We start from the raw sequence: 57,671 nt of genomic DNA, 5'->3' as shown, positions 1-57,671 counted from the left end.
CGCATTAGAATATTTGATCAGTAACGCTCGCATTTGCGGCTGGTTTGGAGCGCAGCGGAAAACCAGTCCGACAAAATGCGCTTGTTAGCACTAGTTGATACCTAGAATTCCTCGGTACGATGGGTGAACCTCCCAGACTAAGCCGGCATAGCTTAAGGATGGATCTGTTAGCAATTCAGGTCGTTCATCAAAATCGACAAATCTTGGCGGGCTACTAGGATTGGGTACCTCTCTAAGAAGAATAAACCCAATCCTGTAGAGAAGTTGTGCAATCTGAAGTGGTCTTATATATTTTTCACCATCAATATAGCCAACCGTTTCGGAGCCAATTCTATTTACAAAACCACTTTCTATTTTATCTAAGAGGGAATCTGTAGGATACCTTTTATTACCTTTAGAAAACGTTTCAATCAGTTTTTGAAGGTCATTGAACTGGTGAGAATGTTCTTTATAAATATCATTCACCCTTAGACGACCAAAATCACTCAAGATATTATTAATATCTTGAATTCCGGCTTTTTTCATATCTCTATCTGCGGCAGCTTCTGCGGACAATCTGCAAAGTTGGCTCATCCATCGGGGGCGCTTAGCACCTAATATACGAATAGGTGTAAAAGGAGGTACACGACTCCCAGACCAACGCATTTTGTCCATAAATACTAGATTTATAAGACGTTCCCTATCTGAAGAGCTTTCAACATCCCAATGCTTAGTAACCTCATTTCTATGGTATCGATTAACATAGGATAAGATTTTCTTGGATATGATTTTTTCTAGCTCGGTTCTGCTCCAGCTTATATCTATTATATACTGTTCGCATTTATCGAGGTCTTCGTTATAACGGATGGTCGTCCACACGTCAGTTCGTACACTCGCTCTAATATTCAACCCTTTACAATCGCGGGCCAATGACCTACAAGCAGAGAAAAAGCTAGACACTCTTGCCTTTTGTATTTCATCCGCCGAGAAAGTTGAGTCTATGTCATCTACGAACAACCAGATATTAGTATTCTTATTTTCGTTTATATATCTTTCCAGCAAAGCGCTGGAATCTTTAGTGGTCTGAGCAGCGATTTCAATCGGAATGTGCTTACTTTTAATTCTCCCCAGCAGGGAGCCAACTAGATTTTTGCCTTTATACCCGACTATTTCTGAGGCTTCGACTAGGGCCATTTGATCGTCAGTCCAAGCAAAACCAAGTCTACTTCCTAGCTCATGGTTGATTCTCGCAGATAGCGCCTTTTTCCACTCATTCTGTAGTTTTAAATGATCGCCATCTTGGAAGTTTCCAAAACTAAGTAGATCAGCTCCGGTAACTGAAATCACAAGAGCCTTTCGATCACTTTTTACGATATCGTATGCGAGCTTAGAAAGAAGTGAGGATTTCCCCATCCCCTTTCGAGCTCGAACAATTCCGAAATTACGGCTATGAGAAAGAAACTTATTAAATTTGTTTTTTGTAATGAAGTACGAAGATAACACCTCTGGATCTTCGTCTTCCCCAGCTTCATTACCGAACAAATTTTCATCATAAAAATTCATATCGATGCTGAAATTTTTGGTTTCCCTTACTTTGTTCATTATTTTTCCTTATTCTACTCATAGCCTGTATAAGTTTTGTCAATATTTTGGGTGCTAACAGCTTATTAGTGCGCATGCGCGTTTACCTCGTTGGACCAGTGAAAACGCGCACAGCTAACTATCTGTATATAATGAACTTATCAGCATTTTGCCAAATGTACCACCTAGAAAAACGCGCATGCGCGTTTTCCAAACCTATTATCTCAAATCGTGAAGACATAACTGATTGATAAAAATGAATTATATAAATTAGCACGTGTACAAACGCGCAATGGGGCAAAAATCAGTTAGCTTTTACGCCTTAAACACACCAATACCGTCAAATCGAAGAGGCGTTGAATACCGAGTGTAGATACGCCGGTGAGCTTCCGAAACATGGATGTTTCGGTAGAGCCTATAGGGATTTATTCAAATAACATCCGTGTTTAAATGCCAGTTCGGCATCCATGCCTCTCGTTCGTGATCATGAAGCTGCGCTTCACTCACCGTCTCGCAGGCGTATCTGCATATCCCCCGCCGGGCAGGCGTTTAATTGCCATGAAGGTCCCCCCTTCAACTCATTTAATAAATGAGCATGCCGCCAAATGCTAATCAAGCAAACTATAGAAATGCCAAATCTTCATTCCAAGGCCAACACGCAATGGAGCAAAACCAAGTTAGCTTTTCGCCCCCCTCTTCACACCAAACCCGGCCAAATCGAAGAGACGTTATATACCAAGTGCAGATACGCTGGTGAGCTTCCGAAACAGGGATGTTTCGGTAGAGCCTATAGGGATATATCCACGGCGTCTCACAGGCGTAGCTGCACATAAAGCCTGCGGCAGGCAATAAGTATCCATGAAGGGTCGACCTTCAAACTCACTCAACAAATGAACATACCGCCAAACACTACTCGAACAAACTAGAGTTAGGATAACTCGATAAGATCCCCTCTATCCGCCGAGCAGGCAATAAGTTTCCATGAAGGGTCGACCTTCAAATGTAACTCCCCCAATACCAAATCCCGCCAAACCCCAGACAACAAAAAAGGAGCTAACGTCAGTCAGCTCCTTTTCCAATTACCACCCTAGCATAGCGAGAACCCTTACCTTAACTCCCACGCCCGATAACTCTTGCCCTTAAGCTTGCCCTTCACAATCTTGTTGAGCGCCTTGCGCAGCACCTTGCGATCTACCGCTACGTAAGAGCGAAACTCGGTGATCTTAATCTTACCCACCTCACTGCCTTCGATACCGTTCTCGCCGGTGAGACAGCCGAGGATATCCCCAGGGCGAACCTTCTGCTTCTTGCCACCATCTATCTGTATGGTCACCATCTTAGGCTGAGGCGGCAGGGTGTCGAGCAGGCCTTCACCTGGCAGCGTCTCGCCATCAATCTCGCGGCCAAGCAGGTCCGCCAGCATGGTGAGCTTGTAACCATCTTCATGGTTAAACAGGCTGTAGGCCGCGCCCTTGCTACCGGCACGTCCGGTACGACCGATGCGGTGAATGTGCACCTCGGTATCGTAGGCCAGATGATAGTTGACCACCATGTCCAGGGCGTCGATATCCAAGCCGCGGGCCGCTACGTCTGTGGCCACCATGACACTGGCGCTCTTGTTGGCAAACTTGAGCAGCATCTGGTCGCGATCGCGCTGCTCCAAGTCTCCATGCAGGGCCACGACGCTAAAACCTGCGTTGGTCAGCTTGGCCGCCACATCTTTGGTCTCGCGCTTAGTGTTACAGAACACCACGGCGCTCTCGGGCTGATGCTTGAGCAGCAGGAGCTGCAGTGCCTTCATGCGATCATTGTTGTTACCGCACTCATAGAAGTGCTGCTCGATTGTCTCACCGTCGTGGTGAGCCTCGACCTTCACCATGAGAGGGTCGATCATAAACTGCTCGCTGAGGCTCTGTATCTGCTCGGGGAAGGTGGCGCTAAACAGCAGGGTCTGACGCTCGCGGGGCACCTCTTGCATGATGGCGTCCAGCTCACGCTGAAAGCCCATCTCCAACATGCGATCCGCCTCATCCAGCACCAGCGTATCGACGTTGTCGAGATCCAAACGGCCACGTTCGAGGTGATCTATGATGCGCCCCGGTGTACCGACGATAATGTGGGCGCCGTGTTCCAGCGAGCCTATCTGTGGCCCCATGGGCACGCCACCACACAGGGTGAGGATCTTGATGTTGTGGATACCGCGAGCCAGGGTGCGCAGCTCCGCCGCCACCTGATCCGCCAGCTCACGGGTTGGGCAAAGCACCAGAGACTGGATGCGAAAACGCTTCACGTTTAGCTTGTTAAGCAGCCCAAGGCCGAAGGCGGCCGTCTTGCCCGATCCCGTCTTGCCCTGGCCGATCACATCGCCCCCATTGAGAATGGCGGGCAGGCTCTGGGCCTGAATCGGCGTCATCTGGTTAAAACCGATAGATTTCAGGGTATCGAGCAAAGCGGGTTTTAGCGGCAGGCAATCGAAAGCCCCGCTTGGCGTAGTAGCGTCAGATTGACTCACGGTATTTTCCTAATGATGTGTCCAGATAAAACTCATATAGATCAGGCACAAATAAAGCTATGAATGGCAGTGGCCGATGAGAGAGCTCAAGGGCGTGCGTGGATATGGCGGCGATTATAGCAGCAATCGGGTATCAATGCTGCCAATGTGGGCGGGGAATTAGATAAAAGCCGCCGCGAGGGATCGCGACGGCTATGAGCATTAGGCGGTAGCCAGCTCGGCATCGGTATCATTCTTGGCGTCGATACGTTTGATCACCGCGCCATAGATGATCAGCGATACCGCCGACACGCTGGCAATAGCGGCAAACACATACCAGATATAGTGCGCATGTGCCGAGGCCTCGACCCAGGCGGCGTGGTCGTTATACACGCGCGGATCCGGGCAGTAAGCCTCTAGCAGATAACCCGACAGACCGAAGCCCAGCAGGGAGCTGATAAAGGAGTGCAAGTGCGAGAAGCCAAGGTAAAGCCCCTCTTCGCCCTTAGGTGCCTGCAGCGAGAAATACTCCAGGAAACGCGGCGAGATGAAGCACTCGGCCAGGCCCTGGAAGACGATACCGATAATCATCATGGCGGCGATGGGATGCATGCCTAAGATGGTGTCAGTACCTGCAAACATGTTGCCAGACGCCATCAGCAGCGCAGACACCGGCATGATAAACATGCCCACCGTCATTGAGGTCAGCGCGCTGCGCTTGGCCATCAAACCTGTGACAAAGCTGACGCAGAGGAAGACCACCAGCGGGTTAACGTTGGCGTACCATGAAGGCGATGAGCCCTCGCCGGCCATGCGCAGCACATACTTAGGCATGGTGGCATAAAGCTGATGCTGTACCATCCAGAAGCCTGTGATGATCAGGATAAGGGTGATCAGGCGGCCATTAGATAGCACCTTGAGCAGCGCCTGCCAGATCTCGCCCAGGCTCTTGCCCGAACGGTTCTCCTCCGTGCTCTTGAAGAAGAGCATGATGCTAAAGAAGGCGATCAGCGTCATGGTGGCGGCAAAATAGTTAAGGTTAATCAGTCCCAGGTCACCCATGGATTCGCGCAGCGGCTTCACCACTGTCTTACCCGAGAAGGCGCCGATATTGACCATCATGTAGAAGATAGAGAAGCCCTTGGCGCGAGTCTCTGTGGTGGTCGACAGTGCCACTGTGCCTGTGATCACCGCCTTGATAAATGAGCCACCTATCATGATGACGACCAAGATAGGCACGATGGCCCAGCGAATATCCGCCTCCTTCAGGCCGTGGTAGATGGTCTCCTTGCCATACTCCACCAGCCCTTGAGATTCAATAAGCGCCGGGAATATCGCCAGCGAGGCATAGCCTATGGTCAGCAGGCCGAATGCCAGTAGCAGGGCGCCGCGAAAACCTATCTTGTCGGCAAGTGCGCCGCTGAAGGTGGGAAGGAAATAGAGGCCGGCAGAGAATGAACCCGCCAACCAGGCGGCTTCGACATCGCTAAAGCCTAAGATACGTGACAGATAAAGGGTGATAACGATGAACACCCCGTAATATGCCGCTCGTTCGAGTAGCTCGACACCGTTGGCGATCCAGAAGATTCTGGGGAAGCGCGGCGCCGCTGTGGACTGAGTATTGTTATTCATTTTGAGTCTTCCAGGCAAAAAAACACCTCAAACTACCCCGAGCCGCGCCCAGACGCAACCTTAGTGTGATGACGGGGATCAAGTTTCCTTAACCATTGATGACAAAAATGCAACCAAAGCAACCCAATAACGAAAGATCCGATCGGCGCATTGGGGCTTAGGCCGCCGCAAGAGTTCGCGCCAGCCTGGCTTTGGGTTATGCTTAGCGCCATCCATATCAAATAGACGGTGACAAGCCAAATTCTCGCCATGAACCAAGCCAACATCAGCAAGCAACAACTCATCGACCAGCTCACCGCCTGGCAACAGGCCAAGATAGACAACGAACAGTTACAAGACTGGATGGTGACCCACTATGATCCCGACGAGGTCAGCATAGGCCAGGGGGAATGTGAATGGACGGTGGAGGCGATGAATATCGTGATGAACGAATATGAAATCGCCAAGACGGAGAAGTTCAGACAGGAGAACGCCCAGCTGGCGATCGACTTCATACTCGCCGATGAGGCGCGCTTTAATCAAACGCGCCACCTGTTTCTACAGCAGGGTTTTCGCGACTAAATTTTTTACGACTAGGTTTTTCACGACTAAGTTTTTCGCGACTAGGCTTTTCACGCCTAAATAGCGTTAGGGCTTAAACACCCCAATCACGGCGCCGGTGGCCTGCTTGGCCACTTCGGCCTCGGCCTGCTGCTCACGGTAATCACACTCGACGCACTCAACGGTTTCGACCCCCTGCTCCTTAAACAGCACGATACTGTCCTGGGCATGACACTTGGGGCACTTGGCACCGGCAACGAAACGCTTCTTGACTCTGACTCTACTCACGCTTGACTCTACCTGTTGGCATAAAAACTCTGTCGATGTGGCCATTTTGCCACAAGCAGCAACAAAACACCCTATCGGATTCAAAATGTCCCGGCTAAAGAGTGGCAAGCCATACCCCAACTGGGCTATCATCCCAAGCCTATTAATCCTTAGCTATGCATCAAGTCGACCCCAATGATCACCATTACCCAAGCGCAACTTATTCGCGGCTCCAAGACCCTGTTGGATGAAGCCTCTCTGACTGTCTACCCCGGCCACAAGGTCGGCCTGGTGGGTGCCAACGGCACGGGCAAGTCATCCCTGCTTGCGTTGATCATGGGACAACTCAGCCTGGATAAGGGCGAGATCAGCGTGCCCACGGGCTGGCAGATCGCCACCGTCGCCCAGGAAACCCCGGCGCTGGAGGTGAGCGCGCTGGAGTATGTGATCGACGGCGACAGGGAATATCGAGAGCTGGAAGCGGCGCTGCACAAGGCGCAGCTTGATGATGACGGCCACCAAATTGCCTTGCTCCACGGCAAGATAGACGCCATCGGCGGCTACAGCATCCGCGCCCGCGCCGCCAGCCTGCTGGCCGGCCTGGGCTTTAGCGAGGCCGAGCAGCAAAATCCGGTCAAGAGCTTCTCGGGGGGATGGCGTATGCGTCTCAACCTGGCTCAGGCACTGCTGTGCCGCTCCGAACTCTTGCTGCTGGACGAACCCACCAACCACCTCGACTTAGATACCATGTACTGGCTGGAGAGCTGGATCAAGGCCTACCAGGGCACACTTATCCTTATCAGCCACGACAGAGACTTTATCGACGCCATCGTCGACGAGATAGTGCATGTCGAGCACCACAGACTGAACTACTACAAGGGCAACTACACGGCATTCGAGCGGATCCGCGCCGAGCGCATGGCCCAGCAACAGGTGGCCTTCGAGCGCCAACAGAAAGAGCGCGCCCACATGCAATCTTTCGTCGACCGTTTCCGCTACAAGGCCAGCAAGGCCAAGCAAGCCCAGAGCCGCCTCAAGGCGTTAGAGAGAATGACTGAGCTGCTGCCGTCCAAGGCTGACAGCCCCTTTCATATGGCGTTTCGCGCCCCCGAGGCCCTGCCGAACCCGCTGGTGAAGATGGAGCAGGTTTCCGTCGGCTATGGCGACAAGGCGATCCTCAACCATGTGCATTTGAATCTGGTACCCGGTGCCCGCATCGGCCTGCTGGGACGCAACGGCGCGGGTAAATCGACCCTGATCAAGCTGCTGGCCGAACAGCTCAAGCCCATGAGCGGCCTGTATGAGCCGAATCCTGGCCTCAACATAGGTTACTTCGCCCAGCATCAGCTGGAGTTTCTGCGCCTGGACGAGTCACCGCTGCAGCACCTGACGCGACTGGCCCCCACCCACAGAGAGCAGGAGCTGAGAGACTTCCTCGGCGGCTATGGTTTTAACGGTGACATGGCCCTCTCGCCGGTACGCCCCTTCTCCGGCGGCGAAAAGGCCCGCCTGGTGCTGGCGCTGCTAGTATGGCAACGCCCTAACCTCTTGCTGCTCGATGAGCCCACCAACCACCTGGATCTCGAGATGCGTCACGCCCTGACCATGGCGCTGCAGGACTTCGAAGGCGCCATGATCATAGTGTCACACGACAGGCATCTACTGCGTCTGAGCTGTAGCGACTACTACCTGGTCGACGGCGGCGAGGTGAAGAGCTTCGACGGCGACCTGGACGACTACCATCAGTGGCTGCTCGACGCCGCCAAGGAGGCCAACAAACCGGCGGCCTCTGAGGATGCCAGCCCCGCCCAGGATAAGAAGCTACAGAAGCGCCTGGAGGCAGAACTGAGACAGAAGCTGTCGCCGATGAAGAAGGCGCAGGCCAAGCTGGAGAAGATCCAGCAAGCCTGCAGCGATAAGCTGGCAGAGCTGGAAAACCTGCTGGCCGATACCAGCCTGTATGAGACCGACAACAAGGCCAAGCTCACCCAGGTACTGGCCGAGCGCACCCAGCAGACCCAGACACTCGAAGAGAGCGAGATGGAATGGCTCGAGCTGCAAGAGGAGATCGAAGCCATAGAGCAAGAGGCCAGGGCCCTGAGTTAACTTGCGCCCGCGCTTAGCTAAATAATGCAAGGATGAAGCATGAGCCATGTAAATCATTTCGACGCCAGCCTATGGCAGACCTGCGACAGCCTCTACGAGAAGGGGCAGCTGCTCTATCTCAAGCTGCAGGATGACTATGGGCTCAACGTCAACCTACTGCTGCTGGCTCAGTGGCTCGACGAGCAGCACTACTATCTCAGCGACCAGCATTGGCAGCAGCTCAGCCAGCAGGTCGAGACCTGGGAGCAGAAGGTACTCAAGCCCTATCGTCGGCTGAGAAAGCTCAGTAAACATAACCTGGCCGAGGCCGAGTATCGCCAGATGCTATCGGTGGAACTCATGCTGGAGCGAAAGTCCCAGCGGATGATACTACGCCAACTCAGACAGCTACCCAGCGAGCAGGGACAGGCTAACCTGCCCCGCTACCTCGGCCTGTATCAGATAGAGATAGCCCAGTACCACCAGCTGGCACAGACCCTGACCCGCCAGGCCTAAAAAGCGCCTGATTACACGCCGCCGCTCAACTCGCTGGCCAGCAGGCTGGCATTGCGGGCGGTGATGCCATAGATGGACAGCTGAGGGTTCGCCCCCAGACTGGTGGGGAACAGAGAGCCATCCATCACAGACAGATTCTCCAGATAGTGGCTACGTCCCTGACTATTGACCATTGCCTGACTGGTATCTTCGCCCAGCGGGCAGCCGCCCATCACGTGGGCCGAGGCCACCACAGTCTTGAGCGGCGCCAGGGGCATCTCGGCAATGGCCTCCTTGGCCGCCTGCCAGCTCGGCAGATAGGGCATGCCCTCACTCATCGGCAGCACCTTCTGCGCCCCGGCGGCAAACTGTAACTCGGCCATGCTGGCAAAGGCGCGCCGCGCCGCGCGCCAGAAGGCGTCGGTCAGTGGGTAATCCAGGGTATAGCCCTTGTCCGTCAGCTGCACCTGGCCACCCTGGCTGTCCTCATGATAACCGTCTCTTACCAGAGCGATGGTAACCTGTAACTGATTAAACTGCGCCATCAACTCGGCGTGACTCTGGCCATAGCCCAAGGATTTCGAGGCGATCAGCACCGGATGAATGGGCGGCACCTCCAGCTTATAACCCAGCTCACCGTCGGCACCGTCTTGCCAGACAAACTGATCAGAATAGATAGACTGCGGGGCGCCGCTATGGCCATTGATGGCATCATTAAACAGGGCGCCGCTCAGCAGGGTCGGGTGCAGGAAGGTGCGCTTGCCCAGGAGTTTATTGGGATCCGGGAGCTGCGATCGCATCATCAGCGCCGGCGTATGGATAGCGCCGGCGCTGAGGATATAGTGTTTGGCCTTAAACATCAGCTGCACGCCACTGGGGCGCAGAGCTTCGTTTAACGCCTGGGCCTTGAGGGCAAACACCTTGTCGTTATGGTGCTCTATCTTACTCACCTTGGCGCGGCTCACCAGGGTCGCCCCGCGATCCAGCGCCGCGGGTATGGTGGTGACCAGCATAGACTGCTTGGCGTTCACCGGGCAGCCCATGCCGCAATAGCCGGTGTTCCAGCAGCCCGCCACGTTGCGCTTGATAACTGTGTAATCCCAGCCCAGCGCCTCACAGCCCTGTTTCAGTGCCATGTTGTTACGATTGGGCTCGAAGGGCCACTTGGTAATATTGAGCCGCTGCTCCATCTTATCGAACCAGGGCGCCAACGCCTCCTTGGAGAGGCCTTCCACCCCCTTGTGCTCGGCCCAGAATCTTAGGGCGTTCTCCGGGGTGCGGATCGAGGTAGTCCAGTTGATGGTGGTGGAGCCACCGACGGCTCTGCCCTGAAAGATGCCGATCGCCTTATCTTTGGTCTTCATGGAGGCGGCCTGCTGATACAGGTTGGGGTAGGCGCGTCGCTCCTCCATGTTAAAGCTCTCGGACGATTTCAGCGGCCCGCCTTCGACTATGATCACCGACAGACCCGCCTCGGCCATGATCTCGGCCGCCACGCCGCCACCGGCGCCGCTGCCGACAATCACCACATCGGCCTCCAGGGTTTGGTCTTGGGTCAGTTGACTGGCATCTATGTGTTTCCAGCCACCAGCGAGGCCGGTCACTATGGGATCTTCGATGGCCAATGGCGCTCCTTTGCCCTGTTGTCAGGGTCTATGTTTATCGAGGTCTTTGTTTATCAAGGTCTACGTTTATCGATCCGATGCTAGTCGCTCGGCGGATTAGACTCTCAGCAGGTTAGAGTCAAATCAGTTAAACAGCCGCGGCTTCTCGTAATTCAATCGTGTCCAATGCTCTGGGCAACTGTAGTAACTTGCCAGCACCAGCTCACGCAGCCCCTGATAGGCGGTCACCATCAGGTCGAGAAAGCTGGTTCGCCAGGCTTCGAGCATGGCTACCAGCTCCTGGGGCTGTCTCATCAACAGCGGCGTCATATTACCGCTCAGCAGTAGCAGTCCCAGACGAGACTCCAGCAGCTCCAATAACTGCTCGAGTTCTTCACGGGACTCATCGGGCAGCAGATCCATGGTCGCCACTATGGCGTCTAAGGTGCGATTTTGCGCCGCCACGCGCAGCGACTGGGTATTGGGTAAGGCGCCGTCGAGAAATACGGGCACCAGCAGGCTAAACAGCAGGCGATGGGACTGATCCAGGGAGGCACTCACCCTCACCTGAGGCGGATGATACAGGTTCACCCCCAGTGCCAGGGCGCCGGTCCCCACGAGGGCCGTGGTTAAAAAGGTGCGTCGATTCATCTTATTCCCTGTGCTCCGTCATCTGTGGTATCCCATCTGGCCAAAGATAGGCTATAAAGGCCAATATAGGATCTGTGCTACACTAGCGGCCCAGATAACAATTAAACACATGTTTTAATTTTCGGCAATAGCGATTTATGACCCAGCGTAGCTTCACGCCCCCCTGGTGGGCAAGAAATCCCCATGTGCAGACCATACTGCCCGTACTGACAAAGGTTGACAGGCCAGCCCTGACCCGCCAACGCCTGGAGCTGGATGACGGCGACTTTATCGATCTCGACTGGCTGGCCAAACCAGTTCAGGGCGCGCCCATCGTCGTCTTAGTACATGGCTTAGAGGGCAGCGCCGACTCTCACTATGCCAGACGCCTGCTAACACTACTGGGCGAGCATAAGGTCAGCGCCCTGGTGCACCATCACCGCAGCTGCTCGGGAGTGACCAATCGCCTCGCCCGCAGCTATCACAGTGGTGACACTCAAGACCTGCACACCACCCTGAGCCAGTTACGCAAGGACTATCCCGACTCGCCGCTATTGGCGGTGGGCTACAGCCTGGGGGGCAATGTGCTGGCCAAATATATGGGCGAGCAAGGCGATGCCAGCCTGGTAGATCGCGCCGTGGTGATCTCGGCGCCGCTGCAGCTGGGCGCCTGCGCCACACGTCTCAAACATGGCTTCTCTAAGGTCTACCAGAGCTACCTTATCAAGCAGCTACGGCAGAAGGTGCGTGACAAGCTGGCACTACCCGACCTGAGCGCCCAGATGCCGGTGACCCAGAGCGAGGTAGAGAGCCTGACCACCTTTCATCAGTTCGATGACAGGGTGACGGCGCCGCTACATGGCTTCGATGGCGTGGAAGACTACTACACCCGCGCCAGCGGTCTGCCCTACCTGAGCCAAGTCGCCAAGCCGACCCTGGTGATCCACGCCCAGGATGACCCCTTCATGACAGATGAGGTGATTCCAAGCCAGGAGGCGCTGTCGCCTCAGGTCACCTATGAGCTGCACCAACAGGGCGGCCATGTCGGCTTTATCGACGGTGGTCATCCCCTCAAGCCCAGATATTATCTGGAGCAGCGTATCGTCCATTTTCTGCTGGAGGCTTAAAGATGCTAGTGCCCTATCAATCCCTATTACAACTGCCGGCCGAAACCCTGGACAATTTGATCAAGGAATTTTTGTTTACCCAGACCGAAGATGGCAGCTTTGCCAGCCTGGATGACCAGGCCTTGGCCCATGCCATCGCGCAGTGTCGTCAGGCGCTGGCCCGCAATGAGCTTGTGGTCGAATACAGCGAAGAGGAGGAATCGATCGCCATTCGGCAGCGGCAAGATACCTTGACGCAGCAGGGACGAGATGACGAGCCCTGTTGACCTTTAGGTTCTGTGTGCCGTATAACTATTGGTTCACAAATGCCTTTTCTCAGGCATCAGCTCAGCGCTTTTAGGTAGAAGAATGTCAGCTAAACACCCTATTATTGCCGTGACCGGCTCCTCTGGAGCAGGCACCACGACGACCACGACCGCATTTAGCCATATCTTCCGTCAGTTGGGGATCAATGCCGCGATGATCGAGGGTGACAGCTTTCACCACTACACCCGTCCCGAGATGGAACTCAAGATCCGTCAGGCGCAAAACGAAAACCGCAACATCAGTTATTTCGGCCCAGAGGCCAACGACTTCGCCAAGCTGGAACAGTGCTTCAGCGATTATAGTGCCACCGGCCAGGGCGAGACCCGCTCCTACCTGCACACCTTCGACGAGGCCGTGCCCTTCAACCAGATGCCGGGCACCTTCACCCAGTGGCGACCGCTGCCGGAAAACACCGACATGCTCTACTACGAGGGCCTGCATGGCGGCGTGGTCACCGACGACTGCGACGTGGCCCAACACGTGGATCTGCTGATCGGCATGGTGCCTATCGTCAACCTGGAGTGGATCCAGAAGATCATCCGCGACACCTCAGACAGAGGCCACAGTCGCGAGAAGGTGATGGGCTCTATCGTGCGCAGCATGGAAGACTATATCAACCATATGACGCCCCAGTTCTCCCGCACCCATATCAACTTCCAGCGGGTGCCGACGGTTGACACCTCTAACCCCTTTAGCGCCAAGACCATCCCCAGCCTGGATGAGAGCTTCGTGGTGATCCGTTTTCGCGGCATCAAGAATGTCGACTTCCCCTATTATCTGAAGATGATCGACGGTTCCTTCATGTCGCGCATCAACACCTTAGTGGTGCCCGGTGGCAAGATGTCGCTGGCGATGGAGCTTATCCTCACGCCGCTAATCCGCGATCTGCTGGAGAAGCGTCAGCACCTGCTGGATCTGGATAGCGAATAATTTTTAATCGCTTGCACTTGCTTCAGAAAGAGATTGTTTCGCTTAAGCTTTATTTAAGTCTGCTCACATAGAATGCTGGCTATCGGGATTTCAGGCGAAAGACTGATAGTTAGTATACTCTTGGGAGTAAATTCCCCCATCTTGATCTGTTTGCTTCCTCGAGTATGCTAGCGTCCCGACACCTCCTCTTACGCTACACAGCTCCCCAAAACTAGATTCCAGGCATAAAAAAACGCCGACTCGAGTCGACGTTTAAATGATACTGAAGCCAATAATGGCTGAAACCAAAACTACTGTGACAGGGGCACCACTTCACGGTAAGGCTTCTGCTGCCGATAGTTTTCCAGCCTCGATTCAAATTCATCGGACTTATCGAACTCCGCCGTCTGCTTGAGCGCCTTGATCGCCTGCTTTTGCAAATCCACCGCCGCGCTGTAGTCGCCTATCTCAGCGTAGGCCGCGGCCAGGTTATCCAGGTTGGTTGGGTCTTGCTTGTTGGCCTCCACCAGCCCCTTGCCGATGGCCAGGGCCTTACCGCCGTCGCGATACTTAGCCTCAGGACAGGTAGAGAGGATCCACACCACATTGCCCAGGGCGATCTCATCCCCCACGGCCATGAAATTGTCTACAGCCTTGCCGCAGTTGCGGGCCACGCCGTTGCCACCCGCGGCATAGATGAAGCCCAGGCGGAACTGCGCCCACTTGTCCTGCTCGCTCGCCAAGTGCAAGTACCAGCGCTCGGCCAGCGCCAGGTCTCTTGGAATGATCTTACCGTCGAAGGCCAGATCCGCTATGGTCTGAGCCGCCTTCTTGTGGCCCGTCTGTGCGGCGCGTTCGACCCAGCTGGCACCCAATTGAGGATCCTGCTCGACGAAACGACCGGAGAGATACATTAAACCGAGAAGAAATTGCGCCTCAGATTCACCCTGGCTGGCTTTAAGCTGAATATGGGCCAGTTTACTGGCGGGCGCCGCCGCTTCGGTGGCGGGGACAGAAAACGCTAGGGCTTGCTGCTGCACGGCAAACAGCGCCAGCAGGCCTGCGGCCAATTTCCAAACATGTTTTGTCACGATTCAAGACTCTCCTTCACCAGTTCGCGCCTTCTGAATACGACACGAAATAGTCACTACTTTGAGCTGCCCCGGCCCGGGTATGATGCGCCGGCGCAGAGACTAACACTATCAATAATCCCCCCGCCAAGTCGAGTAAAAACCGTATTTTACTGCATGAAAATTAGCGGCTTTATCCCCCTGGCCCGGCAAATAGACGTAGGCAGATGTGATATGGGCAGCATTGTCGGCCAAATAAACTGGCCTGACTAAGGTATTGGTTGACATATATTACTAATGTATCAAAATAAACTCCCACTACTGACAGCAAAGTAAATTAGGTTATTGGCTGCATACTTATTGCCATAATTTGATCTCTGACGAGGTTTTTTGGGCCTAATTGACGTAATCTGCTTATTTAGCATATTCTTGTATTTACATTAATCAGTCGAGGAACATAGGCATGGCTCTGATTGGTAAGCCTAAACCTGATCCAACGTTGGAATGGTTTTTATCACACTGTCACATTCATAAATACCCAGCCAAAAGCACTCTGATCCATGCGGGTGAAGACTCAGACACTCTGTACTACATAGTGAAAGGTTCTGTTGCCGTCTTGATTAAAGATGAAGAAGGCAAAGAGATGATCCTCTCTTACCTGAACCAAGGTGACTTCATCGGTGAACTGGGTCTGTTTGAAGAACAAGCCGAACGTACTGCTTGGGTTCGTGCCAAGCAAGCCTGTGAAATCGCTGAAATCTCTTACAAGAAATTTAAGCAGTTGATCCAGGTAAACCCTGAGATCCTGATGAAGCTGTCATCTCAGATGGCTTACCGTCTACAGAGCACCAGCCAGAAAGTGGGCGACCTCGCCTTCCTGGACGTTGCCGGTCGCATCGCACAGACGCTGCTGCATCTGGCTAAGCAGCCTGATGCCATGACGCATCCAGACGGCATGCAGATCAAGATCACTCGCCAAGAGATTGGTCAGATCGTGGGTTGTTCTCGTGAAACCGTAGGCCGTATCCTCAAGATGCTTGAAGAGCAGAATCTGATCCAAGCACACGGCAAAACTATCGTGGTTTACGGTACCCGATAAGCTAACATTAAGTTAGATTTAATAGATCTTAGTTAAAGTGGCCTGACTCCTTAGTCAGGCCATTTTTTTAGGACAGCTTAGTGAAACCGACCGTCGTTATCAGCACCCTCTTGCTTAGTGTCTGCTCACTGCTCAGTCCCGCCGCCAACGCCGCTATCGAACTGGAACACAACCAGGCCAAGGCCCTGGTCAACGAAGGTAAGATCCTCTCCCTCGACCTCACCCTCAGCCAGGTACAAACCTTTTGTGATGGCAAGCTGGTAGACGCCCACCTGTTTCATGCCCAGGGCAAATGGCAATACGATCTCCAGATAAAGACGACTAACGGCGAACTCATCTCCCTAGATATCGATGCCACCACGGGTCGGCACAGCGACCAGAAGCCCCTGCCCCCAGCCTGCGTGCCACAGAAAAACTAGCGCCGAAATATCCGCTTAGGGTGAAAAAGTGTATTATCAATTCAGGCCGATGCGAGTTGGCCGCCTCCCTGTAGACAGAAGCGCCTCCTGCGCTAAGGTAGAGAAAGACGATGAAATTGCTGCTGGTCGAAGACAACACCCTACTGGTCGATGAACTTGCCAAACAGCTGAAACAGGCCGGCTATGTCACAGATGTCACCGACAGAGCCGCCGAAGCCGACTACCTGATCAAAGAAACTCATTATGATTGTGTCATCCTGGACATCGGCCTGCCCGACGGCAACGGACTCCAGCTACTGGAGACCTGGCGCAACCAGGGCATAAACACGCCGGTGATCATGCTCACCGCCCGCAGTCAGTGGCACGAGAAGGTCGAAGGCTTCAACGCCGGCGCCGACGATTATCTGGGCAAGCCCTTCCACAGCCAGGAGTTGCTGGCACGTATTCACGCGCTGATCAACCGCGCCCACGGCAAGACCAACAGCCCCACCAAGGAGCTGAGTTTCGAGGGTGTCACCCTGGACGAGGGCCAGCAGAGTGTCACTGTGGGTGAGCAAGAATTCGAACTCACCGCCATGGAGTTCCGCCTGCTGAAAATCTTCCTCATGTCGCCCAAGAAGCTGCTCTCCAAGGCGCAGCTCACAGACAAGCTGTATCAGTTTGACGATGAGAAAGAGAGCAACGTGGTGGAGGTCTATGTGACTCACCTGCGCAAGAAGCTGGGTAAGACGGCGATTGAGACCCGCCGCGGACAGGGCTATATCTTCCACGGCCTCAAGCCATGATATCGATTCGCACTAAGCTCAGCCTCTGGCTATCGGCCTTAGTCATCATCTCCACCTTCGTGGCGATCGTCATCTTCGAGTCCATGTTGCGCCAGGCGTTTCACGACTCCATCATCGACCGCCTCGAAGAGGATTTAGAACAGGTGTTGTTGGCTATTCAGTTCGACAACGGCGACATCAGCATAGATCCCAACCAGGTCTCTAACTTCTACAAGCCGGTCTATTCCGGGCGCTATTATCAGCTCAACCTCAAGGATATCGAGCTCAGATCCCGCTCCCTGTGGGATCAACGCCTGGAGATAGAGCCCCTCACCAAGGGCCAGACCCGGGTATGGCAGACCAAGGGACCGCAGAATCACGACATCCAGCTACTCTCCCTGGGGCTAAGCAGCGCCGATGCCAAGGTACAGGCGACCCTCACGGTCGCCCAGGATCTCAGCATCGGTCGTCAGGTATTTTCCCAGGTCTACGGCACTAAGCTGTCGGTCAACCTGGCCATGTTGCTGGCCATGGTGGCGGGGATCTTCATTCTACTGCGCCAATCCTTCAAGCCCATCAACGACATGCAACGGGCGCTGATGAAGCTCAGAGAGGGCGAGATCACCGCGCTGGATACCGGCAAGATCCCGCCCGAGCTTGCGCCACTGGCCCAGACCTATAACGAGCTGTTGCAATACTCGAGTAAGCAGATGGAGCGCAGCCGCAACAACCTGGGCAACCTCAGCCATGGCCTCAAGACGCCGCTGGCGGTGATGCAGCAGCAGGTAGAGGTGCTGGGACTAAAAGACCCCGACGCGGCCGCAGCCATGCAGGCTCAGTTAGATCAGATCCATAAGATGATAGAGCGCAAGCTGGCGGCAGCAAGGATCACCGGTGATATGTTACCCGCGGCCCAGATGCAGCTGCCCAAAGATCTGCAGGACCTGGCGCAGACCCTCACCAAGGTGCACGGTCATAAGGCGATCGACTGCCAGTTTAACCTCGATGAGCAGATCCACCGCCTGCCCATCCATAGAGAAGATGGCATGGAGCTTATTGGCAACCTGCTGGATAATGCCTTCAAGTGGGCCAACGGCCGGGTAGCCGTGTCGACCAAGCAATCCGACGAGCAGAGCTTGTTGACCATAGAAGATGACGGCCCGGGCGTCGCCGACGAGGCCCTCAGCCAGCTGACCCAGAGAGGCAAGCGCCTGGATGAAGCGATCATGGGCCACGGCCTGGGGCTATCCATCGTCAAGGATATTGCCGAGCAGTATGAGATAAGCCTAGACTTCGAGCATAGCCAGCAGCTGGGCGGGCTCAAGATCACCCTGGGCTTTAGGAGCTAAAGCCTAAAGATCATGAGTTAAGATAGTGAATTAAGAGCACAATTTAAGCTCTTTAGTTAAAAACCAAAAAAGCCGATGCAGTGCATCGGCTTTTTGCTCACAGGGCTTCACCTAAGAATTAGCCTGCGTTGTTGGTACTCTCGAAGATCTTATCCGCAGAGGCTGCCACGAAGCCTGTGTACAGCTCACCATCCGCCTTAGGGTAGCGCAAGGCAAACTCATAGAAACAGCTTGGAATCGTCTTCTGAGTGTCTTTAAAGGCCACATTGACCTTGTCGGCCATGGTCGATGACTGCTCGAGCAGGACCTCGGCAGACCCCTTCACCTCGCCGCCGACACTGTTCAGCACGAAGTCGCCCTGCTTCAGGGTGTCGTTCACCTCGAGTATGGTGTTGTAGCCAGGCAGGTGGTTGATCGAAACCGTGAAGTGGTTAGCGCGGTAGCCAAATGCCGCAACCCATGCCGCGTACTCGCTCTCGGCCAGTAGCTGCTCGTAGGTTGTATAGTCCAGCTCCCAGTGACGACCTGAGTAGAGAAAGTTATCCGCCGTAGTTGCGGCTTCATCAACCTGCTCCACCAGACCATGAACTATGGCCTGCAGCTCGGGACTGAAGGCTTCGACCATCAGCTCAGAGATAAATACCTTAGGCTGAGTCGGGTCCGGATGCTCGAAGTGCTTGGCCTTAAGCTTCTTGGCTTCGAAGTCGTAGTCACCACAGGCCACATAGCCCAAAGACTCGAAATGCTTCGCCAGAACGCTCAGGTTCACCTTGGCAATGTTGAAGGTACGCAGGGCGATATGATCGTTGATGATGGTCTCACCCTTGGCCAATAGCTGGTGTACCTTGGCGGCTGAGGGGGTCATTTCAACATAGTCGTCCCATAGGGCGGCAAATAGCTGGTTTACATCGGTATGCATCAATTTCTTCCTTAACATCATCGTGTTACCGGTCGTTATCGCGCCGGTTTGTTTGTTTTCACGATATAAGTACAACGAGAATCTTCGTGTACGCCTATAAAAATGGGAGCAGGCAAGACGCCCACTCCCATGCTTGTTTTACTAAAGGGTCAGACCCGGACTCAGGTTGGCTGGCATGGCCAGGGCATCGGCCTCGACCGAAGCCACTGGGTAGGCACAGTAGTCGGCGGCATAGAAGGCGCTCGCTCTGTGGTTACCCGAGGCGCCGACACCACCAAAGGGTGCCGAACCTGATGCGCCGGTGATCTGCTTGTTCCAGTTGACGATACCCGCACGGATACGCGCCAGGAAGTAGTCATAGTCTTCGCGGCTGTCAGCCAGGATACCGGCAGAGAGACCGTAGCGGGTGTTATTCGCCAGCTCGATCGCTTCGTCAAAGTCAGTGTAACGCACCACCTGCAGCAGCGGACCGAAGTATTCTTCGTCTGGCAGCTCGATCACCTGAGTGACATCGATAAGACCGGGTGATACCAGGCCGGTGCCGGCTTCCAGGTGCTTAAGTTCAACCAGCGGAGTACCGCCCAGGTTGACTAGGTTACGCTGCGCTTCCACCATGCCTTTGGCCGCCGCCTCGGAGATCATAGACCCCATGAATGGCTGTGGCTGAGCATTCCAAGGGCCCACCTTGATCTGCTTAACCGCCTCGGCAAGCTTGGCCAGCAGCGCATCACCCTCGGCGCCCTTCTCCACATAGAGACGACGGGCACAGGTGCAGCGTTGACCCGATGAGATATAGGCCGACTGAATGATGTCATGAACCGCAGCCAGGGTATCTTTAACACCCTTGATGATCAGCGGGTTATTACCGCCCATCTCCAGCGCCAGGATCTTACCCGGGTGACCCGCATACTGCTGATGCAGGATATGGCCGGTGCGCGAGCTACCGGTGAAGAAGAGGCCGTCGATCTGTGGGTGTGAAGCCAGTGCCTTACCGGTTTCCACTTCCCCTTGAACCAGGTTGATCACGCCAGCCGGCAGACCCGCCTTTTCCCACAGCTTAAGCATCAGCTCGGCCGTCTTAGGGGTCAGTTCAGATGGCTTAAACACCACGGTATTACCCGCCAGCAGCGCAGGTACGATATGGCCATTTGGCAGGTGGCCCGGGAAGTTATAGGGACCAAATACCGCCACTACGCCGTGTGGCTTGTGACGCAGCACGGCGCGACCGGCCGGTGTATCGTTCTCTGTGGTGCCGGTACGCTTGTGATAGGCTGCAACAGACAGGCCGATCTTACCGATCATGGCCGCCGCTTCGGTGGCGGTCTCCCACTGTGGCTTACCGGTTTCCTGGGCGATCACCTCGGCGATATCGCCTTTGTGCGCCTCGAGTTGATCGCGGTAGGCTTCGACAATCGCCAGACGGGCGTCGAAACCCAGCATGAACCAGTCGAACTGGGCGGCGCGGGCCGCCTCGACTGCAGCGTTAACCTGCTCTGGGGTCGCCGTCTTGCTTTCCCAGATTACTTCTTGATTTGCTGGGTTCTTAGAGACCACATCATGGCCCTGACCGGCAACCCACTGGCCGTTAATAAATTGACTCATTATAAATTCCTACATTGCCAAGACACGGATCTGTTCACCTTCGGCTACCAGCAGTGCACCGGCAAGCTCAGGGGAAAGAATCACCTCGTCGGTTTCGTCGCTGACCATCAGATTGGCCGAGGTGGCTCGGTAACCCGCTAACAAGGTATTTGAGATAATAAAACTACAGCTCGAGGCAGGCATCTCGCCCACCTTGACCGTCAGCAGACGGCTCTCTTTCACCGAGCGGATATCGTTTAAGTTACATTCGACCGTCGGGCCGCCGTCGAAGATATCCACATAGCCGCGACATCTAAAGCCCTCTGCCTGCAGCAGGTTGAGCGCCGGACGGGTGTTGGTGTGCACCTCGCCGATCACCTTCTGCGCCTCTTCGGGCAGCAGACAGACATAGACGCTGTTTTTCGGCATCATCTCGGCCATGAAGGCCTTCTGCCCTAGGCCCGACAGATAGTCGGCCTGCACGAAGTCTATGCCTAAGAAGTTCTTCTGCAGCCAGCCGTAGAATGGCGAGTTGCCTTCGGCATCGCTCTCGCCACGCATCTCGGCGATCACTGTCTCACCGAATCGCTCGGCATGTTGTGCCAGGAAGAGGAAACGGCTGCGGGACAGCATGCGGCCATTGTTGTTCTTGCGGTAGGTATCACGCAAGAACAGGGTGCATAGCTCGGCGGCGCCCGTGTAGTCGTGACACAGGGTCAGGGTTTCCACCTCGTTGCGCACATCGATCTGTTCTGAATAGTAGACCTCTGTGCCCAGGCGATAGTGATAGAACGCATCGACCATGCCGACCGCGGCCTCGAGGCCACAGGTACCGACCACTTCGCCAGTCTCTGTGTCTTCCAGCACCATAAGATAACCTTCGTCGAAGGGCTTCTCGATCTCTTTGACGAACGAGGCCTCCACGCGGGCGATCTTATTTCTTAATAGTTCTTCATTGACGGGTAAAGACGTGAATCCATGACCTGACTCGATGGCGATCTGATACAAGGCATCGTAATCGCTCGATCGTATGGGGCGGATAATTAACATCTTCGGGTCTCCTCACTTGTCCTTGTCGTTCAAACGCAGACAGCCTTAACAATTAAGACCGACATGCCACGCTTGAGGTTCAAGTATTTCTTTCAGACAAAAAAGCGCGGCTGTTACCCCGCGCTTATGCCGTCGCTTAGCCAGCTACAACCTTGGCTACTGCACGTTCGAAACGAGCAAGACCCTCGGCGATATCTGCCTCAGGAATAACAAGAGAAGGAGTAAAGCGGATCACGTTTGGACCGGCAACCAGGCTCATCAGGCCTTCGGCGATACCGGCAACCAAGAAATCTTTTGAACGACCCTGGTACTGCTCATTAAGCACGGCGCCCAACAGCAGGCCTTGACCGCGAACCTCGGTGAACACATGGTACTTTTCGTTGATCTTGTTCAGGCCGTCACGTAGCAGCTGCTCGCGACGTTTAACACCATCAAGCACCTCAGGGGTATTGACTACGTCCAGTACCGCATTACCTATGGCACAAGCCAATGGGTTACCGCCGTAAGTCGAACCATGGGTACCTATCTTAAGGTGAGAGGCGATCTCTGTGGTGGTCAGCATAGCCGCGATAGGGAAACCGCCACCGAGCGCCTTAGCAGTGGTGAGGATATCCGGCGTGACTTCGGTGCGCATGTAGGCGTAAAGCTCACCCAGACGACCAACACCTGTCTGCACCTCATCGAAGATCACCAGGGCGTTGTGCTTGTCGGCCAGGGCGCGTACGGCGCGCAGGAACTCAGGATCGGCGTCTATGATGCCGCCTTCGCCCTGTAGTGGCTCGAGCATGATGGCACAAGTCTTGTCAGATACCGTGGCTTCCAGCGCCGCGATATCGTTGAATGGTAGGTGGGTAATAGACTGTGGCTTAGGACCGAAGCCGTCTGAATAGGCCGCCTGGCCACCCACGCTTACGGTAAAGAAAGTACGGCCGTGGAAGGCCTTATCGAAGGCGATGATCTGATCTTTGTCGGCGCCAAACTTGTCCAGGGCGTAACGACGGGCCAGCTTAAGGGCCGCTTCGTTGGCTTCTGCGCCTGAGTTAGCAAAATAAACCTTCTCTGCGAAGGTGGCTTCAACCAGCTTGGTCGCCAGTGCCAGTGCTGGCTCGTTAGTCATCACGTTAGCCAGGTGCCAAATCTTCTCACCCTGCTCTTTCAAGGCGCCAACCAGCGCTGGATGACAATGACCCAGACAGTTCACCGCAATACCGCCGGCGAAGTCGACAAACTCTTTGCCTTCCTGGTCCCAAACACGGCTACCCTCACCACGGACAGGGATCACAGCCGAAGGTGCATAGTTAGGCACCATTACTTCATCAAACTGGGCTCGGGTTAGCTTTTGGTTTACGCTCATTCTACTCATCCTTTCAATGTTGCCGAAGGCTTCAATCGCCTGTCGTACCCGTCTTTTTCCGAAAAGCCATGCCTTTCGGTGACGGTTATTTTGTTATCTAGGGGGACATTAATAGCGAAAACGTGATCAAAATACCAGTTCCTACCATATCGCCTTCTTAGCATGTGCATAACAAATGCATAAAGATTTGAGCTTAAAGGTTATACAAGCGTTTATAACCTAGCCTTGAGCATAAATAGTCAGAAAAAAAATTATCGACCACAATTCCGCGTAACAATGTGAATTTTATGAATATAAAGTCATGTTTTGACGTGGTCTGGATAGTAAAACATTTCCATAGCAAAGCATACTAAAACCATCGAAATGACTGCTCCCTCTCAAGAGCCGTGTTGACCATAGGCTCTGACTGGCTTCAATCAAGGATTAAAACGATTGCTAGGCTCTGACGGAAAGCCGAGTGATGCAATAAATATCAACAGGATAGGTAACAAAAAAAAGGGGGGTAAGGAGAAGGCGCCGCGTTAAATCGTATCTAGGGCGCCGGGTGGATGAGCCATGTTCTACGCGCTATCGACTAGTAGAGATCTAGCTTACGGTAGTTCTGCCCCTTGAGACGGATCTGCTCCTGCTCGGAGAGCTGATAATAGTCGAACATCATCTGCTTCTCTTTGGGCGAGATCAACCGCATCTCCTCGAGCATCAACACCTTGGCATAACAGCTAGCCCTAGCAACCAGGGCGGCCTCGCTCGAGAGCTCACTGTAACTCAGGCAGGTGTCCAGCTCTCTCTGGGTTTGTGTCAGACTGCTGGCCGAGAAATCGAGCAGCTCGGGTAAACGCCAGTTGAGGGTATGGGCGTGGTGTAGCACCTGCTGATAGATATCCTCGGCGGGAAACTCGGTAGCTAACACGGCGTCATGTAGCTCCTTATCGCGACTACCACTGGCTTCCCTCAGCCAGTTGCCCCAAATACTCTCGTAGACCTTGGCACCATTCTTGAGCACCACTGAGATCCCCAACTGATAGAACAAGCTACTTGTGTAGGCCGTTGCCATATCCTGCTCATTGAGCTGCGCCATGGCCTTGGCGGCGATGCCGGTTACCATGGCGTAACGCCACAGCTTGCGTGTGGTCCAGAGCAAGTTAGCATGCCCGGTTGGTAGCCAGTTACGCAGACAATAATAGGGGATCAGCAGCCTGAGGTTTTCCACGCCGATAAAATTGAGTACCAGCTTTATCTCGGTCACCTTTACATCGGAGCGCTGCTGGCGCTTATGGCGAAACGAGGGGCTGTTGACCATGTTGGTCAGATCACGCGCCAGCCAGGGCAGATCCGCGATCAGCAGGCGCAGCCGACTCAGATCCAGATTCTTCTGCTGTAACAGCTCAAGTATCAACATCTGACTGGCGTTGATGCCCGAGTGCTGTATCAGCAGCTCTGGCGAGGCCAGTTGATTGTCCAGCGTGCTATTGACCGTAGTGATCAGCTGCTTGGATACCGCCTCGAACACCTGCCTGGCCTGGATCTGCTTTGAGAGGCGCTCAAACACGGCGTCGCGCTCGATGGCGAGCTTATTGGCGTCGTTCTCCAGTTCTCTATCTAAGTCATCAAACATGGAGGCCACGCCCTTCTGTTTACCCACGATGATCTGTTTCAGAAGCTGTGTTCGATATCTATGATGATCCCCGGACGGACCCCGCCGGCAATGGACTTTGCCACCTAAGCTGTTCTCCTCAGCAATCTGGATGCTTAAGGCATATATTACACCAAATCCCTGACTTAACAGTGATAAGTTAGCAATAAAAAGGGCCTCTATTGAGGCCCTTGTCGTTATTTCAGCTCTTGCTCGAACAACTTGAAGATACGGCGGTATTCATCCAGCCAGCTCGACGGCTGACGGAAACCGTGAGGCTCGACCGGATAGATGGCGGTCTCGAACATCGGCTTCTCCAGCTCAATCAGGCGCTGCACCAGACGTACGCTGTCCTGGAAGAAGACGTTATCGTCCAGCACGCCACTCATCACCAACAGCGGCTTCTGCAGCCCCTGGGCGTGTTCGATAGGCGAGCTACGCTCATAGGCGATGGCGTCCACATCAGGCGTGTTGAGGATATTAGAGGTATAAGGCGCGTTGTAGTGAGCCCAGTCGCTCACGGGGCGCAGCGCGGCGCCGGCCTGGAACAGCTCTGGCTCGGTAAACAGCGCCATGAAGGTTAGGAAGCCACCGTAAGAACCGCCATAGGTGCCCACTCGCTGGCCATCCACATGGGTATTGGCCACCATCCAGCTCACGCCATCTTTCAGATCTTCCACCTCGGGATGACCCATGTTGCGGTAGATCGCCGTACGCCAGTCGCGGCCGTAACCCTTAGAGCCGCGATAGTCCATGTCCATCACCACATAGCCCTGTTGTGTCAGCAGGTTGTGGAACATAAACTCACGGAAGTAGCCTGAGAAACCATAATGGGCATTCTGCAGATAACCGGCGCCATGGTTAAAGATCACCGCGGGATACTTATCGCTGCGCGTCTTATCGAAGCCCTGTGGCAGATAGACCCTGGCATAGACATCGCCCGCACCATGGCTAGATGGCACCTTAACCACCTCAGGAGCCTGCCAAGGGTATTGCTTGAAGGCATCCGAGGTGTAGTGGGTCAGCTGCTTTAGCTCACCGCCGATGGCCTGCACATAGAGCTCGCTCGGCTGAGTACGACGTGAGGCCTTGAGTAGCAGCTTGCTGCCATCTGGGCTCAGGCTGTAATCCAGCTGACCATCCCACTGGGTAAGCTGCTCGCTCTGACCGTCGGCGATTTTGACACGATAAACATTGTCGATGCCCGGATGGTCTTTGTTGGCCTTGTAGTAGATATACTCGGCCTTAGGGCCTAGGGTGATGTCGCTGACCACATACTTACCCTGAGTCAGGGCCTGTGGCTTGGCATCGCTGGCCTTGAGATAGAGGTGCGAATAGCCAGTCTCTTCCGAGAGGTAATAGAGGGTATCGCTCTGTGGCAACCAGCCAAACTGGTTAAAGTTGTAGTTCACCCAAGCATCGTCGTGCAGCCTGTGCTGGGTCTTGAGCGAACCCGACTTGAGGTTGAGGGTCGCGATCCATCTGTCCTTGTTATCCACCGCTTCGAGCATGATGGCGACCTTATTGTCCTTGGCTTGCCACTGCATGGCGCTCTGGGTCCAGCCCCAGTCCTGCATCAGCTGCACCTTACGCGGCGCCTTCTCGCTCTTATAGGTCTCGCCCTTCGCCTTGGCATTTTCTGCCTTCACCGAGGCCAATACGTCTTCATCGAACCCAGTTAACCCTTCGATGGTGATGTCACGTTTCTCATGCTGCTCAAGATCCAGGAGCACCAGGCGCTCGCCAGGATACTTGTCTTCGGCGACACGCGCCCTGGCCGGTACGGCATCCACATATCCCTGGCTGCCAAGGTAGTTAGGCATGATGTCATGCTCGGCGCGCCAGCTGTAGTTCTTGTCCACCAATGACAGCAGCAGATAGCGGCCATCCGGAGATAGGCTCATCTGGGAAACGATTTCCTCGTCACCCAGGAACCAGGTCTTGGCGCTCATGGTGGGATCTTGCTTGGCCAGTTCCGCCTGATACTGCTCTTTCTCTTTCGCCTGAGTCTGCTTGAGGGCGACATATTGGATCAGTCTATGCTGCTGCTTGGCGATATAGCTGCTTGGCGCCTCGACTCCTTTAGGCTGCTTGGCCATCTTGATGTTGGCGATCTGTTCATACAGGCCGGTATCACCATGAATGCGGAACACCTGATCGCCCTGCCAGTAGGCGATATCGCCATTGGTGAGGAAACGCACCCCGTCTACCTTAGTGTTTTGGCGGGTCAGCTGCGAGACTTTCCCGCTCAGCAGATCTTTAACAAACAGGTTGCCCTGATAGATATAGGCCTTACGGGTACGCGCCTCGTCAAACACGCCATACTGCTGATCCGCCTGATGCAGGGCATCCAACGCTAGCTTAGCCGCCTCTGCCGAATTAAGTGGCTGTTGATAATAGTCAAGCAGCGGTGATTGATGCGCCTGGCGCGCAAAATAGACCGACTGGCTGTCGTCGCTCCAATACTCGCCCTTAGCCAAGATCCCCATCCAATCCGGGTTAGCCATAATCTGCTTGAGTGTCAGGGCCTGATCGACACTTGGCGGCGTCGCTAACGCCACCTGAGTGCTTGCCTGAGTGTTTGCCTGAGTCTGTTGAGTATCGGTTGAAGGGGTGGCTGCACAGCCCCCCAAGATGGTGAGGGTCAAAATGCTGAGACCAAATCCACGAAACGCGCCCGTCATCGTCCTTCCTTATGATTTATACCGTCAGGGCAAAGCCCCAACCTTGTTATTTTGCTGCCTTTTATATCACAAAATGGCGGAGGGACGGGGATAAGGTCGGGATAAAACTTGTAACAGTTTGAAAAAGAATAGACCTAATGGTTAACCATTGTCGCTGACATCATCAGACTAAGACACAGGTTTAGCGGCTTGATTAGGGCCTTTTTATCTTTCGCGTTCATTTTTTCAGCATTCTGTATCGATTTTATACAATACAGAGCGATTGTAATCTAGTGTGCTAGATCAATGAGCGATAACGCAGTAGAAAAATGATACAGACGCTGCCCGCAGGGTTCGTCTTGAGCACGTTCAACGCTTTGTTACTCGGCTTTTATATAGAATAACTATATCTCAAGCCTCGAGCCGCGATTTGAACGTGCTCAATTAGAACAAAATTTGTTCTCAAAAGGTCAACAGGCCCTAGATGGTCTGCTTGACGAAGTTTGCCAGCAGCTCAAGTCCCTGCTCGGTCAGGATAGACTCTGGGTGAAACTGCACGCCGAACAGGCCTAGTTCGGGTCGACTCATGGCCATGATCTCGCGGCCATGGACGGGGTCGTCGAACCAGGCATCCAGAATAAAGCCACCGGGCAGCTGCTCAACCAAGAGTGAGTGATAACGGGTAACGGTTAAGGGCTGATTCAGCCCGGCAAACAGCCCTTCGCCTGTGTGAGCTATGGCACTTGTCTTGCCGTGCATCACTCGCTTGGCCCGCACCACCTCGACGCCGTAGACCTGGGCGATCGCCTGATGACCGAGACAGACCCCCAATATAGGCAGTTTACCGGCAAAGGCCTCTATCGCCGCCAGCGAGATACCCGCCTCGTTGGGTGAGCATGGGCCGGGGGAGATCACCAGTCTGCTTGGTGCAAGCGCCTTAATCTCCTCGAGGCTCAGTTCATCATTGCGCCTGACGACAATCTCCTCCCCCAGCTGCTGAAAATACTGCACCAGATTGAAGGTAAAGGAGTCATAGTTGTCGATCATCAGGATCATGGATAAATTGCTCGTATGAATTGGGTGTGAGTTACGCCACATTTTTCTGGCGCAGATGCTAACACAGAGTCCAGACAGGATCATCCATTCTACTGACGCCTGGCGTATACCGCGCTCGACTCGCTTGCCTCATTCCCTGTCCCGGCCTCTTCCCTACTCATACCATAGGAATAGCTTAGGCGTAGCTTAGCCATAACTTGGGCGTAGCTTAGGTATACCCCCGGCCAGTCTTTTTACAGGCACAAAAAAACCAGCCTAAGCTGGTTTTTTATGTCGTTATGTCGCCTATGCGTCTAATTCAGAATAGCTGCTTACTTCACCAGGGTGAGATGACCACGGCGTTTCGGCTTTTCCTGCTCGGCGGAAGGCTCGGCAGCGACAGGCTCTTCACTCTTAGTCTCATCGACTACGGAGAGCCCCAAGTCGCTGGCGTCGGCCTCTAGCTGATAGGCTTCTTCCTGATCGAACACGGTTCCGGCGCCATTTTCTCTGGCGTAGATGGCGACGATCGAGGCCATAGGCAGTACCACTTGCTGCGGCACACCACCGAAGCGGGCATTAAACTCGATGAAGTCATGACCTATCTGCAAATTACCCACGGCGCTGGCGGTAATATTAAGCACTATCTGTCCATCTTTCACATACTGCTGCGGTACTTGAGTACCGGGCACGTAAGCATCGACCACTACATGAGGGGTCAGCTCGTTATCCATGAGCCAGTCGTAATAGGCCTGTAACAGGTAAGGACGGTTAGGGGTCATAGGTTTCATCTTAGATACCCATGCGCATTTCGCGCTCTGCCTCGGTCAAAGATGCCTTGAATGATTCACGATCGAATAGACGTGTCATATAGGCTTTAACTTCCTTGGCGGTACGGCTGTCCAGCTCGATGCCCAGTACAGGTAGACGCCACAACAGTGGGCCCAGGTAGCAGTCGGCCAGGCCAAACTCTTCGGCCATGAAGTATGGCATCTCGTTGAAGATAGGTGCGATAGCGGTCAGGCTTTCCTGCAGCTCTTTACGCGCCTCATCGGCACGGTCACCCTTGCGGATACGATCCACCAGGCTGTACCAATCGTTCTCGATACGGTGCATCATCAGACGAGTCTGACCGCGAGAAACCGGGTAGACAGGCATCAGCGGAGGATGCGGGAAACGCTCATCTAAGTATTCCATGATGATGCGTGAGTTATAAAGCACCAACTCACGGTCAACCAAAGTTGGCACTGTGTTGTATGGGTTTAGCTCAATAAGATCTTCAGGCATATCGCTAGGATCCACCTGCAGAACATCGACAGTCACTCCCTTTTCCGCCAAGACGATACGGACTTGATGGCTATAGAGATCGTCGGCGCCTGAAAACAGGGTCATGATTGAGCGTTTATTGGCAGCAACAGCCATTGATACCCTCCAAGATTTAAAATATGAAAGCTAAAAAAGCAAAAACAAACGAGGGGCAGAGCCCCCCGTTTATAATATGCGGATAATATATTCTAACCTCTAACGGGGGTTAGTGTACATCTTTCCAGTACTCTTTCTTCAAGAGGTAGGCCACAATAAAGAAAATAAACAGGAAGCCCATTACCCACCAACCTAAGCTTTCACGCTCAAGTTTGACCGGCTCGCCTGAGTAAACCAGGAAGCCTGTGATGTCACGAACGACTTGATCATATTCTTCGGCAGTCAGCTTTCCGCCAGTAGCCACCAAGCTACCGTCTTCTTGCTTAACCTGCAGACCTTGCAGCTCTTGCAGTACGTGCGGCATAGCCACTGAAGGGAAGACTGTGTTGTTTACACCAAATGGACGAGTCTCATCTTGGTAGAAACTCTTCAGGTAGGTGTAGATCCAGTCTTCGCCACGTACACGTGCAACCAGCGTCAGATCCGGTGGCGCAGCACCGAACCACTTGGCCGCGTCGACTTCAGGAATGGCATTTTCCATCAGATCGCCCACTTTGGCATCGGCATTGAACATATACTTGTTACGCATATCGTCCACTGAAATACCTAGGTCTTCGGCAACACGGTTATAACGCTGATACTGAGTGCTGTGACAGCCTGAGCAGTAGTGCTGGAAGCTGTCCAGACCACGTTGCAGCGACTCTTTGTCATTCAGGTCGACGTTAGCACTTTCTAGATGAACATGGGCACCACCTGCAGCAAACGCAAGAGATGGTACTAATGTAACTAATGCAATCAGTAATTTTTTCATTAGTGGGTCAACCTCTCTGGTACAGGCTTAGTTTTCTCATTCTTACTGTATAGCCACAGTGCTAAGAAGAAACCGAAGTATGTCAGAGTGAAAATACGCGCAGCAATTGTCAGCGTTGGCGTCGCAGGTACGGCACCCAGGTAGCCTAAGATAACGAAAGATACGGCAAACTGACCAATATTCAGCTTATGAATCATGCTACGGTAGCGGATTGACTTCACCTTACAACGATCTAACCAAGGCAGAACGAAGAGTACGGCAATCGCTAGACCCATACCCACAACCCCTAACAGCTTGTCAGGAATCGCACGTAGGATGGCGTAGAAAGGTGTGAAGTACCAAACTGGTGCAATATGCTCAGGAGTCTTCATCGGGTTAGCCGCTTCGAAGTTAGGCTTCTCGAGGAAGTATCCACCGCCTTCAGGCATGAAGAACAACACGTAGCAGAAGACGATCAGGAAGCCAGCGACGCCCATGATATCTTTCACTGTGTAGTATGGGTGGAATGGAATACCATCTTTCGGCCAGCCATTCTCATCTTTGTTCTTCTTGATCTCGATACCGTCTGGGTTGTTAGAACCCACTTCGTGCAGGGCGATAAGGTGTAGGAACACCAGTACCACAAGCACCAATGGCAGCGCGATAACGTGCAGCGCGAAGAAGCGGTTCAGTGTCGCACCAGAAACAACGAAGTCACCACGAATCCATAGTGTCAGGTCGTCACCGATAACAGGGATAGCACCAAACAGAGAGATAATTACCTGTGCGCCCCAGTAAGACATCTGTCCCCACGGAAGCAGGTAACCCATGAAAGCTTCTGCCATCAGTACGAGGAAGATCAACATACCGAACAGCCACAGCAGTTCACGCGGCTTCTGGTAAGAACCGTAGAGCAGGCCACGGAACATGTGCAGATAAACCACCACGAAGAAGGCCGATGCACCGGTTGAGTGCATGTAACGCAGTAGCCAGCCGTACTCAACATCACGCATGATGTATTCGACAGAGGCGAAGGCACCTTCTGCGGTTGGTACATAGTTCATGGTCAACCAGATACCGGTCAGCAGCTGGTTTACCAGTACTAGCATGGCCAGAGAGCCAAAGAAGTACCAGAAGTTGAAGTTGGTTGGCGTCGCATATTGACCTACGTGACGGTTGTAGGTAGCCGTCATAGGGATGCGCGCATCAATCCAATCGATAATATTTTTAACCATTACGCAGCCCCCTGGTCGACACCGATAATCACGTTGCCGTCATCAATGTACTGATGAGGTGGAACAACTAGGTTCAACGGCGCTGGAACCCCCTGGAATACACGACCAGCCATATCAAACTTAGAACCATGACATGGACAGAAGAAACCAGAAGCGACGCCTTCAACCTGTTCACCGAATGTATCAGGCAGATACGTTGGAGAACAACCTAAGTGCGTACACAGACCAACGGCAATAAAGTACTCAGGCTTGATTGAGCGAACGGCGTTCTGCGCATAGGCAGGTTGTTGCTCTTCGTTAGACGCTGGATCGCGCAACTGATCATCGTGAGTAGCAAGACCTTTTAAGATCTCTTCGGTACGGCGGACAACCCATACAGGCTTTCCACGCCATTCAACACGGATCAGCTGACCCGGCTCTAACTTACTAATATTTACTTCTACCGGTGCACCTGCAGCTTTCGCTTTGGCACTCGGATTCCATGACTTTATAAAAGGAACCGCTACAGCGACGGCACCAGCACCACCCACTACGGCGGTTGCTGCGGTCAGGAATCTGCGACGTCCGGTATCGACTGGCGCATTGCTCATCCACTTATCTCCAGAGAGTGTTGGAATTTTTGTTTTAAAAACTTTTGAAATTGGGGTTTTACCCCAAAGCGCAAAAGTCAAATTTGAGGCGGGGCCCATTATAGCCAAAAATTAGAAGCAGATCATAGTAAAACAAAGCACAAAGTTAACTATGTTAGGAAATTGGGCATTCCAGAAGAAAATGGGCAGCAAGTGTGGGATGAAACGCGGGAGATTTTAGCCAATAAAATGGTAAACGAGAATAACAATCAAAGCTAAATTAGCAACTTGCGACAATTAGCAATAAAAAAGCCCGAACTCGTCGGGCTTTAATCTTAATAATCCTCAATGAGAACTATTTCGCATCGGAACTCTTCATGTACTTGAAGAAGTCGCCTTCCGGCTCGAGCACCATCACATTAGAGCCATTACCGAAACTCGCCTGATAAGCCTCTAGGCTACGCAGGAAAGAGAAAAACTCTGGGTCTTTCTTGTAGGCATCGGCGTAGATCTTAGCGGCGATGGCATCGCCCTCACCACGTACCTGTAGCGCCTTACGCTCGGCTTCGGCGATCTGAATGGTCACACTGGCATCCGTCTTGGCGCGAATGATTTCAGACTGCTCCTTACCCTGAGCGCGATGCTCCTTAGCCACAGCGGTACGCTCGGCGCGCATACGCTGGTAGATGCTTGAGCTCACGTTGGCCGGCAGGTTGATCTGCTTAACACGCACGTCAACGACTTCGATACCCAGGTCCTGCGCGCTGTCAGAAGCGTTTCTCAGCGCATCTTGCTGCAGCTCATCACGGCTACCCGAAACGATATCCTTGATGGTACGGCGACCAAACTCGGTACGCAGATCGTTGTTGATCTTCCGTTGGAGTAGCGATTCGGCCTGGACCTTGTTACCACCGTTGGTCGCAAGATAGTACTTCTCGTGATCCTTGATGCGCCACTTCACATAAGAGTCGACCATAAGGTCTTTCTTCTCAGAGGTAACGAAACGGTCCGCCGCGCCATCCATTGTCTGGATGCGAGAGTCGAGATACTTGATCTTATCGATCACCGGCAACTTGATATGCAGACCCGGCTTATAGATGCGCGTCACGCCCTCATCTTTGATGATCTTACCAAAGCGCGACACGATAGCGCGTTCACCCTCGTTGACCACCATCAGGGACGATAGACCCATAGCAACTAAGATGGCCGCAATAATAACAGATAATCTACCCATGATTAGTTTCTCCCCTGGCGAGTGCGGTCGCTACGAGAAGGCCTTCCATCTAACGGCATGCCAACACTATTTACTATGCTGTTCACTGAGTCATTGACCGTGTCCACCTCGACATGCTTGCTCGTCTTAGTCTGTGGACGCTGCTCCATTAACTTATCCAGCGGCAGATACATCATGTTGTTGCCCGCCTTCGAGTCCACCAGCACCTTGTTGGTACCCGATAAGACCTTAGACATGGCATCGATGTAGAGACGATTGCGGGTCACTTCCGGCGCCGCCTTATATTCAGGCAACAGCTTCTCGAAGCGAGCCACCTTACCGCGCGCCTCTAAGATCTCACGCTCTTTATAAGCGTTCGCCTGCTGCTCCATGCGCTGCACCGTACCACGGGCCTTAGGCTCGATTTCGCGAGAATAAGCTTCGGCTTCACGGATGAAACGCTGCTCATCTTCCTGTGCGGCAATGGCGTCATCGAAGGCGTCTTTCACCTCTTCCGGCGGACGGGCCGGCAGGAAGTTCACGTCGCGGATCTCGATGCCCAGGTTGTAGGGCTTGATGATACGCTCAACCTCTTCCCAGGTATCGCGACGGATCTGATCACGTCCCGTGGTCAGGATATCGTCCATCCTGTTGTGGCCCACCACATAACGCAGGGCGCTATCCGTTGCCTCACGCAGGCTCGAATTAGCATCAACCGCGCTGAACAGGTAACGATAAGGATCGACCACAATATACTGTACATCCAGCTCTACCAGCACGACGTTCTCGTCGGCGGTCAGCATGCTGCCTGAGGCTGGAATTGAGCGAACATTGCTCACATTCACTGGGAAGACTTCATCGATAAAGGTCGCCTTCCACTGTAGGCCAGGCTCTACTTCGCCAATATATTTACCAAAGCGAAGCGCCACACCCTTCTCGGCTTCTTTCACCGTATAGAAACCTGATAGTCCCCATACGACAACGGCGATGCCTAATACAATGATAAAACCTAGTGCGCTGAATCCGCCGCCAGCGCCATTTCCTTTACCCCCAAAACGCTTCGAAATATTCTTAAATACTTCGTCGAGATCTGGCGGCCCCTTGTCATTGCCGTTCTTGTTTCCCCAAGGGTCTTGACCCTTGTTACCGGGCTCGTTCCAAGCCATTTAGCACTCCATAGGTGTATGAAATAAACGAGATTACTAAAAACTACTCTATTGCTGCGGTTTCAACAATAAAGGTTTCCAACTCCCCTTGGCTCTGCTTGGCTAATCGGTGCCAATCGGCCTCCAATAAGCGCACAGATAAGATACAGTTCCCCAGATCGTCATACTCTTTCTGCTGTATCACATCCAGTCGATAAAACTGACCAAGATAATGTCCGGCCGTCGCCGGAATACGCAAGGTAAGCTCTAATACGGCCCGCCCAACCAACTGGTTGATGGCCTTCTCGAGCAAGTCCAAGCCTAGTCGCTGCTGGGCCGAAACCCACACACGCGTTGGGACCCCATCGCTGTCATAGTCGATCTTAGGGCCCACCTCTTCCAAGAGATCTATCTTGTTACAGACGATCAACTGTGGAATCTCTTCGGCGCCAATCTCTTTGAGTACCAACTGTACCTGTTCAAAATTGTCGCCCATGTTTTCATCAGCACTGTCGACCACATGTAGCAGAAGATCCGCTTCGCGGGTTTCCTGCAGGGTGGCCTTAAACGCCGCCACGAGATCATGGGGAAGATGTCTGATGAAACCGACCGTGTCGGCCAAAATGACCGAACCGTCTTGTAAGTCTAACTTACGCAGGGTCGGATCGAGTGTCGCAAACAGCTGGTCGGCGGCATAGACCTCGGAAACGGTCAAGGCGTTAAATAGGGTCGACTTACCGGCGTTGGTGTAGCCCACCAAGGACACGGTCGCGAGTTCGCTTCGCTGCCTCGCCCGGCGACTCTGTTCACGCTGCTTATCGACCTTTTCCAGTCGCTTGTTGATGGTCTTGATGCGACCACGCAACAGACGTCTGTCGGTTTCCAGCTGTGTTTCACCCGGTCCCCGCAGGCCGATACCACCTTTTTGCCTTTCAAGGTGCGTCCAACCACGAATCAGGCGCGTCGACATGTGGCGCAATTGCGCTAGCTCCACCTGCAACTTACCCTCATAGGTCCTGGCGCGCTGAGCAAAAATATCCAAAATCAGCGTCGTACGGTCTAAGACCCGACACTGACAGATCAGCTCAAGATTACGCTCTTGTGCAGGACTCAAGGCATGGTTAAAAATCACCACATTCGCGTCGGTGGCTGCCACCATGGCCGCCAACTCTTCCGCTTTACCTGTACCAACAAAATACTTTCTATCTGGAGAACGACGACTTCCCGTGATCACGCCAACGGTTTCAGCGCCTGCCGACTCGACCAGTAAACGAAGTTCGGTAATATCTTCCCTACTGTCTTCATCTGAAAAGTCGATATGGACAAGTACTGCAGCTTCTCCCGCCTCATAGCGTTCAAACAAAAAGCGAACTCCTCAGGAAATTACTCAGCGCTATCGTCATGTTGTGCATTGTAACCCGCCGCCTGGTTAGGCGTGTTGTGATGGTTGCTCACGTTAAATGGACGTGCAGGCACCACGGTAGAGATAGCGTGCTTGTATACCATCTGGCTGACAGTGTTCTTCAATAAAATAACAAACTGATCGAATGACTCAACTTGTCCCTGAAGCTTGATACCGTTAACTAGGTAGATAGATACCGGAACGCGTTCACGTCGTAATGCGTTCAAAAATGGGTCTTGTAAAGATTGCCCCTTTGCCATTATGTAATTTCCTTTTTATTAAAATTAATTAAAACCTAATACAGCATCAATTTCTGGTTTGGTTTTAGTATTATATAGAGTGAATGAATTAGCTAGCGACAATGTTCTAATAGTCGCGCCAGATTAGCTTCATCGCCACTCTCCAGCCAATTTAGATCTGTCCATCCTCGCAACCATGTTAATTGACGCTTGGCCAATTGCCTAGTCGCAACTATGGATTTTTCGACCATAGTATCATAGTCATATTCCCCATCGAGATACTGCCACACCTGGCGATATCCGACACATCTCATCGAAGGTAGGTCTAGATGCAGATCCTCTCGGGCCTTGAGCCGCTGCACCTCTTCGACGAAACCTTGATTTAACATCAATTTGAATCTTTCTGCTATAGCAAGGTGTAGCACTTTGCGATCTTTCGGTGCTATGCCAAATTGCACCACCTTATAGGGCAAGGCATCGGCCTTCACCTGGGTCAACTCGGTCAGGCTTTTACCGCTAATGCGGTATACCTCCAATGCCCGCGACAGACGCTGGGGATCATTAGGGTGAATTCGCTCTGCCGATACCGGGTCCACGCGGCGCAGCTCATCATGCAACGCCTGCCAGCCCTTGGTTTCGACCTCGCTGGCTATCTCGGCCCGGATGGCCTCATCCGCCGATGGCAATGGCGACAGGCCTTCGAGTAGCGCCTTGAAATAAAGCATGGTGCCGCCCACGAGAAGGGGCGTCTTGCCCGCCGCTAAGATCGCCTCGATGTTGGCGATGGCGTCGCTACGAAAATCCGCCGCGGAGTAACTCTCGCTGGGATCGCGAATATCGATCAAACGGTGCGGCGCGCGGCTCAGCTCTTCCTGGGTCGGTTTGGCGCTGCCGATATCCATACCGCGATAGATGAGCGCCGAGTCGACCGAGATAATCTCGCAGTTGTGCTGCTCGGCCAATGCCATCGCGAGCGCTGTCTTACCGGACGCCGTCGGCCCCATCAGGGTGATAATTGTCGGCTGACTCTCGCTATTCACTCGTTTGCTCACCTAACCATTCTTGCCAAGGCATCACCTTGGCCATAGATAAAATTTCTTGCTGCTGCGACTCGGGCAGTCCTATGAGTTCGCCCCAGAGTCGACTCGCCGAACTAAACTGTTCGCTCGCTTGATTCACCAGCCAATTGACCAGCGCATCGTTTGTCGGCTCTTCGAAGCGTATCCATTGGAGAAACTCAGGGATCACGCTCGCCAGCTGACTCTGCCTTAGATATGGGGGCACTTTTTTAATTATCAACTGGCCGAGGCGAATAGTTAGCTCTAATCCCAATTTTCTCACTAAAAGGTCTCTCTCGGCCAAGGTCTGCTGCCAATCCTCATCGACCTTGACCGACACGGGCATCAGGAGCGGCTGGCCAATGAGACCGGCATCCAGCTTGACCAGGATCTCCCGGCGCGTCACTTCACGCACAGCGGTCTGCAGGCTGAGCAGGGCAAGCTCGCTACCCCGAACCAGCAGCCAATATTGTCCGTCGAGCAGCTGTGGCATGGGCGGAAGGTCACCTGCTTGTTGAACCGACTGACTCGTCACGCCTGGTGTGGTCATCAGCTGGGCATAACTGTCGACGGCCGCCTGACTGGGCAGCTCGGCGCTCGCATGGCTGCGTCCTCGCCCGGCAAACTGACTTCCGCCATAGGCGCTCACCTGCGTCTCTCGCACCCGCTCACCGCCGGCTCCTACCCCAGCATTGAGTCCCGTGTAGGCACGGCGCTCATCTCCTGACCATGCTTCGTCCTGCTCAGTCGTTTTAGCAGCATAGTTACTCTGCTCACCCCTATTAGACTCAGGTTGCAGTGGACGAATATAGGAGGCGGGCGTCTCCTGGCCTGCCACCTCTCTGCCCAGAGCCGCCTCTAAGGCCAACTCACTCGACTGACGCAGCGCCGATTCCAGCGCCTGCAAGATAAAGTCATGCACATAACGGCTCTCGTGGAAGCGCACCTCATGCTTAGCCGGATGCACGTTGACATCCACCTGATGGGGATCCAGGGTCAACATAAGCACGAAGGCAACCTGCTCACCTTGCAGCTGCTGAGCAAATGCCTGACGCACCGCATGATTAACCAGGCGGTCACGCACCAAACGGCCGTTAACATAGAAATATTGGGTGTCGCCGACGGCCTGCTCGCCAAATGGCGATTGAATATAGCCGCTGAGACTTAAGCCGTTGTGGGTACAGTCGACCCTGAGCGCGTTGTCGGCAAAGGCCTTACCGCTGACCTGGGCCATACGCTGTAGATATTGCGCCTCTGTCTTGGCCGGGCGATAGTTGCGCACCTGCTTACCGTTGTGCTTGAGGGTAAAATGAATGTCACGGCGCACCAAGGCGATTCGCTTGAGCCACTCATCGATATGGGTAAATTCTGTCTTGTCGCTCTTTAAGAAACGGCGTCTGGCCGGCGTATTGAAGAAGAGATCCGCCGCCTCCACCGTCGAGCCCACGGGATGCGCCGCCGGGATCACCCTGACCGCCATCTCTGAGCCCTCGGCATAGGCCTGCCATGCCTCACTCTGTTGCTGCGTTCGCGAGGTCAGGGTCAGACGGGAGACAGAGCTGATACTGGCAAGCGCCTCACCGCGAAAGCCGAAACTCAGGATGGCATCCAGATCATCTAACGAGGCCAGCTTAGAGGTGGCATGGCGAGACAGCGCCAGACTCAGCTCCTCCTTGGGGATGCCTGAGCCGTTGTCTGTGATCTTAATCAGCTTGCTGCCGCCCTTGTCTATCTCGATATCGACGCGGGTGGCACCGGCGTCCAGGCTGTTTTCCACCAGCTCTTTGATAACGGAAGCAGGACGCTCTACCACCTCCCCGGCGGCAATCTGGTTAGCCAGTTGAGGAGGCAAAATTCGAATAGTCATCTTGGTTCCTTACGCCCGGGGAATGATCAGCTTCTGACCAATGTAGAGGGTGTTGGACTTAAGCTTGTTAGCCTTCTTGATGCTGGCGACTGATACCTGATAGCGATGGGCGATCACCGACAATGACTCGCCGGCCGTCACCTTATGCTTGATGCCGCTCTTACTGGCCATCATGGTGTTAGCCGGGGGATTATTCTCGAAATAGCGCACCACACCCTTGTGGACGGCGTTGGCGATATTGTTCTGATGATCCCTCTGGGTCAGCAGGCGTTCCTCTTTGTGATTCGAGATAAAGCCCGTCTCCACCAGGATAGAGGGAATATCCGGCGACTTGAGCACGGCCAGGCTGGCTGCCTCCGGCTTATGCTTATGCAGGCGTGTCACCTTCCCCAGGTTAGCGAGCACGTCTCCGGCGATGTTATGGCTGATCGCCATGGATCTGTCCATCGACATATCCAGCAGGGTCATGGCCAGATACTGCTCGTTGTCCGCGTTCTGGATAATCTCACCGGCACCACCCAGCAGTTCAGAGTGCTTCTCTTTCTGCTCTAACCAGCGACCGATCTCACTGTTGGCGCGGCGCATCGACAGCACCCACACAGAGGCGCCCTGAGGCTTAGGCGAGGTAAAGGCGTCGGCGTGAATAGACACCAGCAGATCGGCCTTGCTGTTACGGGCGATCTCAGAGCGTTTATTCAGGTTGACGAAGTAGTCACCCGAGCGGGTCATAATGGCGCGCATGCCCGGCGTGGCATTGATCTTGGCCTCTACCTTCTTGGCGATCTGTAACGCGACCTTCTTCTCATAGATCCCCGAGGGGCCGATAGAGCCCGGATCATCGCCGCCATGTCCGGCGTCGATGGCGACAATAATGTCTCTCAGCTCCTGCTGGGGTTCAGCCTTTGCCGTTTTAGGGCTCTGGCTGCCGCCTTCAAGATCCACCACTAGGCGATTGCCATAGGGGGCCGTGGGCGACAAGGCAAACAGGTTGGCCTTGGCGGGCTTGACCAAATCGATCACCAGCCTAAGGGTGCCCTTCTTGGGCGGTTTGCTGATGCGCACCCGCTTAACCAGCTTGCTGTTATTCTCAATCTTGCTCAGATTGAGCCCTGTTGCCGTGGTGGTCAGATCGACCACCAAGCGATAGGGACTGGTGAGGGTAAAATGGGAATACTTCGGCGGTTCACGCAGGTCAAACACCACACGTGTGGATTCTGGCGCCGCCCAGATACGTACGCCTTCCAGTTTATTTGCGCTGTAGGCAATGGAAGGAATACACAGCAAGACAATCAATAATAGGCGTTTTATTAGTGACTCAGTTCTTATCATTATTAATTATGTAAACTATCTAACAAAATCTCTCCGGCGCGCGAATGCGCCGTCAGCGTGACTTCTCGGCCCTGTTGGTGATATTGAATGTGTATCGCCAGATCGGCCTCGGGCAGGAGGCCGACGCCCTTATCGGGCCACTCGACAATACACAGGCTCGAGTCGGTAAAGTAGTCTCGAATCCCCATAAACTCGAGCTCTTCTGGATCACTTAATCTATATAGATCAAAATGATATACATCAATATCACCTAACTCGTAAGGCTCAACCAGCGTATAGGTCGGGCTCTTCACCGCCCCCTGATGCCCCAGACTCTGAATCAGACCACGACTAAAGGTGGTTTTCCCCGCCCCCAATTCACCACTCAGATAGAGGGTCAATGGCGGCTTAATCGCACTGGCTAGCCTTTGGCCTAAGCTAACGGTTTCTGCTTCATTTTCAAGATAAACTTTTACTGATGTCATCGTATCTATCGCTAATTAAGGACAATCCTTTTTTGAACCAGATACTTTAACCTAAACCGGCGTTTATCTAAACAAACATTAGCGCATTTTAATCTGCCCAGGCTAAATCCTATCGACCAGCGCACGTATATGAGCAAACAGGTCACAGGCCAGCATGCCTCGCTCGCCATCTTTGGCCGCAAGATCCGCCGCGGCGCCATGAACCACCACCCCGGCGCTGGCCGCATCCATCTTAGACATCCCCTGTGCCATCAGGGCCGCTATGATGCCGCCTAGCACGTCACCACTGCCGCCACTGGCGAGCCCAGGGTTACCCACGGGCGCCACGTGACACACCTTGCCGTCATATATCAAAGTGCCGGCCCCTTTAAGTACCACGACGCCGCCATATTTTGCCTGCAGAGCATAGACGGCGGCAAAGCGATCCGCCTCCACCTCGGCGATACTGATACCCAAAAGACGAGCCGCCTCACCGCTGTGGGGAGTCAGCACCCAGTTACTCTGCCGGGATGGGTCAAGCGCCAGTAGATTGAGGGCATCGGCGTCCATCACACAGGGCTTGTCACTGAGACTCGTCGCCTTAAGCAAGTTATAGCCCCAGTCATGTTTGCCCAGTCCGGGCCCGATCAGCAAAATATCGGCCCACCCCAGGCGCTGGTACACCTCCATATCCACCAGCTCACAGCCCCAGAACATAATTTCCGGTCTGCCCGAGTTAACCACGGTCAAATGCTCGGGCCGCGAGATCACCGCCACTAGGCCGGCTCCGGCCCGCAGACAACTCTCGGCCGCTAAACGCGGCGCCCCGGCCATCCCATTGTCACCACCGATAACGGTCACCTTGCCACAGGCGCCCTTGTGGCTGTTCTGCGCCCTGGCAGGCAATCCCAAATCGGTTAGCCTATAGGCAATATTGAGCACCTTAGAGTCCGGCAGATAGTCCTGCAACCCTATATCGGCAAACCAGAGGCGTCCGACACAGTCCCTCGCCTTACCCGTGATAAGCCCCTGTTTCGGCGCGCCGAAAGTCAGGGTCACATCGGCCTTGACCGCCAGCTGCCCGGCGCCGGTATCCACATCGATCCCAGAGGGTACGTCTAAGGATAAGATCCAGGGAAAATAAGCATTCAGCACCTTAATCATCTCGGCAAAGGGGGCGCGAGGCTCTCCCTTTACCCCTGTGCCCAGCAGGCCATCGACGACGACCTCGGCCTCCTTGAGTACCTCTTCATAATCAGATAGCTGATGTCCGCCCGCCGCGAGAAAGGCCGCCTTGGCGTAGCTAATCCCCTCGCCTGGCTCGGGACGCTCTACGGCATAGAGGGCGACATCACATCCAGATTCGAGCAGCAAGGTGGCACAGATATAGGCATCGGCGCCGTTGTTACCATAGCCCGCCAATACCAAAATTTTGTTGTTGAGCCTGCCTTCCCGTTGCAATAGTTCGAAGGCCGACTGACCGGCGCTATCGATCAACTGACATAAGTTAGCCTCACCGGACGCGATAAAGCGCGCTTCGGCATCACGAATCATCTGCGCCGTATATAAGGCCGGTGGCAGCTGGCCGTCACTAAACAACATCTGGATTCTCCTTAACAAGACTCATCACCGGGGCGGGTTGCCCTATGCCTAAGCATATTCGATATTTGAGTTTTTAATCGCCAAGAGATTCCGTTAAAACGCCAGAGATTGGAGGAAGTTTGATCTGGCACAATAAATCCGCCAGCTCAGAGCCCCGAAGGCCAGCGAAGAGATAACAAAACATTTCATCGAACTGAGAAAAAATCACTTAGGCAGTCAGCCAAATTACTGAACTATTGAGGCTATAAAACCCTAAGTGAAGGTAGATAATTGAAGTTTTCACCCTGGTTGAAACACAAAAAAGCAATCAAAAAGAGATAGCTATAACCTTAGGCTTAAAATAAGCTGGGTGAGAATAGAAAAAGGCGCCCAAGGCGCCTTTTTCATATGTATCTTTATCCGAAATGGTCAAATAGCTCTGCTTAAAAAACCAAGCCTACATAACTCGACTTAAATAACTCGGCTTAAATATCTTCCATTCTCAGGCTGCTGTGCACCAGACGTTGCTGCTGAATCTTCTCGACCCGCACCAGATCGTTGAGGGCGTTCTTCACATCGCCCGGCACAGAGGATTCCGCCGTCTTCTCAAACAGACCGATCAGTCGGTTGTCGAGATCCAGGTGTAGCTCAAGCAGATCATCTTCATTCATGTTGGCTGCTGGAATCACATCCTGACAACGCTTGATGAAGTCTTCAAACACAATGTCGTTATACCAGAGTTCCAGCAGACGGCTTGGCGCCTCTTCGATGTAGTCATCGATCTTCTTAGACACCTCTTTCTCATGTTGTTGCAAATACTCCAGCATCAATTTCACACGAGACGAATCTACCGCGCTGTGTAAACGCGCATACAAACGGGCCATTTCCAAGCGACACTTAGAGACATATGCCAACTGTTCATTAAGTTGTTGAAATCTCATTTTTCCTACTCCAATCGATGCCAAGCTTTAGGCGTTAATACTGACTTGATTTCATTATGGGAGTAATTAGCGCAGTTTTTTTTGAACAATGTCATAGTTTGCGCACTTCCGAAGTCGCTACATTAGACAAGCTTAAAGAATTTTATCTCACATCACGCTAATGACAATTTTGTGATCTTCACGCCGATAAAGAGCCAATAATCGTTAACTTAACGGCTCTGGCAATAGATAAAACGACAAAACACTCCTCAAAATTACTCTTCAATAGTGCATAGAAATTCACCAAGACCAAAATCTATGGCACCTAAGCGCGTTCGAAGATGAATGAAGGATAAAGAATGTGGGTTGCAGACAGAAACAAAGAGCCAACTGAGCTAATGTCGCATAGGGACAATACACGTAAGCAGCGGAACCAATATTAAGTACTATTGGAAACTGAAGTTTAGAGAGGAAAATTTGGAACGACATATCGGGTTCGAATCGGTAGCGCTAAACGCTCGACCTATACCTTGGCAAGGTATCGCCTAACGCAGTGAACAAAGAGCCAACTGAGCTAATGTCGCATAAGGACAATACACGCAAGCAGCGGGATAGATATTAACTTCTATTGGAAACCCAAGCTTAGAGAGAAAAATTTGGAGCGACATATCGGGTTCGAATCGGTAGCGCTAAACGCTCGACCTATACCTTGGCAAGGTATCGCCTAACGCAGTGAACAAAGAGCCAACTGAGCTAATGTCGCATAAGGACAATACACGCAAGCAGCGGGAGCATTATTAAGTGCTATTCGAAACTGAAGCTTAGAGAGGAAAATTTGGAGCGACATATCGGGTTCGAACCGATGACCTATACCTTGGCAAGGTATCGCTCTACCAACTGAGCTAATGTCGCATAAATTTTGGAGCGACATATCGGGTTCGAACCGATGACCTATACCTTGGCAAGGTATCGCTCTACCAACTGAGCTAATGTCGCATAATTTTGGAGCGACATATCGGGTTCGAACCGATGACCTATACCTTGGCAAGGTATCGCTCTACCAACTGAGCTAATGTCGCATAATCTTTGAGTCTGGATATTGGTGTAACCAAACTTTTGTAATTTGGAGCGACATATCGGGTTCGAACCGATGACCTATACCTTGGCAAGGTATCGCTCTACCAACTGAGCTAATGTCGCATAAATTTTTCGTGCTACCTTAGCTGTCATCATCAACAAAGGCATCGTGTTACCTTTTATCAACTGAGCTAATGTCGCATTTCAATCATCACCGGCGATTGCGCCAGTAAAAAGTTGAGGCCGCATTATAGGAGAATTTCGCCCCTCTGCAACCCCCTAATTTAAAATTTTCTACCGTTTGGTTAAATTTTAAATACTTTCTCACGATAATATTGCAGTTCGGCAATCGACTCCTGAATATCAACCAGTGCCTGATGAGTGCCCTGCTTCTTAAAACCGTTCATAACTTCCGGCTTCCAGCGACGCACTAACTCTTTGACAGAACTGACATCTATGTTGCGATAGTGGAAATAGTCTTCCAGGGCTGGCATGTAACGATTCATGAAACGTCTGTCCTGACCTATGCTGTTACCGCACATTGGCGACACACCGGCTGGCACATGCTCGGATAAGAAGGCAATCGTCTGAGTGATGGCATCTTGCTCACTGAAGTCACTCGCCCTGACTCTGTCGATCAGGCCTGACTCGCCGTGATGCTTCTGGTTCCAGTCATCCATCGCCGCAAGTACATCCTCACTCTGATGGATGGCAATCACCGGCCCTTCGGCCAATATGTTCAGTTCCTTGTCGGTAACGATAGTCGCAATTTCAATGATTCTGTCGACCTCGGGCTCTAGCCCCGTCATCTCCAGATCAACCCAGATCAGATTTGTTTCATCTGCAGCCATATATCTGCCTTATCAATGCGTGTTTGCCTAAATTCAGGCTTTTTTATTTAAGACCGTGTATCATACTGCTTTTTTAGAAGACACAAAATAACCTTATTTTGACGATGACGACACTGTGAGTAAAAAGAAACCCCTAAGCCAAGGCCAACGCCGCCGCATGCGCGCCAATCATGAGAAACGATTGCAGCGCAAAGACGCAAAAGAGACGACCATTGAGTTACAGGATAGCTCACTGGGGCCAGAACAGCTGGGCACCGTCATCTCTCGCTTCGGCCAACACGCTGATGTCGAAACGGAAAGCGGAGAACTGGTTCGCTGTAACATTCGCCGAAATATTCAAAGCCTGGTCACCGGTGACAAGGTGATCATGCGCCAAGCCAACGAGACCACGGCCACCATCGCCGGTGTGGTCGAGGCCGTTCACCCGAGACACTCCTCGCTATCACGACCGGATCTCTATGACGGCATCAAGATCATCGCCGCCAACATCGACCAGATCCTTATCGTCTCTTCTGTGGTGCCTAGCTTCACCACCCAGATCATCGACCGTTATCTGGTGGCCGCCGAAGACACAGGCATAGCCCCGGTCATCATACTCAACAAGATAGACCTGCTTAGCGACGAAGAAGCACCAGCCGTCGAAGCCGCGCTGCAACGCTATCAAGCCATCGGCTACCAGGTATATCGCGTCAGCAGTAAGTCCGGCGAAGGGGTCGATACCATCAAGTCGCTATTAAAAGACAAGGTGAGCGTGTTTGTCGGCCAATCTGGCGTAGGCAAGTCATCCCTGATCAACGCCCTGCTACCTGAGGCCGAACTGATCACCGGCGACGTGTCCGAGAACTCTGGCCTCGGTCAACACACCACCACCACAGCCAAGTTGCTGCACTTCCCTAGCGGCGGTGACCTGGTAGACTCTCCCGGCGTGCGCGAATTCGCCCTGTGGCACCTGCCCGCCGAGCGCGTCGGCTGGTGCTTCGTCGAATTCAGGGATTACCTGGGCACCTGCAAGTTTAGAGACTGTAAACACAAGAATGACCCAGGCTGCGCCATCACCCAGGCATTCGAGGAAGGTAAGATCGCCGAAGACAGGTATCAGAACTACCATAGAATTATCGACAGCCTGGATGAGCAGCGACACGCCCGTCATTTCAAAAACGACAACGACTAACAGCCAAACTGGATTTGAAGGAAAACAGACAGTGGACAAATTGAAGATTGCCTTGCAATACATAATGCCGAAACACCTGCTATCGCGACTCGTGGGTAAGCTGGCTGCCGCCGAACTCGGCGCGGTAACGACAAGCGTAATTAAATGGTTTATCAAGCAATATAAGATAGACATGAGCGAGGCCGCCGAGAGTGCACCAGAGGCCTATGCCAGCTTCAACCAGTTCTTTACCCGCGCTTTGAAGCCAGGCATTCGTCCCCTGTGTGAAGATGACGACTATATCGTTCATCCGGTCGATGGCGCCGTAAGCCAATGCGGGCCGATCAAAGAGGGGCGCATCTTTCAAGCCAAGGGACATGAATATTCGTCACTTGCCCTTTTAGGCGATCAGGCCGATGATGCCAAACGCTTCGAAGGCGGTGACTTTGCCACCATCTATCTGGCACCTAAGGATTACCATAGAATTCACATGCCCATCAAAGGCACCCTGTCGAAGATGACCTATGTGCCGGGCGAGCTGTTTTCGGTTAACCCGCTAACGGCCGAGAATGTGCCTGGCCTGTTTGCCCGTAACGAGCGGGTCGTGGCCATCTTCGAAACCGAAATCGGTCCCATGGCCATGGTCCTGGTTGGCGCCACCATAGTTGCCAGCATAGAAACCGTCTGGGCCGGTACCGTTACTCCGCCGACGGGCAGGAAGGTATTCAGCTGGGACTATCCGACCGAGGGCCCAGAGGCGATCACCCTGGACAAGGGCGACGAGATGGGACGCTTCAAACTTGGCAGCACTGTGGTGATGCTATTTGCTAAAGACGCACTGGAAAACTTTGCCGATGGCGTAGAGCCTAAGGCCGTTACCCGCATGGGTCAGGCCTTTGCCAAAATCGATTAGAGGAAATCTTGAACACAAGTAGCAGCGAACGCTCTGGCTTAATCGAACTGCATCTGGCCGTCCTCCTGTTTGGGGGGACGGCCCTTTTCTCTAAGCTTATTCCGCTCAGCGCCCTGGATATCACGGCACTTCGCTGCTGCATCGCCGCCCTCGCCCTTGCCCTATTGGTCAAACTTAGCGGTCAACGTCTGCGCCTCAATTGCGGCAAAGACTACGCCATCGCCCTGGGCCTCGGCATCATAGTCAGCCTGCACTGGGTCACCTACTTTGCCGCCATGCAACTCTCCTCGGTGGCCATAGGCATGATAGCCTTCTTTACCTACCCGGTCATGACGGTGCTAGTCGAACCCTTCTTTACCGGCAAGCGCCTGGAGCTGGCCGATATCATCAGCGGCATCTGCGTCCTGCTCGGTGTCAGCCTGCTGATCCCAGAGGCCAACCTAGGCAACGATGTCACCCAGGGGATCATCATAGGCATACTGTCGGCGGCCCTGTTCACCGCCAGAAACCTGCTACACAAACGCTACTTTGCCACCTACGGCGGTGCCCAGGCCATGTATTATCAGACAGGGGTCAGCGCCCTCTTCCTGCTACCCTGGCTCGAGGTCGACCCAGGTGCCATCCAAGCCAACGTCTGGTGGTTAGTGATCCTGTTAGGCATAGTCTTTACCGCCGCGCCCCACGCCCTGTTTACCTCGGCGCTGCGTCAGCTGAGCGCCAAGACGGTCAGCCTGGTCTCCTGCCTGCAACCCCTCTACGGTGCCCTGTTGGCCCTCTTGATTCTCGGTGAGGGACTCGCCATGAAGACGCTGATTGGCGGCGCCTTAGTGGTCTTTACCGCCGTCTACGAGACCCAGAAAAGCCATAAGGCCAATCGCGCTCAACAGGCAAAATCCTGAGGCATTTTCCTTGGTGGTAAATGAAACGCCACACGGGTCAAATTAACCGATTCATAGATATCATTTTTGAACTAACTTGGTAATATATAAGCGTCCATTGATGCTGGTGTGAACAAAGCGGCTTATGTCTCGTATATTACTGATTATTCTCTGTCTAATCTCATTCTCGGGTGCCGCCAATTCGCCCCTGAACCTCAATAAACGCCTGGGCATAGGACAAGAGCCCCAGGTTGCTAGCAAGAGCACCGCCGAGCAACTCAGTCTGCTCGAAGAACAACTCACCGAACAGCAGGCCCTACAGTCCAGCTTCGATGCCATCATTCACCAGTATCAGAGCCAGAAGCAGGCGCTGACACAGCAGCTTAAAGAAGCCGCTACGCCACTGGAATACAACCCTAATCAAGACCTGAGCCAGCAAGCATCACTCTCCTACCTGAGATTGGCTGAGCTCAAGGAGACAGAGGCCAACCTGGCCACCCAGGTCAACGAGCTGATCAAGCGCCAGCAACAGCTGCCCAGCCTGATAAGCCAAGCCAACCTGACCCTGGCCAAGCACAAACAGGCGACCGGCAACGACAACCAGCCCCTGAGCGAGATGCAGCGCCGGGTCTATGTTCAGAGCCTGTCGACCCTAGAATCGGAGTTGGCCAGCAGCCAGAAACAGATTGCCCTGACCCAGCAACAGCTGGCGCTGGTGCGTAGTCAGTTGGTTCAGCAGGAAGCCCTGATCGAAAGGCTCAACGGCGCCATCGCCGAACAACGTCATAAGGCCACGGCGGCCACCATTGCCGCCAGCCAGATCGAAACCTCCATCACAGACGATGCCATCGCCATCAAGCTGAACGACCAGAATCAGGCCTATGGCGAGCAGCTGAAACAGCTCACCCATGAAGTGACCAATGTGATGACGCTGCAGGAGCAGGCCGAGACCCAATACCAATTTCAGGCTAAGCAGATCACTAACATTCAGCAGCAGATCGCCCTGGTAAAGCTCAACTCGGCCTTCGGCGAGCGCTTCCTGCGTATCCTCTATTCGCTGCCCAAACCCCCGAATCAGGACAAGATCAGTAATGAGATCGCCAATGCCCGCCTGGCACGCTACCAGATAGAGCAAGATCAGACCCTGCACCCGCTGCTCGGCGCCGCAGAGCAGCTCTCGCCGCTGCAAAGCAAGCTTCTGAGTGCCCAAAAAGAGCTGCAGCGTCAGCTACTGGAAAACTATGACCTCTATATTGGTGAGCTCGCCGAACTCAGGGTCTTATATGAACAGTTAAGCCAGCAATATCAAACCCTCAAGACCACACTCAACGAACACCTGTTTTGGGTGGCCAACGCCAATAGCATAGACGGCTACTGGATAAGCGACCTGTACCAGAGTACCCAATGGTTGCTCACTCAGGCCCCCTGGCACCAGGTACACGACGCCTTAAGCGAGCAGAGCACCCTCTGGTCATGGTGGGTGATCTTGATGGTGCTCTGTCTGGTGATGCAGGATCTGCTAACGCCCAAGTTTACCCAGCTACTGGCGAAGAACGTCACCTATGTGGGCAATGTCACCCAAGATAAATTTATCTATAGTTTCAATACCCTGGTTGGCTCGCTCCTCTATAGCTGTATCAAGCCACTGCCATTGATCTGCGGCGGCCTAATCTTCTACCTCAGCAACCACAACCTGGTCTCCTCGGTCGGCATGGGCATACTGGCCATAGGTATGCTGTATCAGCTCTATCGCCTCACCTATCTGCTCGCGCTAGACAAGGGGCTGCTGATTGGTCATTTCAAGGGCGATAAGCCCATCATACGAGCCGGTCAGCAACGCCTGCGCGCCCTGACCATTCTGGCCATGCCTATCGTGGGCGTTATCGGCTTTACCGAGGTGTTAGAGACCTCGCTGGTACGCAACAGCCTGGGCCGCGGCGCCTTCATCCTGCTGGCCCTCATGCTGTTCTGGTTCTACCGGGACATGCTGAGCCTGTCCAAGCAGGAGCATCATTATCATCAGGACGATAAAAACAAACGCCTGCTACAGAAGGCGCTCTGGTCGATACTCATCCTCTTACCGCCGGCCTGCGCCGTGCTGGCCTTCAGGGGCTACTACTTCACCGCCTATCAGATGCTGCTGCAGCTACAGCTGTCATTGATCTTATCCCTAAGCTTTATGCTGCTGTATCAGTTGATTAAGCGCTGGATGTTGATCGAACGCCGCCGCATCGCCTTCAACCGTGCCAAGGCCAAGCGCGCCGAGATATTGGCCCAGCGGGAAAAAGAGGACGACCCCAACGGCAACGAACCACCGGACACCTATGAAGAACCCGTGGTAGATCTTGAGACCATCTCCAGTCAATCTCTGGGGCTGGTGCGCTCACTGCTGACCCTGGCCTTCCTGATCAGCCTGATCGGCCTCTGGACCCAGACACATAGCGCCATCTTCTCCTTCCTGGATGGCATCACCCTATGGACCAGTTCGAGCACGGTCGATGGCATCGCCCAGCAGTTGCCAATCACCCTCAAGTCCTTGTTGCTTGGGCTGATCATCGTCGGCTTCTCGCTGATGATCGCCACCAATCTGCCGGGCCTGCTGGAGCTGATGATCCTGCAGCGACTGGATCTGTCCCAGGGTACAGGCTTCGCCATCACCACGGTGAGCCGCTACCTGGTGGTCTTCTTCGGTATGCTTAGTGGTTTCTCGACCCTGGGGATGGAGTGGTCTAAGCTGCAATGGCTGGTCGCGGCGCTCTCTGTGGGCCTGGGTTTCGGCCTGCAGGAGATCTTCGCCAACTTCATCTCGGGCCTGATCATCTTATTCGAGAAACCTGTGCGTATCGGCGATACCGTCACCATTCGCGAGCTGACTGGCACTGTGAGTAAGATTCAAATCCGCGCCACCACTATCGTCGACTGGGACAGGAAAGAGATCATAGTGCCCAACAAGGCCTTTATTACCGAGCAGCTGATCAACTGGTCGCTGTCGGATCCCATCACCCGGGTAATCGTCTACGTCTCGGTCGCCAGAGACTCAGACCCAGCGCGGGTGGAGGCGGCCCTGTACCAGGCCGTCAAGGAGTGTGACGATGCCCTGACCACACCCGAGCCAGAGGTCTGGTTTGCCGGATTTGGTCAGCATACCCAGGACTACGAGATCCGCGCCTATGCCAAGGATATGAACACCCGCTGGCCACTAAGGCATAAGCTACACAAGCAGGTCAGCAAGAAACTCAGAGAAAATCATCTAGAGCTCGCCTATCCGCAGCTAGAGGTGCATATTAGTGGTCAAAGTAAAGAGACTCAGGGATTAATTAGAAGCTAATGCGTGTCTATGCTCACCGGGGCGCCAGCGGCTACGGCGCCGAAAATACCCTGGCCGCCATCAAAAAATCGGTCGCCCTGGGCTGTAATGCCGTCGAAATCGATGTGCACAGCGTCGAGGGCGAACTCTATGTGTTTCACGACAGGCGTCTCGACGGTAAGAGTTCCGGCACAGGTCTTATCGAGGCCGTCACCCAGGAGTATCTAGCGAGCGTTAGCGTGGATGGCGAGCCCATACCCAAACTCTGGGAGCTCCTCGAGTATCTGCAGCCCTTCGACGCCCTGATTAACATTGAGCTCAAGGGGCTTAACTCCCTCGGTCCCTTCATGGCGCTCTACCCTGAGCTCCTCAATAAACTCAACTACCGCACCGATCAACTGCTGATCTCCTCTTTCCATCACGGCTTCCTGTTTGCCCTGAGACAGGCCTATCCCGAGATAGTGCTGGCGCCATTAATCGAAGGGGTACCGGAAGACCTGGCGGCCATAGTCACCCGATTAGAGGCCTTCTCACTGCATCTTAGCGTCAACTTCGTCACCCGGGAGTTAGTGGAAGATGCCCACGCCCGCGGCGCCAAGGTGTTTGTCTATACCGTGGATAATCGTGACGATATCCACTACCTGTCGCTGCTTGGGGTCGATGGGATCTTCAGTAATTTCCCTGACGTCAGCGCCGACTGCGTGCATCAACTCCTGCTGACACGCTAGGGCCTGTTGACCTTTTGAGAACAATTTTCGTTCTAATTGAGCACGTTCAAATCGCGGCATGAGGCTTGAAGTATAGTTACTCTATATAAAAGCCGAGTAACAAAGAGTTGAACGTGCTCAAGACGAACCCTGCGGGCAGCGTCTGTATCATTTTTCTACTGCGTTATCGCTCATTGATGTAGCACACCACATTACAATCGCTCTGCCTTGTATAAAAGCGATACAGAATGCTGAAAAATGAACGCGAAAGATAAACAGGCCCTAGTACTTACTCACGCCAAACCGCCCAACAAATAAGCAAGGTCCGCACTAGCGGTGGACACCTCTGCCATTTTTTGTAACTGTAGAACTAGCCCCCCACTTAAGTACTAAGGCCGGCGGGAACATCTATAATGACTAAGTGCGACTGAATAAAGTTCGCCACAAAAATAAACCAGCCATTTTCTGGGTCTCATACAAAAATAATAACAGCCAAAAGGACTCGCTATGGAACACAAGCTACTGCTGCTGACCAGCGATAACGACAAATACCGCAACCTGCTCGGCTCCTGTCATCTGCCGCACCTGACGCTGCTAGGTGACAATCCCCAGAGTATTCTCGAGGCCGATATCTGGCTGGCCGAACCGCCATTGGCCGCCCCCTTGGTGGGTCATGCCAAGCAGATCCAATGGATGCAATCTACCTATGCCGGCGTCGATCTCCTGGTCAAACCCAGGCTGCGCCGCGACTATCAGCTCACCAATGTGAGGGGAATTTTCGGCCCCCTGATGAGCGAGTACCTGTTTGGCTACCTACTGGCCCACCAGCGCCAACATAAGCAGTATCAGTCCCAACAGGCGGAGAAGATCTGGCGCCCGGCTAACTTTCGTACCCTGCAAGGGCAGGAGCTGCTGCTATTAGGCACGGGCAACATCGCCAAGCACCTCGCCCAGACCGCTAAACATTTTGGCATGCGGGTCACCGGCATCAACCGCGGTGCCAAGCCCACCATAGGCTTCGACAGGGTCGATACTCTGGCGAATCTGGCTCAGCACATAGGTAATGCGGATGCCATCGCCGCGATCCTGCCCAGCACACCACAGACCCAGGGCGCCCTCAATCAGGAGATGCTCGCCTTGATGAAGCCTGAGGCGATCCTCTTTAATCTGGGCCGCGGCGACGTGCTGGATCTCGATGCCCTCTATGCCCAGCTGCTGAGCCACCCTCAGCAAAACGCCATCTTGGATGTCTTCAATCAGGAGCCCCTGCCCCAGGAGCATCCCATCTGGTCGCTGGAGAATGTCATCATCACCCCTCATATCGCCGCCCCGAGTTTTCCCGAGCAGGTCGTGGAGATCTTCGCCAATAACTACCACAAGTTCATCAAGGGAGAGCCACTGAGCCACAGGGTTAACTTTGAGCGCGGCTACTAAGGAAGCCGCGAGCAAGCCCCATGTGTGCTCAGCACCGGCTTACCGGCATGGATGCAAGGCTCGACCAGGTTATTACCATCACCTCTTAAATTAATCCGGCCTAGCTGGCGCACTTGCCAGCATTACTGCGTAGGTCAAAATCTAAGCCCAACGAGACAAAATCCGATCCCTAAATGGGCTAGAGGCCCCGTGTTTAGTGGGATAGCTCACAATTTTTAATGCCCCGTAAAGGCGTCATTGTGCACATTCTATAACCAGGAGTTATTAGCATTGAGAATCGTTTTCATTTATACTTGCGTGCATCTGAAGTAGGGGAGTCACCTGTATGTATGTTTGCCTTTGCCACGCCATTACCGACAAGCAAATAAAAGAAGCTGTCGATCAAGGAGATATGTCTCTTGCCGACGTTAAACGTCGTCTGGGTGTTGGCAACCAATGCGGTAAATGTAGCAAGATGGCGACCGAGATCATCCAGGCGCGACTCGATGTTACCCCCAACTTCTACGAAGTGGCTTAATACCTGCTTCAAACAGACATAAAAAAAGCTGCTCTAGAGCAGCTTTTTTTATGTCTGGATTTTATGTCTGAAAGTAGACTAGAGGCTGGTTTCGTCCTCACCCAACTCCACCTTATCCACTCGTTGCAGACCTCGAGGCAGCTTGGCGCCACGACGACCGCGCTCACCACGGTAATGCTCGAGATCGCTCGGCTTGAGGGTGAGCTTGCGCTTACCCGCCCACAGGGTGACGGCGGTATCTTGGGGCACCACATGCAGATGCACCAGCAGCTCCTCGCGGCTCTTGGCCCTGTCGCTGGCGATGCCGATGATCTTGTTCCCCTTACCCTTAGCCAGTTGCGGCAGGGCGTCGACAGAGAAGAGCAACATGCGACCCTCGTTGGTGATCGCCAAGATAGACTCGCTGCGGCTCTTATCCACGCGTCTCGGTGGCAGCACCTGCGCATTGGCTGGCAGGCTCAGCAGCGCCTTACCCGCCTTGTTGCGAGACACCATATCCTTATAGTCGCCGATAAAGCCATAGCCCGCATCCGAGGCCAGCAGGAAGCATTGTCCATCCTCACCCAGCAGCGCATGAGCCATAGACTCGCCCGGTGACAGCTGGAAGCGGGTGGTCACGGGCTCACCCTGGCTCCTGGCCGATGGCAGGGTATGGGTATCGGTCGCGAAGGCGCGTCCGGTCGAACCGATAAAGACGGTGGCGTGATTGCTCCTGCCCGAGGCGGCGCAGAGGAAGGCGTCACCGGCCTTGTAGGAGAGCGCCGTAGGGTCGATATCATGCCCCTTGGCACAGCGTACCCATCCCTTCTCCGACAGCACTACGGTTACCGCTTCGGCCGGTACCAGCTCCTGCTCAGACAGGGCACGGGATTCGCTACGCTCGACAAGCGGCGAGCGACGCTCATCGCCATAGGTCTCGGCGTCTTGCTTAAGTTCTTTCTTGATCAGCGTCTTCATGCGGCGATCTGAGCTCAGCAGTAGCTCAAGCTTCTCGCGCTCCGCCTCTAGCTCGCTCTGTTCCGTCTTGATCTTAAACTCTTCCAGCTTCGCCAGGTGACGCAGTTTAAGATCCAGGATGGCGTTGGCCTGCTCGTCGGTCAGGTTAAAACGCGACATCAGCTCGGCTTTGGGATCATCGTGGTAACGAATGATCTCGATCACCTCATCGATATTGAGGAAGGCGATCATCAAGGCCTCAAGAATATGTAGCCTTGCCAATACCTTATCTAATCTATGCTCTAAACGACGTCTGACCGTGGTCAGCCTGAACTCCAGCCACTCGGTCAACAGCAGTTTCAGCCCCTTGACCTGAGGACGACCGTTAAGCCCAAGCACGTTGAGGTTAACGCGGAAGTTCTTCTCCAAATCTGTGGTGGCAAACAGGTGCGCCATCAGCTGGTCGCAATCGACGCGGTTGGAGCGCGGCACAATGACGATGCGCACCGGGCTCTCGTGATCCGATTCGTCTCGCAGGTCGGCCACCATGGGCAGCTTCTTGGCCTGCATCTGGGCGGCGATCTGCTCGAGGATCTTACCGCCACTGGCCTGATGTGGCAGCGCGGTGATCACTATCTCACCCGACTCCACCGTATAGACGGCGCGAGCCTTGATAGAGCCTCGGCCGGTCTCGTAGATCTTGGCGATCTCGTTTCTCGGGCTGATGATCTCCGCCTCGGTCGGATAATCGGGGCCTGGCACCAGCTCCATCAGCCTTTCCAGATCTGCCTTAGGGTTGTCGATCAGCTCGACACAGGCATCCACCAGTTCGCGGGCATTGTGTGGCGGCACGTCGGTGGCCATACCCACGGCGATCCCTGTGATGCCGTTGAGCAGTATGTGCGGCAGGCGCGCAGGCAACACCATGGGCTCTTTCAGCGTGCCGTCGAAGTTGACGCCCCAATCTACCGTGCCCTGACCCAGTTCGGTCAGCAGCACCTCGGAGAACTTAGAGAGACGCGCCTCGGTATAACGCATGGCCGCAAATGACTTAGGATCGTCCGGCGCCCCCCAGTTACCCTGACCATCTACCAAGGGGTAGCGGTATGAGAACGGCTGCGCCATCAAGACCATGGCCTCGTAACAGGCACTGTCGCCATGGGGGTGATACTTACCCAGTACATCACCCACAGTTCTTGCCGACTTCTTGTGCTTAGATTGCGCCGACAGCCCAAGTTCGCTCATGGCGTAGACGATACGGCGCTGCACCGGTTTTAATCCGTCGCCGATATGTGGCAGGGCGCGATCCATGATGACGTACATGGAATAGTTTAGATACGCCTCTTCGGTGAAACGTCTCAAGGGCATCTGTTCGACGCCATCGAGGCTTAAATCTATCGCATCACTCATTGATTAGGATCCTGTTGTTCACTCGCTTCACTCGATTCGCTCTCTTCGCTCGTGTTCTCTTTATAAAACAGACGATACACATTGCCTTTGAGATCGTCTGAGATATACATGGCCCCATCGGGCGCCATGATTAAGTCATAGGGCCGGGCAACGGGAAACTCTCCATCGAGAAAGCTCACCACCGTCTGGCGCTTGCTGATACTGTCATCTTCCAGGGTCAACATGGTGACCTGGTAGCCAATCTTACTGGAACGGTTCCAGGAGCCGTTTTCGGCCACGAATAGCTGGTCACGATACTTATCGGGGAACTGCTCGCCGCGGTAAAACTCGAGCCCCATAGGCGCCACGTGGGCCGGTAGCTCGAAGACGGGCGTCGTCACCTTAAGGCCCTTGGGCTTCTCGTAGGCGGGTTCTAGCACGCTGCTGGCATGAATATAGGGAAAGCCGTAGTGGGCACCGACAATATCGACACGGTTAATCTCATCCGGCGGCAGTCTGTCGCCCATCCAGTCGCGGCCCAGATCGGCAAACCATAGCTTGTTATCTTTGGGGGCCCAGTCGAAGCCAGTGACGTTGCGTATGCCGGTGGCGATCTGCTCGCTGCTGCCACTCTCGAGATCGATGGCGATGATGCTGCCAAAGGGCGCATGGGCCTCACACACGTTACAGGGGGCGCCGATGGCGACATAGAGGCGA

48 protein-coding genes, 6 tRNA genes and 1 pseudogene are annotated in these 57,671 nt (G+C 53.7%); 17 read left to right on the top strand and 38 right to left on the bottom strand.

From position 1 onward, the window contains the following. Positions 1–90: 90 nt before the first annotated feature. From DB48_RS00585 to DB48_RS00575, 3 genes are all read right to left on the bottom strand, one after another. A complete protein-coding gene (locus tag DB48_RS00585; RefSeq protein WP_052813594.1) occupies positions 91–1,581 on the bottom strand; it encodes a P-loop ATPase, Sll1717 family in 1,491 nt (496 codons plus the stop codon). A 1,084-nt stretch (positions 1,582–2,665) separates the two neighbouring features. Further along, the gene (dbpA, locus tag DB48_RS00580; RefSeq protein WP_041508394.1) at positions 2,666–4,072 is read right to left on the bottom strand and encodes an ATP-dependent RNA helicase DbpA; all 1,407 of its coding nucleotides are present in this window, start codon (positions 4,070–4,072) and stop codon (positions 2,666–2,668) included. 201 nt (positions 4,073–4,273) lie between these two features. Then, positions 4,274–5,683: an MFS transporter gene (locus tag DB48_RS00575; RefSeq protein WP_041508393.1), complete on the bottom strand. Its 1,410-nt coding sequence runs from the start codon at positions 5,681–5,683 to the stop codon at positions 4,274–4,276. A 249-nt stretch (positions 5,684–5,932) separates the two neighbouring features. Here DB48_RS00575 and DB48_RS00570 point away from each other — a divergent pair, with 249 nt between their 5' ends. After that, entirely contained in the window at positions 5,933–6,244 is a 312-nt protein-coding gene (locus DB48_RS00570) for a hypothetical protein (protein WP_041508392.1), read from the top strand. 66 nt (positions 6,245–6,310) lie between these two features. Here the strand turns inward: DB48_RS00570 and DB48_RS00565 are convergent, their stop codons facing one another. Next, on the bottom strand, positions 6,311–6,511 hold the full coding sequence (locus DB48_RS00565) for a YheV family putative zinc ribbon protein (protein ID WP_011864400.1): 201 nt from the start codon (positions 6,509–6,511) through the stop codon (positions 6,311–6,313). Positions 6,512–6,685: 174 nt separating this feature from the next. Between DB48_RS00565 and DB48_RS00560 the strand changes: the two genes are divergently transcribed. Together DB48_RS00560 and DB48_RS00555 are read left to right on the top strand one after the other, a co-directional pair. After that, positions 6,686–8,596: an ABC transporter ATP-binding protein gene (locus DB48_RS00560; protein WP_041508391.1), complete on the top strand. Its 1,911-nt coding sequence runs from the start codon at positions 6,686–6,688 to the stop codon at positions 8,594–8,596. A 39-nt stretch (positions 8,597–8,635) separates the two neighbouring features. Then, positions 8,636–9,091 (top strand): TIGR02444 family protein, encoded by a 456-nt coding sequence (locus DB48_RS00555; RefSeq protein WP_041508390.1) that lies wholly within the window; start codon positions 8,636–8,638, stop codon positions 9,089–9,091. Positions 9,092–9,102: 11 nt separating this feature from the next. Here DB48_RS00555 and DB48_RS00550 read toward each other — a convergent pair whose 3' ends face one another. After that, positions 9,103–10,695 (bottom strand): GMC family oxidoreductase, encoded by a 1,593-nt coding sequence (locus DB48_RS00550; RefSeq protein WP_041508389.1) that lies wholly within the window; start codon positions 10,693–10,695, stop codon positions 9,103–9,105. A 123-nt stretch (positions 10,696–10,818) separates the two neighbouring features. Then, positions 10,819–11,325, bottom strand: coding sequence for a twin-arginine translocation signal domain-containing protein (locus tag DB48_RS00545; protein WP_041508388.1), 507 nt, complete (start codon positions 11,323–11,325; stop codon positions 10,819–10,821). Between the two features lie 137 nt (positions 11,326–11,462). Between DB48_RS00545 and DB48_RS00540 the strand changes: the two genes are divergently transcribed. The 3 genes from DB48_RS00540 to DB48_RS00530 all read left to right on the top strand — a co-directional run bounded on the left by DB48_RS00540 (position 11,463) and on the right by DB48_RS00530 (position 13,667). Then, the gene (locus DB48_RS00540) at positions 11,463–12,431 is read left to right on the top strand and encodes a hydrolase (RefSeq protein WP_041508387.1); all 969 of its coding nucleotides are present in this window, start codon (positions 11,463–11,465) and stop codon (positions 12,429–12,431) included. 2 nt (positions 12,432–12,433) lie between these two features. Further along, entirely contained in the window at positions 12,434–12,697 is a 264-nt protein-coding gene (locus DB48_RS00535; protein WP_041508386.1) for a YheU family protein, read from the top strand. Between the two features lie 82 nt (positions 12,698–12,779). Continuing rightward, positions 12,780–13,667: a phosphoribulokinase gene (locus DB48_RS00530; protein ID WP_041508385.1), complete on the top strand. Its 888-nt coding sequence runs from the start codon at positions 12,780–12,782 to the stop codon at positions 13,665–13,667. Between the two features lie 290 nt (positions 13,668–13,957). Here the strand turns inward: DB48_RS00530 and DB48_RS00525 are convergent, their stop codons facing one another. Then, on the bottom strand, positions 13,958–14,737 hold the full coding sequence (locus DB48_RS00525; protein WP_052813592.1) for a tetratricopeptide repeat protein: 780 nt from the start codon (positions 14,735–14,737) through the stop codon (positions 13,958–13,960). A 442-nt stretch (positions 14,738–15,179) separates the two neighbouring features. On the opposite strand from DB48_RS00525, the gene crp reads away from it, so the two are divergent. The 4 genes from crp (at position 15,180) to DB48_RS00505 (ending at position 18,347) form a co-directional block, all read left to right on the top strand. Beyond that, complete coding sequence (gene crp, locus DB48_RS00520; RefSeq protein WP_011864391.1) at positions 15,180–15,815, top strand: cAMP-activated global transcriptional regulator CRP; 636 nt, start codon at positions 15,180–15,182, stop codon at positions 15,813–15,815. Positions 15,816–15,895: 80 nt separating this feature from the next. After that, a complete protein-coding gene (locus tag DB48_RS00515; RefSeq protein WP_082035554.1) occupies positions 15,896–16,234 on the top strand; it encodes a PepSY domain-containing protein in 339 nt (112 codons plus the stop codon). A gap of 110 nt (positions 16,235–16,344) precedes the next feature. Next, positions 16,345–17,019, top strand: a complete 675-nt coding sequence (locus tag DB48_RS00510) for a response regulator (protein WP_041508384.1) — start codon at positions 16,345–16,347, stop codon at positions 17,017–17,019. Continuing rightward, complete coding sequence (locus DB48_RS00505; RefSeq protein WP_041508383.1) at positions 17,016–18,347, top strand: ATP-binding protein; 1,332 nt, start codon at positions 17,016–17,018, stop codon at positions 18,345–18,347. Before DB48_RS00510 ends, DB48_RS00505 begins: the two co-directional genes overlap by 4 nt. 118 nt (positions 18,348–18,465) lie before the next feature. On the opposite strand, the gene DB48_RS00500 is transcribed toward DB48_RS00505, so the two are convergent. The 29 genes and pseudogenes from DB48_RS00500 to orn all read right to left on the bottom strand — a co-directional run bounded on the left by DB48_RS00500 (position 18,466) and on the right by orn (position 45,723). Next, positions 18,466–19,266: a DUF1338 domain-containing protein gene (locus tag DB48_RS00500; RefSeq protein WP_041508382.1), complete on the bottom strand. Its 801-nt coding sequence runs from the start codon at positions 19,264–19,266 to the stop codon at positions 18,466–18,468. A 141-nt stretch (positions 19,267–19,407) separates the two neighbouring features. Continuing rightward, positions 19,408–20,868 (bottom strand): succinylglutamate-semialdehyde dehydrogenase, encoded by a 1,461-nt coding sequence (astD, locus tag DB48_RS00495; protein ID WP_041508381.1) that lies wholly within the window; start codon positions 20,866–20,868, stop codon positions 19,408–19,410. 9 nt (positions 20,869–20,877) lie between these two features. Continuing rightward, positions 20,878–21,897, bottom strand: a complete 1,020-nt coding sequence (gene astA, locus DB48_RS00490; RefSeq protein ID WP_041508380.1) for an arginine N-succinyltransferase — start codon at positions 21,895–21,897, stop codon at positions 20,878–20,880. Positions 21,898–22,033: 136 nt separating this feature from the next. Beyond that, positions 22,034–23,251 (bottom strand): aspartate aminotransferase family protein, encoded by a 1,218-nt coding sequence (locus tag DB48_RS00485; RefSeq protein ID WP_041508379.1) that lies wholly within the window; start codon positions 23,249–23,251, stop codon positions 22,034–22,036. 574 nt (positions 23,252–23,825) lie between these two features. After that, a pseudogene (locus DB48_RS00480) lies at positions 23,826–24,970 on the bottom strand (HDOD domain-containing protein). A gap of 111 nt (positions 24,971–25,081) precedes the next feature. Then, the gene (locus tag DB48_RS00475) at positions 25,082–27,568 is read right to left on the bottom strand and encodes a S9 family peptidase (RefSeq protein ID WP_041508378.1); all 2,487 of its coding nucleotides are present in this window, start codon (positions 27,566–27,568) and stop codon (positions 25,082–25,084) included. A 459-nt stretch (positions 27,569–28,027) separates the two neighbouring features. Then, entirely contained in the window at positions 28,028–28,603 is a 576-nt protein-coding gene (locus tag DB48_RS00470; protein WP_041508377.1) for an anthranilate synthase component II, read from the bottom strand. Positions 28,604–28,914: 311 nt separating this feature from the next. Further along, a complete protein-coding gene (locus DB48_RS00465; protein ID WP_041508376.1) occupies positions 28,915–29,373 on the bottom strand; it encodes a ClpXP protease specificity-enhancing factor in 459 nt (152 codons plus the stop codon). Position 29,374: 1 nt separating this feature from the next. Then, the gene (sspA, locus tag DB48_RS00460; protein ID WP_041508375.1) at positions 29,375–30,004 is read right to left on the bottom strand and encodes a stringent starvation protein SspA; all 630 of its coding nucleotides are present in this window, start codon (positions 30,002–30,004) and stop codon (positions 29,375–29,377) included. A 109-nt stretch (positions 30,005–30,113) separates the two neighbouring features. Then, entirely contained in the window at positions 30,114–30,815 is a 702-nt protein-coding gene (locus tag DB48_RS00455) for a cytochrome c1 (RefSeq protein WP_041508374.1), read from the bottom strand. Beyond that, positions 30,815–32,029 carry a cytochrome b gene (locus DB48_RS00450; RefSeq protein ID WP_041508373.1) on the bottom strand — a complete coding sequence of 405 codons (1,215 nt, stop codon included), beginning with the start codon at positions 32,027–32,029 and terminating at the stop codon, positions 30,815–30,817. The genes DB48_RS00455 and DB48_RS00450 overlap by 1 nt, the downstream gene beginning before the upstream one ends. Beyond that, a complete protein-coding gene (gene petA, locus DB48_RS00445) occupies positions 32,029–32,619 on the bottom strand; it encodes a ubiquinol-cytochrome c reductase iron-sulfur subunit (protein ID WP_041508372.1) in 591 nt (196 codons plus the stop codon). Before petA ends, DB48_RS00450 begins: the two co-directional genes overlap by 1 nt. A 334-nt stretch (positions 32,620–32,953) precedes the next feature. Continuing rightward, complete coding sequence (hflC, locus tag DB48_RS00440) at positions 32,954–33,832, bottom strand: protease modulator HflC (protein ID WP_041508371.1); 879 nt, start codon at positions 33,830–33,832, stop codon at positions 32,954–32,956. A 2-nt stretch (positions 33,833–33,834) separates the two neighbouring features. Then, positions 33,835–34,977, bottom strand: a complete 1,143-nt coding sequence (gene hflK / locus DB48_RS00435; protein WP_041508370.1) for an FtsH protease activity modulator HflK — start codon at positions 34,975–34,977, stop codon at positions 33,835–33,837. A gap of 43 nt (positions 34,978–35,020) precedes the next feature. Next, entirely contained in the window at positions 35,021–36,319 is a 1,299-nt protein-coding gene (gene hflX / locus DB48_RS00430) for a ribosome rescue GTPase HflX (protein ID WP_041508369.1), read from the bottom strand. Positions 36,320–36,339: 20 nt separating this feature from the next. Further along, positions 36,340–36,618, bottom strand: coding sequence for an RNA chaperone Hfq (gene hfq, locus DB48_RS00425; RefSeq protein ID WP_041508368.1), 279 nt, complete (start codon positions 36,616–36,618; stop codon positions 36,340–36,342). 92 nt (positions 36,619–36,710) lie between these two features. After that, on the bottom strand, positions 36,711–37,637 hold the full coding sequence (gene miaA / locus DB48_RS00420; protein WP_041508367.1) for a tRNA (adenosine(37)-N6)-dimethylallyltransferase MiaA: 927 nt from the start codon (positions 37,635–37,637) through the stop codon (positions 36,711–36,713). After that, positions 37,630–39,522, bottom strand: coding sequence for a DNA mismatch repair endonuclease MutL (gene mutL / locus DB48_RS00415; protein ID WP_041508366.1), 1,893 nt, complete (start codon positions 39,520–39,522; stop codon positions 37,630–37,632). Before mutL ends, miaA begins: the two co-directional genes overlap by 8 nt. A 9-nt stretch (positions 39,523–39,531) precedes the next feature. Beyond that, positions 39,532–40,851, bottom strand: a complete 1,320-nt coding sequence (locus tag DB48_RS00410; RefSeq protein ID WP_041508365.1) for an N-acetylmuramoyl-L-alanine amidase — start codon at positions 40,849–40,851, stop codon at positions 39,532–39,534. Positions 40,852–40,853: 2 nt separating this feature from the next. After that, positions 40,854–41,315 (bottom strand): tRNA (adenosine(37)-N6)-threonylcarbamoyltransferase complex ATPase subunit type 1 TsaE, encoded by a 462-nt coding sequence (gene tsaE, locus DB48_RS00405; RefSeq protein WP_041508364.1) that lies wholly within the window; start codon positions 41,313–41,315, stop codon positions 40,854–40,856. Positions 41,316–41,417: 102 nt separating this feature from the next. Then, the gene (locus DB48_RS00400) at positions 41,418–42,896 is read right to left on the bottom strand and encodes an NAD(P)H-hydrate dehydratase (protein WP_041508363.1); all 1,479 of its coding nucleotides are present in this window, start codon (positions 42,894–42,896) and stop codon (positions 41,418–41,420) included. Positions 42,897–43,360: 464 nt separating this feature from the next. Further along, positions 43,361–43,816 (bottom strand): hypothetical protein, encoded by a 456-nt coding sequence (locus DB48_RS00395; protein WP_041508362.1) that lies wholly within the window; start codon positions 43,814–43,816, stop codon positions 43,361–43,363. A 457-nt stretch (positions 43,817–44,273) separates the two neighbouring features. After that, positions 44,274–44,379, bottom strand: a tRNA-Gly gene (locus DB48_RS20015). Positions 44,380–44,452: 73 nt separating this feature from the next. Then, positions 44,453–44,558 (bottom strand) — tRNA-Gly (locus DB48_RS20010). Positions 44,559–44,631: 73 nt separating this feature from the next. Then, positions 44,632–44,707, bottom strand: a tRNA-Gly gene (locus DB48_RS00390). Between the two features lie 8 nt (positions 44,708–44,715). Continuing rightward, a tRNA-Gly gene (locus DB48_RS00385) sits at positions 44,716–44,791 on the bottom strand. Positions 44,792–44,798: 7 nt separating this feature from the next. Then, positions 44,799–44,874 (bottom strand) — tRNA-Gly (locus DB48_RS00380). 45 nt (positions 44,875–44,919) lie between these two features. Next, a tRNA-Gly gene (locus DB48_RS00375) sits at positions 44,920–44,995 on the bottom strand. Positions 44,996–45,177: 182 nt separating this feature from the next. Continuing rightward, entirely contained in the window at positions 45,178–45,723 is a 546-nt protein-coding gene (gene orn, locus DB48_RS00370; protein ID WP_041508361.1) for an oligoribonuclease, read from the bottom strand. A gap of 115 nt (positions 45,724–45,838) precedes the next feature. Here orn and rsgA point away from each other — a divergent pair, with 115 nt between their 5' ends. The 7 genes from rsgA to DB48_RS00335 all read left to right on the top strand — a co-directional run bounded on the left by rsgA (position 45,839) and on the right by DB48_RS00335 (position 54,629). Further along, entirely contained in the window at positions 45,839–46,894 is a 1,056-nt protein-coding gene (rsgA, locus tag DB48_RS00365; RefSeq protein ID WP_041508360.1) for a small ribosomal subunit biogenesis GTPase RsgA, read from the top strand. A 31-nt stretch (positions 46,895–46,925) separates the two neighbouring features. Beyond that, positions 46,926–47,786, top strand: coding sequence for an archaetidylserine decarboxylase (gene asd, locus DB48_RS00360; protein WP_041508359.1), 861 nt, complete (start codon positions 46,926–46,928; stop codon positions 47,784–47,786). A gap of 8 nt (positions 47,787–47,794) precedes the next feature. Further along, positions 47,795–48,685: a DMT family transporter gene (locus DB48_RS00355; protein ID WP_041508358.1), complete on the top strand. Its 891-nt coding sequence runs from the start codon at positions 47,795–47,797 to the stop codon at positions 48,683–48,685. Between the two features lie 124 nt (positions 48,686–48,809). After that, positions 48,810–51,992, top strand: a complete 3,183-nt coding sequence (locus DB48_RS00350) for a mechanosensitive ion channel domain-containing protein (RefSeq protein WP_041508357.1) — start codon at positions 48,810–48,812, stop codon at positions 51,990–51,992. Beyond that, complete coding sequence (locus tag DB48_RS00345) at positions 51,992–52,699, top strand: glycerophosphodiester phosphodiesterase (RefSeq protein ID WP_041508356.1); 708 nt, start codon at positions 51,992–51,994, stop codon at positions 52,697–52,699. The genes DB48_RS00350 and DB48_RS00345 overlap by 1 nt, the downstream gene beginning before the upstream one ends. 486 nt (positions 52,700–53,185) lie before the next feature. Next, positions 53,186–54,112, top strand: coding sequence for a D-2-hydroxyacid dehydrogenase (locus DB48_RS00340; protein ID WP_041508355.1), 927 nt, complete (start codon positions 53,186–53,188; stop codon positions 54,110–54,112). A gap of 325 nt (positions 54,113–54,437) precedes the next feature. After that, positions 54,438–54,629, top strand: coding sequence for a bacterioferritin-associated ferredoxin (locus tag DB48_RS00335; protein ID WP_011864358.1), 192 nt, complete (start codon positions 54,438–54,440; stop codon positions 54,627–54,629). Between the two features lie 78 nt (positions 54,630–54,707). Here DB48_RS00335 and parC read toward each other — a convergent pair whose 3' ends face one another. Next, positions 54,708–56,975: a DNA topoisomerase IV subunit A gene (gene parC, locus DB48_RS00330; protein ID WP_041508354.1), complete on the bottom strand. Its 2,268-nt coding sequence runs from the start codon at positions 56,973–56,975 to the stop codon at positions 54,708–54,710. Then, positions 56,972–57,671 (bottom strand): PQQ-dependent sugar dehydrogenase (locus tag DB48_RS00325; protein ID WP_041508353.1); only part of this gene is annotated, 700 nt, incomplete at its 5' end. The genes DB48_RS00325 and parC, both read right to left, overlap by 4 nt.

Origin of the sequence: Shewanella sp. cp20 (assembly GCF_000832025.1) — a bacterium.
Taxonomy (GTDB): Bacteria; Pseudomonadota; Gammaproteobacteria; order Enterobacterales; family Shewanellaceae; genus Shewanella.
Note: the sequence above shows the minus strand (reverse complement) of the source record. Positions and strands in the feature narration are given on the sequence as shown.

What these genes read in the sequence shown, in the direction of transcription:
- sspA (WP_041508375.1), bottom strand. Translation starts at nt 30,004, where the DNA reads ATGGCTGTTGCTGCCAATAAACGCTCAATCATGACCCTGTTTTCAGGC.
- DB48_RS00585 (WP_052813594.1), bottom strand. Translation starts at nt 1,581, where the DNA reads ATGAACAAAGTAAGGGAAACCAAAAATTTCAGCATCGATATGAATTTT.
- DB48_RS00395 (WP_041508362.1), bottom strand. Translation starts at nt 43,816, where the DNA reads ATGAGATTTCAACAACTTAATGAACAGTTGGCATATGTCTCTAAGTGT.
- DB48_RS00535 (WP_041508386.1), top strand. Translation starts at nt 12,434, where the DNA reads ATGCTAGTGCCCTATCAATCCCTATTACAACTGCCGGCCGAAACCCTG.
- tsaE (WP_041508364.1), bottom strand. Translation starts at nt 41,315, where the DNA reads ATGACATCAGTAAAAGTTTATCTTGAAAATGAAGCAGAAACCGTTAGC.
- petA (WP_041508372.1), bottom strand. Translation starts at nt 32,619, where the DNA reads ATGAGCAATGCGCCAGTCGATACCGGACGTCGCAGATTCCTGACCGCA.
- DB48_RS00345 (WP_041508356.1), top strand. Translation starts at nt 51,992, where the DNA reads ATGCGTGTCTATGCTCACCGGGGCGCCAGCGGCTACGGCGCCGAAAAT.
- DB48_RS00465 (WP_041508376.1), bottom strand. Translation starts at nt 29,373, where the DNA reads ATGAAACCTATGACCCCTAACCGTCCTTACCTGTTACAGGCCTATTAC.
- DB48_RS00570 (WP_041508392.1), top strand. Translation starts at nt 5,933, where the DNA reads ATGAACCAAGCCAACATCAGCAAGCAACAACTCATCGACCAGCTCACC.
- hflK (WP_041508370.1), bottom strand. Translation starts at nt 34,977, where the DNA reads ATGGCTTGGAACGAGCCCGGTAACAAGGGTCAAGACCCTTGGGGAAAC.
- parC (WP_041508354.1), bottom strand. Translation starts at nt 56,975, where the DNA reads ATGAGTGATGCGATAGATTTAAGCCTCGATGGCGTCGAACAGATGCCC.
- astD (WP_041508381.1), bottom strand. Translation starts at nt 20,868, where the DNA reads ATGAGTCAATTTATTAACGGCCAGTGGGTTGCCGGTCAGGGCCATGAT.
- DB48_RS00505 (WP_041508383.1), top strand. Translation starts at nt 17,016, where the DNA reads ATGATATCGATTCGCACTAAGCTCAGCCTCTGGCTATCGGCCTTAGTC.
- DB48_RS00350 (WP_041508357.1), top strand. Translation starts at nt 48,810, where the DNA reads ATGTCTCGTATATTACTGATTATTCTCTGTCTAATCTCATTCTCGGGT.
- DB48_RS00455 (WP_041508374.1), bottom strand. Translation starts at nt 30,815, where the DNA reads ATGAAAAAATTACTGATTGCATTAGTTACATTAGTACCATCTCTTGCG.
- astA (WP_041508380.1), bottom strand. Translation starts at nt 21,897, where the DNA reads ATGTTAATTATCCGCCCCATACGATCGAGCGATTACGATGCCTTGTAT.
- orn (WP_041508361.1), bottom strand. Translation starts at nt 45,723, where the DNA reads ATGGCTGCAGATGAAACAAATCTGATCTGGGTTGATCTGGAGATGACG.
- crp (WP_011864391.1), top strand. Translation starts at nt 15,180, where the DNA reads ATGGCTCTGATTGGTAAGCCTAAACCTGATCCAACGTTGGAATGGTTT.
- DB48_RS00450 (WP_041508373.1), bottom strand. Translation starts at nt 32,029, where the DNA reads ATGGTTAAAAATATTATCGATTGGATTGATGCGCGCATCCCTATGACG.
- DB48_RS00470 (WP_041508377.1), bottom strand. Translation starts at nt 28,603, where the DNA reads ATGATCCTGATGATCGACAACTATGACTCCTTTACCTTCAATCTGGTG.
- DB48_RS00545 (WP_041508388.1), bottom strand. Translation starts at nt 11,325, where the DNA reads ATGAATCGACGCACCTTTTTAACCACGGCCCTCGTGGGGACCGGCGCC.
- hflC (WP_041508371.1), bottom strand. Translation starts at nt 33,832, where the DNA reads ATGGGTAGATTATCTGTTATTATTGCGGCCATCTTAGTTGCTATGGGT.
- DB48_RS00485 (WP_041508379.1), bottom strand. Translation starts at nt 23,251, where the DNA reads ATGAGCGTAAACCAAAAGCTAACCCGAGCCCAGTTTGATGAAGTAATG.
- hfq (WP_041508368.1), bottom strand. Translation starts at nt 36,618, where the DNA reads ATGGCAAAGGGGCAATCTTTACAAGACCCATTTTTGAACGCATTACGA.
- DB48_RS00340 (WP_041508355.1), top strand. Translation starts at nt 53,186, where the DNA reads ATGGAACACAAGCTACTGCTGCTGACCAGCGATAACGACAAATACCGC.
- DB48_RS00560 (WP_041508391.1), top strand. Translation starts at nt 6,686, where the DNA reads ATGATCACCATTACCCAAGCGCAACTTATTCGCGGCTCCAAGACCCTG.
- DB48_RS00575 (WP_041508393.1), bottom strand. Translation starts at nt 5,683, where the DNA reads ATGAATAACAATACTCAGTCCACAGCGGCGCCGCGCTTCCCCAGAATC.
- DB48_RS00510 (WP_041508384.1), top strand. Translation starts at nt 16,345, where the DNA reads ATGAAATTGCTGCTGGTCGAAGACAACACCCTACTGGTCGATGAACTT.
- DB48_RS00530 (WP_041508385.1), top strand. Translation starts at nt 12,780, where the DNA reads ATGTCAGCTAAACACCCTATTATTGCCGTGACCGGCTCCTCTGGAGCA.
- DB48_RS00400 (WP_041508363.1), bottom strand. Translation starts at nt 42,896, where the DNA reads ATGTTGTTTAGTGACGGCCAGCTGCCACCGGCCTTATATACGGCGCAG.
- mutL (WP_041508366.1), bottom strand. Translation starts at nt 39,522, where the DNA reads ATGACTATTCGAATTTTGCCTCCTCAACTGGCTAACCAGATTGCCGCC.
- DB48_RS00335 (WP_011864358.1), top strand. Translation starts at nt 54,438, where the DNA reads ATGTATGTTTGCCTTTGCCACGCCATTACCGACAAGCAAATAAAAGAA.
- DB48_RS00555 (WP_041508390.1), top strand. Translation starts at nt 8,636, where the DNA reads ATGAGCCATGTAAATCATTTCGACGCCAGCCTATGGCAGACCTGCGAC.
- DB48_RS00410 (WP_041508365.1), bottom strand. Translation starts at nt 40,851, where the DNA reads ATGATAAGAACTGAGTCACTAATAAAACGCCTATTATTGATTGTCTTG.
- DB48_RS00475 (WP_041508378.1), bottom strand. Translation starts at nt 27,568, where the DNA reads ATGACGGGCGCGTTTCGTGGATTTGGTCTCAGCATTTTGACCCTCACC.
- DB48_RS00540 (WP_041508387.1), top strand. Translation starts at nt 11,463, where the DNA reads ATGACCCAGCGTAGCTTCACGCCCCCCTGGTGGGCAAGAAATCCCCAT.
- DB48_RS00500 (WP_041508382.1), bottom strand. Translation starts at nt 19,266, where the DNA reads ATGCATACCGATGTAAACCAGCTATTTGCCGCCCTATGGGACGACTAT.